Raw genomic sequence first — 57,671 nt, forward strand, 5'->3', positions numbered from 1 at the left:
CTCCGCCATAATTATCCGCCAACATAATTGTTGTTCCATTAGGGCAAGTTAATTGAAAATCAAGGTCTCCAATATAAGAATGTTCAATATTCATACATACTGTTTCTATGTCTGTCCCCGCATTTATTGTTTGTCCAGGAAACCCACTAATCCCCACTGATGTAGTATATGAATTACCATTCCCATCTGGCAAAAAAGTTTGTCCAGTTACTGTACCTCCAGCTGTAATAGCTCCAGAGTTAGGCGAAACACCTGACCCAGAACCTGTTATCTGATTAAAACCACCCATTAACAGGATGGTATCTCCAAAACATGTACTATCAGGCATTGCTAAAATACCTGAAAAAGTAGGCGTTATACCTGTTCTTACTTTGTGTATAATTTGCTCTTGACAACCATTTGCATCAGTTATTGTTAAAAGCACAGCAAAACCACCTTCGCTATCATAAATTATTGCCTCATTCTGATTTGTAGACTCGGTTCCTTCTCCAAAATTCCATTCGTAAGTGGAAGTAGCATCACTTTGTGTATAATTAATTCCATTAATTCCATTGTGAGGATAAGCTGCAGAAGCACTAAAAAAGACAGTGTCTCCAGCACAAATATTTGTATAGCTAGAATCAGGTCCATAAGATGTAAGTGCTGGAACTGTTGTGACAATTGGATCTATTGGCTGACATACTTTTACACAATTTAATATTGCAATCCAGCCTGTATCTGCAATTGCTCCGTCAGAAACAAATTTGAAAGTAATACATCCTGAGGGATTGGCTGTTGTTGATGTAACACCAACAGGAGGGTTATCATTATTATATGCTCCAATTAGTGGTGAAGAGGTTGAACTTCCATCGTAAACATATAAAGTATCTGATGGATCAATACTGAACAATTCTCCAAAACCAACATTAACTGTATTACCTCCTCCTGTTCCGTCAGAACAAAATGTTATAGTATAATTTTCATTATTTTGATAAAAACCACTAGAATCACTATCATACATTGTTGTCGAACATGTTGTATATGACCCTTCTTGATCTATAGTATAATTCTGAGCTTCAGATTTATTAAAAAATCCAAAAAAAGCAACTACCAATAATGTTTTGATGTATTTCTTCATTTACAAAACGATTTATCCGTTTAACTAAATCATGTTAAACTTATAACAAATTTAACATTTTTACATTTAGTAGACGATTTGGACTCTAAGAAGTTGCTTTGACTCGATTGTTTATGAAAAAACCTCAATAAATACTTCTCTAGATTTGATATTTTTTAAATTAAATGAATGTAATGAAAAATACTCTATAACATCTGTTAGTAATTTTTTCCTTGTTTCATTTGTAATTATTATACGTTCTTCTTCGTTAAAATTGAAATTTAATAACTGCCTTATAAAACTTGATTCTTCAACAGAACAAAAATAAACATGCTGTGGCTTTAGAACTTTAAACACCCCTTCATATAAATCAAAAAATACTGCGTTTTCATCTAAAATTCCTTGAGGATAAATTCCTAAATATTTTGTGAATTGTAATAGAAATATTAAATGAAAATTACTGTTGTTATTTTCTGATAAATCAAAAAATTCAATAGCGTGATAAATAAAATCAAACATTTCTGGGTTTGACTCTTCTTCCTTAATTAATTTGCTTAGGCATTCTGCTAAAAAAAAAGCCGTCGAACTCTTATAAATATTAAAAGGAATAGATTGGAAAAGTACTCCTGATTTAATATTATTTAGACTTTGAAGTCCCTTGTTTTCTTTATGGTATGCCGTTATTTCAACTAAAGAGAGCGGCTGCAAAAATGCTTTTTGCATTTTAGTCTTTTTGTTCCCTAAGCCTTTAAGAATATAGGATTGTATTCCAAATTTTCTAGTGTAAATTTTAGCAATTACACTATTTTCTGAGTATTTAAAATAATTAAGAACAACACCGTTTGTTGTGTGTAGCATTAGTTAACAAATAAAATTTTGGCTGCTTTTTTTAGTTCGCCATCTTTTGTTGCATTAAAAACTAAATAAACACCCGTTTGAACTCTATTTCCATTTAAATCATTCCCATCCCAAATAGCTTGCCCTCCATAAGATATAGTTTGAGAAACTATATTACCACTAATATCTGTTATTCGAACATCAGTATCTTTAGTAAGACCCCTTATAGCAATTACCCCAGTATAATCAGGTTTAACTGGATTTGGATAAACAAAAACATTATCAAAATCTTCATTACTTTCAGTTGCGGTACCTTTATAGGAAATTAGCCCTTTTTCTGTAGCAATAAACACCTCTCCTGTTTTACCATTAATTTTAATATCAAAAATATTATTTGAAAACAATGGGCTGTTATCAGTTGTGAAATGTGAAATTTGTTCCGTCCCATCTTCACTCATTAAAAAAACACCTGAGCTTTGGGTTCCAAACCATTTACGATTAGCACCATCTATCGCAATTGAAGTTACTAGTTCCGATTCTAATAAAATTTGTGTTTGCCCATCTTCTTGAACAAATATTTGACTTGCAGTAATATTCTGACTAAAAACATCATTTGGATTGTTAATTACAGCAACACCCTCATCAGATCCAATCCAAATTTCACCGTCTAAATCTATTTCCATTGAGTAAATTCTAGCTCCAGGCAAATTAGCATCAAAAATATTGGCATTATTAGTATTTGATGAATTTATATAAACAAATCTATCATCTGATAATTCTTGCAAGGTCTTATTGTCATCAAACACTAATATTCCATTTTCTCTTAAATCTGCAATCCATTTCCATCCATTAGCGTCAACTAATGTTTTTGTATAATAACTATCCTTTGTTAAAATACCCTGAAAACTATAATTATACCAATCTCCGTTGGGAGTTCTTACGGATAATGGACTATCAGAATATGAGCTTAAAGCCCATAAGTTTTGTTCGCTATCAAATACTAAAGATGAAACTCGAGTTGTTCCAAAGAAAGTGCTATCTAAAGGTGTGTTTTGAGCTAAAAATTGATCTACTTTAGTGTTTCCATTAAATTCAAACAAACCTTGATCCCAAGCTCCATAATAAACATGGTTTTTATTAGAAGGGTCTATTGCTATTGCAACAAAATCTCTTACTTTTTTATTATCTTTATCATAAATTGATTTTGGTACAGTTTCATCCCAAAAGTTATTTTCCCAAAAATTTGGTGTGTCGTATAAAAAAGTTCCATAAGCTCCACTAACCATTCCAAGCTTACCATCAACAAAATCCATTAAAAAAGAAAAAGATGAATTTGGTCCACTAGGAGCTATAATCTCCCCATTCCAATTATCAGTGAGCTTTATTAATCCCCTATCATTGTCGGCAATCCAAAAAACATTATCTTTTATTATGACATCAAATGGACTAAGACTAAATTGGCCCTTGTATGTATAAACTTGTTGTACAAGATTCAAATCTAAATCATAAGAACTAGCACTACTATTTTCGATAACAATTAGTTTGTTTTCAAACACAGAAAGTTGAGTAATATTAAGTCCATTTGGTAAAAACTTAGACCAAGTACCGGCATCATTATAATAAATTGTATCAGAAGCCCACAGAGGATCGTCGTATGAAACAAATAATCTGTTTGAAAAAAAAGTTATTTGATTATAATTTTTAGGTCCTAATTCAGGAACTATATTCCATTCGTTATAATCAGCTAAATTACCACTCGTTTTACTTGCAAAATAAACTCCCTCTTCTGATGCTGCATATATATTGTTGGCATCAAAAGCTATAGCATTAACCCCTATGTATTCACCATTTATCCCAATATAGTAGGTATCTATTATCTCGTTTTTTAAACAATCTAACACAACTATCCCAAACCCAGTTGATAGGTAAGCTAAGTTATCTTTAATATAAATGTTATTAATTGATTTATCTCCAATAATATTACTGTTCTTGACGAAAGGAATATTTATGATAATATTTTCTTTTGTCATTAGATCAATATTCCCATTAGAATAAGTGATAACCAATTTTTCTGCAATATTATTGTATTCTAAATTTGACAAACCAATATCTGATAACCCATTAACAAGGTTTAATCTTTGAATAGAATTATCTGCTAAATTATAAGTAAATAAGGCTGAAGAAGATGCGCAATAAACTATGTTGTTGCCATAAGTAACAGAAACTGCATCAGTATATCTTAGATGATCTCGCCAAGAACCAACAGGGATTTCTTGAGAAAAGGTATCCAGAGAAATCACAGTAATTAAAAAAAGTAAAATGTGTTTAAAAATTTGACGTTTCATGAAGTTTCTTAACTATAAAACTAAACTATTTATTGTGTAAAAATATGATATATTTGCTAAATAAATGGCCTCGTAGTTCAACTGGATAGAATATCAGATTTCGGCTCTGATGGTTGAAGGTTCGAATCCTTCCGAGGTCACTACCAAATCAACAATCTTTTTTATCACGATTGTTTTGATATATTTATAATTCAACCTATAAATGTTTAATTTTTTTAATAAAAATAAATTTAAACTTGTCTTGCTAGGCATAGTGTTGGTTTCTTTATGGCAAATCTCCTTTTTTGTTTATATTAGTAAGTGGGATAATATTGATGCTTACTTGCCTTACCGTTATTTTATTAGTGATTATTTATGGAACGGGCACTTTCCTTTTTGGAATTCATTTCAACAACTAGGAACACCTGTTTATTCAGATTTGCAAAGTGGTGCTTGGTATCCTATTACATGGCTATTAATTTTATTTGGCAAGTACAATATTACCTCGTTGTCACTTGAGATAATCTCTTGCTATATTATTGCAGGATTAGGTTTTTTTAAATTAAGTAATTACATACACCAAAACAAAAAAGTAGCTTTATTATTAGGTCTTTCTTATGCCTTGTCTGGTTTTATGGTTGGGTCATCACAACTTTTGCCTTTTTTAATTGGTTTAGCTTGGCTTCCTTGGATTATTTATAGCAGCTTATGCTTTTTTAATGAGATTAAATATAAGTACGCCGTTTTATTAGCAACATTTATGGCTTTATGTACTACTGGCGCAAGCCCAAACTTTATAATAGTTCTTGCTTATTTTTTATTTTTTATGTTTTGTTTTTATATCTATAAATACAGAAAGGATAAAAACAAAATGTACAAACTTATTTTAGGTAGCTTTATTAGTCTTGGGTGTTCGATCATACTTTTATTACCCTACCTAAATGCTTTTTATGAGTTTTCGCCTTATTTTAACCGATTAGAAAAATTGGAGTATGCCAGAATTGAAAGTTCTAATTCATTTACTATTTCCGAATACATTTCATTCTTATATCCTTTTTCTGTAATCTCAAATGCAGAAATTTTTAAACATACAGACTTAACTTTAAGGAATGGATACTTCGGTTTGATTGCATTGATTTTTTTGGCCTCTTCTGTTTTTTCTTACAAAAGCAAATATTTTAAACCATTAGTTTTTATTGCTCTTTTGTCTTTATTATTAGCAGCTGGGGCTCATACTTCCTTTTATAAGTTTATTTACAAATTACCTTATTTAGCCGTTTTTAGACACCCTTCTTTTTATAGAGCATACTTTATATTATCCTGTCTTTTGTTAGCTGGATTTTCCATGAATAACTTTTTTAACAACACTTTTTCTCAAAAAAAAATTAACTTAATAATCCTTGGTTTTTTCACAGTCAATCTTATAATTTTATTGGTATCAATAACTCAATCTTCTTCAGGAGAAATTTCATCAATATTGACTAAATTAATCTCTGCAGAAGAAAATTTTGAAGGAACACTCTACAGCCACATAGCTATTAATAGCGTAATAGTTTTAATTTTATTAAGCCTATGGTGGCTTTTAACAAAAAAGACAAATTATTTTTTCGCCACAGCAATAATTTTGGTGCTCGACTTATTTATTCAAACACAACTTTCTGTACCTAAAACTGTCACGAACAAAATAAGTTATTCAGTTGTGAAAGATTATTTTAATAAATTACCCAAAGAAATAAATCAAGATGTTGTTTATTCAAAATTAAATGATAATTCTCTAACAGAAAATTTTGTCAAAATAGATGGCTTTTGGAGAAACTTATCTACTCTTAATAAAACTATCTCTTTTAAGGGTTATAACCCATTAAAATTTCGTGAGTTTGAAAAATCAGAAGATGATGGCAGACTAGATGAAGCAATATCTCACAATATTCTATATTTTGAAAATTCAGAACTAACCCCCAAGAATATTAATATTGGTTATAATTCTTTTAGTGGAGAGATAGAAACTCTAAAAGAAGAAAAAATTATTCTAAACCAGAACTATCACCATCTATGGTCCGCAAATTTGGATGGTGAAACATTAGAAATAAACCCTTATAATAATTTAACAATGGTTATTGAAATTCCAGAAAAATCTAATGGAAAGCTTCAATTGGAATTTAAATCTCCCCGAACAAAATATGCTATAATTATAAGCTTATTAGGTTATGTTTTGGTAATTGCTTTTTTACTTAAAAACAAAGAATAACTAATTCAAAATAGCTTCAATACCTGGCAATTCTTTTCCTTCTAAATATTCTAACATGGCACCTCCCCCTGTACTTACATGGCTTACCTCATCGGCTAAATCAAATTTATTTACAGCAGCTACAGAATCGCCACCTCCAACTAAGGTAAAAGCTCCTTTTTTTGTTGCCTCAGCTACAGCATAAGCAATAGCTTTTGTACCTTTTTCAAATTTTTCCATCTCAAAAACACCCATTGGCCCGTTCCATAAAATGGTTTTTGAATTTACAATACAGTCAGTATAATCTTTTATGGCTTGCTCACTAATATCTAAACCCATCCAGCCATCAGGAATAGCGGTTGTGTCACACATTTGAGTGTTTGCATCATTACTAAAATTATCTGCAGCAAGTGTGTCAACAGGTAATAAAACGGCTACATTTTTTGCTTTTGCCTTTAGTAAAATATCTTTTGCCATTTCTAAATAATCATCTTCAACTAAAGAGTTTCCTGTTTCACCTCCTAAAGCTTTAATAAAGGTATAGGTCATACCTCCTCCAATAATAATGTTGTTTACTTTATCCAATAAATTTTCTATTATAATTATTTTGCTAGAAACTTTTGCTCCTCCTACAATTGCAGTAACTGGAGACACACTTTTGTCCATAACCTTAGAAACACTTTCAATTTCTTTTTCAAGCAAATAACCAAACATTTTATTGTTAGGAAAAAATTGAGCAATAATTGCTGTTGAAGCATGCGCTCTATGCGCTGTTCCAAAAGCATCATTCACATAAACATCTCCATGTTGAGCCAATTGTTCTGCGAAATTTTTATCTCCAGCAGTTTCGTGTTTATAAAAACGCAAGTTTTCTAAAAGTAAAACTTCTCCTGGTTTTAAATTGTCTGACATAGTTTGAGCTTCTGCTCCAATACAATTATCTGCAAACAAAACTTTACTGCCTAATAATTTTTCAATTTCATTAATAATATGCTTTAAAGAAAACCGTTCTTCTGGGCCATTTTTTGGTCTTCCTAAGTGAGACATTAAAATCACTGCTCCACCACCGTTTAACACTTTTTTTATAGTTGGAATTGCAGCACTAATTCTTGTGTTATCCGTAACATTTAAATTCTCATCAAGAGGCACATTAAAGTCTACTCTTATTAATGCTTTTTTATTTGAAAAATCGAAAGTGCTAATATTTTGCATAGTTATTTTGTTTTAAAACAAAAGTAAAATTTCCTCCTCAAATAAACCTATAAAAGGCTTATAATATTTACTTTTGAAGGTATGCAATTTAAAGAAATAGTTGGACATAGTGAAGTAAAAAAAAGACTAATCGCTACTGTGAATGAGGGACGAATTAGTCATGCTCAATTATTTTTAGGTGGAGAAGGAAGTGGAAATTTGCCGATGGCTATTGCTTATGCGCAATACATTGCTTGCGAAAACAAATCAGATAATGATTCTTGTGGCAATTGTAGTTCATGTGTAAAGTTTGAAAAATTAGCTCATCCCGATTTACATTTTGTTTTTCCAGTTGCAACAAACAAATCGATAAAAAAAGACCCTGTAAGCTCAAAATTTATTAATGAATGGCGAGAATTAGTTATAGAAAAAAAAGGGTACTTTACTTTGCCTGATTTACAAGAAAAATTAGCAACAGAAAACAAACAATTAATTATTCCGAAAGACGAAAGTGTTGAAATTTTAAAAACACTTAGCCTAAAAACGTACGAGGCGGAATACAAAACAATGATTATTTGGTATCCAGAAAAATTCAATATAAGTTCTGCAAATAAGTTATTAAAAATTCTTGAAGAACCACCAAATAAAACATTGTTCATTCTTGTTGCCCACGATTCAGAACAAATAATACCAACTATTCTTTCAAGAACTCAATTGGTAAAAGTGGACAAAATAAAAGACGCTGATTTAATTTCTGTACTTACCGATAAGTTTAATTTAACAGAAAATCAAGCAACAAGTATTACAAGTTTTGCTGACGGGAACTTTGTTACAGCTCAAAAAATAATTGAAGAATCTAGTGCAGAAGAATTTTTCTACTCTCATTTTACAAAATGGATGAGAATGGGGTTTGTTGCAGATGTTCCTGGCTTAATTAATTTCTCTGAAGAAAGTTCGAAGCTTGGCCGAGAAAAGCAAAAGCAATTTTTAAGTTATTCTCTTCATATTTTTAGAGAAAGTTTAATTCAAAATTATGGCGATACTTCATTAAACAGAGTTTCTTCAAATGAAAATAAATTTTTAGAAAAATTTGCTCCTTTTATTCATGGGGCAAATTGCATTGATATTATTGAATTATTCAACGACGCCATCTACCACATTGAAAGAAATGCTAATCCCAAAATATTATTTCTCGATGTTTCGTTAAAGCTTACCAAGCTATTAAGGGTTAAACAACCTGAAATTTCTTAAACAAAAACTCCTACACAATATTTTTCAAGAAATAAAAGTTTCGATTAAGAATAGTATATTTGTTAATTAAGATTTTTAGTAAAAACAAGCACAGCTTTTAGCTGTTTAAGATATATAATATGGGTTGTAGTAGTTGTGGTTCTGAAGGAGGTTGTGGCTCATCTGACAGAGGTGGATGTAGTAATAGTGGGTCTTGTAGTAGTTACAAATTAAATGTTTATGATTGGCTTAATGATATAGAACTTCCTCACGGACAAAAAATGTTTGATTGTGTTGAGGTACGATTTAAAAATAGTCGAAAAGAGTTTTATAGAAATGTTGATGAATTAAGCCTTAATGTTGGAGATATTGTGGCTGTTGAAGCTATGTCAGGACATGATATAGGAACAATTTCATTAACTGGTGAATTAGTTAAAAAACAAATGCGAAAAAACAAAGTAGCATTTGATTCTGAAGAGATAAAAAAAATATATCGATTAGCAAAAAAAGGTGATATCGACAAGTGGTTTGAAGCACAAAATCTTGAAAAAGAAACCATGTACAAAGCTAGAACTATAGCTATTGAACAAGGTCTTCAAATGAAAATTAGCGATGTAGAATATCAAGGAGATAAAACAAAAGCAATCTTTTATTACACTGCTGAATCGAGAGTTGATTTTAGAGAATTGATAAAACGATTGGCTGATGAATTCAAGGTTAGAATTGAAATGAAACAAATTGGTGTTAGGCAAGAAGCTAGCCGTTTAGGTGGAATTGGTTCTTGTGGTAGAGAGCTTTGTTGTTCTACTTGGCTAACCGATTTTAGATCTGTATCAACATCAGCAGCACGTTATCAACAACTTTCATTAAACCCTCAAAAACTTGCAGGCCAATGTGGAAAATTGAAGTGTTGTTTAAATTATGAGTTAGATAGCTATGTTGATGCATTAAAAGTATTCCCAGACAATAATATTAAGCTTAAAACCGCTAAAGGAAGAGCTTTTTTTAGAAAAATGGACATCTTTAAGGGGTTGATGTGGTACTCTTACGAAAGTGAACCAATTCGATTTATTGAATTAAAAGTTGAACGAGTAAATGAAATTCTTGCGCTTAACAAAGAAGGAAAAGAGCCACAAGATTTAATGGATTTTGTTGAAAAAGTAATAGAAGTTAAACAACCTAACTACGAAAACGTTGTTGGTCAAGACAGTTTAACTCGTTTTGATAAACCAAAAGGATCTGGGAATAAAAATAAACGCAAGAAAAACAACAATAGAAAACCTAATAGTTCTACTAACGGGAACAATAATCCTAATAGTAATAATGGAAACAAGCCTAAAACTCCACAAAACAATAGTGGAAACAAAAATGGGAAAAAACCAAACAGGAAGCCTAACAACAACAATAGAAATAATCCAAAACCTGAAAAAAGTTAAAAATGCCTTTTAAACAACTGCATACTTTTTTAACCGACCAAAAACCTATTGCTTTAATTTCTTTGGTTTGTCTTTTTCTATTTTCATGCGACAGCAACAAAATGTTTGAGCAATACATTGAAGTTGAAAATGGTGTTTGGAAAAAAGAAAATTTAGCAAAATTTACAGTTGATGTTGCGGATACAATTAACGCTCATAACTTATACATTAACGTAAGAAATAAGGGAGACTATCCTTATAGCAATTTATATTTATTTGTAACAATCGAAGGCCCTGATGGAGGTATGAGTACTGATACTGTAAATTGTATTTTAGCAGATAAACGTGGAAAATGGCTTGGAAAAGGAATTGGAGATTTATGGGATTTAAGACTTCCATACATCGGTGGGTTTAAGTTTGCTCAATCAGGAAACTATATATTTACTTATGAGCAGGCAATGCGTGTTGAAAATGGCTTAGAAGGTATTACAGATTTAGGATTGCGAATTGAACGAAAAGATAACTAATGACTAAAAAACAAGATAACAAGCAAAATGTTTTCAAGTGGGTTATTCTTACTTGGGGTATAGTAGTTGTGCTGCCATTCTTTATTTTTTTTACAACTATGTGGGCTGCAAAAACAGGCTCGTTAGGTTTTGATCCTCTTCCATCATTAGAAGAATTAGAAAACCCTAAAAGTAATCTTGCGTCAGAAATATTTACTGCCGATGGCAAGATGATTGGTAAATATTTTAAAGAAAATAGAACTAATGTTAAGTTCGAAGAGTTATCTCCATTTTTAGTAGACGCATTAATTGCTACTGAAGACGAACGTTTTAGAAGTCATTCTGGAATAGATTTTAGAGGTTTAATGAGGGCTGTTGTAAATTTAGGTAGTGCTGGTGGGGCTAGCACAATTACCCAACAATTAGCAAAAATGATGTTTAATGAACCTGCTAAAAGTAAATTACAACGAATTGGGCAAAAATTACAGGAATGGATATTAGCAGTTGAATTAGAGAAACGTTACACTAAAAACGAAATTATTGTAATGTATTACAACAAGTTCGATTTTATTTATAATGCTGTTGGTATTAAATCAGCTAGTAATGTTTACTTCAATAAAAACCCTAAAGATTTAAATATTGAAGAAGCTGCAGTTTTAGTTGGTATGGCTAAAAATCCTTCCTTATATAATCCAAAACGTTTTCCAGAAAATGCAATGAAACGAAGAGAAGTTGTATTTGCTCAAATGAAGAGAAGTGAATTAGTTTCAAAAGAAGAATATGATTCTTTAAGGGTTCTACCTCTCACTTTAGATTATAAAATTGTTGACCACAAGGAAGGAATTGCTCCTTATTTTAGAGAAACCCTTCGTTTAAGACTTCAAGATTTATTAGACTCTAAAGATGAAGATGGAAATTATATTTACTCTAAAAAAGACGGTACGCCTTATAACATTTATAAAGATGGTTTAAAAATTCACACCACAATCAATTCAAGAATGCAAAAATATGCAGAGTGGGCTATTGAAGAATACATTGCTAAAACCCTTCAAAAACAATTTAATAAACATTTATCAAGGGTTAGAACAAAACGCTATCCATATGATGGTAGTCATAAAGGAATATCGGAAAAACAATATGCTAGCATTATGGAATCAGCTATGATTAACACCCCTCGCTACCGAATATTAGCTGGACAAGAATGTGAAAATTGTGGTAGAAGAGGAAAAACAATTAAAAAAGAAGGCGATTTTTATGTTTGTCAAGCTGAAGATTGTGGTAATAAAAGAAAAGTATTCCCTTTAGATTCTATTCCTTCTGTTTTCGATAAAAAAATTAAAATGGAAGTATTTTCTCACCAAGGTGAAATTGACACTTTATTGTCTCCTAATGATTCTTTAAAATATTACAAAACCTTTTTACATGCTGGTTTAATGTCTGTTGACCCTCATACAGGATATATTAAGGCGTGGGTTGGAGGTGTTAACTACCAAAATTTTGCTTACGATCACGTAACTAGTACCAGACAAGTAGGTTCTACATTTAAGCCTTTTGTCTATTCTACAGCAATACAAAATGGATACTCTCCATGTCATGAAGTAACCGACACAAAATATACTTTTCATAAAGGAGAATTTGGGCTTTTAAAAGACTGGACACCCAGCAATTCTGATGGATCTAGTGGTTGTAATGTGTCGTTAAAATATGCTTTAGCAAACTCTATGAATACCATTACTGCTTGGATAATGAAACAATTTGGACCACAAGCAGTTATTGACCAAGCTAGAGCAATGGGAATTACAAGTCACCTTGACCCTGTACCTTCTCTATGTTTAGGGGTAGCAGATATTAGTGTTTATGAAATGGTTGGGGCAAACGCTTCTATGGCTAACAAAGGGGTTTGGATAGAGCCTAGCATGTACACGAGAATTGAAGATAAGCACGGAAATGTTATTGTAGATTTTAAACCAAAAACAAACGAAGCAATGAGCGAAGAAACTGCCTATGTAATGCTCGACTTGATGAAAGGTGTTGTAGATGGAGAATACAATAAATGTACTGGAGACTTAAGAAAATCGAAAGGGAAATCTCCGATGTATACTTCCGGAACAGGAATGAGACTTAGAGGTTCTGTTTCAGAATCAAGACCTTATGTTGGTCATAGATACCCAATTGCTGGTAAAACAGGTACCACTCAAAATAATTCTGATGGTTGGTTTATGGGTATTACTCCTGATTTAGTTACTGGCGTATGGGTTGGAGCTGATGAAAGAGCGATTCGTTTTGCAACTACAGATATGGGGCAGGGAGCCAACACAGCACTTCCTGTATGGGGTTATTACATGCAAAAAGTAAAAGCAGATAAAAAATTAAATTATCCTGATAAGGATTTTGAAAAACCTGAAAAACCATTGGTAATAGAATTGGATTGTGTAAAATACAATTTAGGAAACTCTGTTGGCGGTGGTTATAATGATGATGTACCATATTAAAAAGTAAACTATGGCAATAAACAAAGTAGTGGCAAATGCCAAAGAAGCAACAAAAGACATAAAAGACAACATGACATTAATGTTAGGTGGTTTTGGTTTATGTGGAATACCTGAAAACTGTATTAGTGAATTGGTTAACATGAATGTGAAAGGGTTAACTTGTATTTCAAACAATGCTGGTGTTGATGATTTTGGATTAGGTCTTTTATTGCAAAAAAAGCAAATAAAAAAAATGGTCTCTTCTTATGTTGGAGAGAACGATGAGTTTGAAAGACAAATGTTAAGTGGCGAACTTGAAGTTGATTTAATTCCCCAGGGATCTTTGGCTGAGAGATGTAGAGCTGGAGGCGCAGGAATTCCTGCATTTTATACTCCTGCAGGATACGGAACTGAAGTAGCTGACGGAAAAGAAGTAAGAGTATATAATGGAAAACCTCATATTTTAGAAGAAGCACTAACTGCTGACTTTGCAATTGTAAAAGCATGGAAAGGAGACACAGCAGGAAATTTAATTTACAAAGCTACTGCACGAAACTTTAACCCTATGATGGCGATGGCTGGTAAAATTACCATAGCTGAAGTAGAGGAATTAGTTCCTGAAGGAGAATTAGATCCAAATTTTATTCATACTCCAGGGATATTTGTACAACGAATATTCAAAGGAGAGAATTACGAAAAAAGAATTGAACAACGCACTGTAAGACAAAAAGGATAATTATGGCTTTAGATAAAACAGGAATTGCAAAGAGAATTGCACAAGAATTAAGAGATGGTTGGTATGTAAATTTAGGAATAGGCATTCCTACATTGGTTGCCAACTTTGTAAATAAAGATATTACAGTAGAATTCCAATCAGAAAATGGAATTTTAGGTATGGGGCCTTTTCCATTTGATGGGGAAGAAGATGCAGACATGATTAATGCAGGAAAACAAACTGTTACCCTTCAGCCAGGGGCTTCTATTTTCGACTCAGCAACAAGTTTTGCAATGATTAGAGGGCAGCATGTTCAATTAACTGTATTAGGAGCAATGGAAGTAGCTCAAAATGGAGATATTGCCAATTGGAAAATACCAGGAATGATGGTAAAAGGAATGGGGGGTGCTATGGATTTAGTCGCTTCTGCAAAAAACATTATTGTTGCCATGATGCACACCAATAAAAAAGGAGAAAGCAAACTTTTAAAAGCATGCTCGTTACCTTTAACTGGTGTTGGTTGTGTAACTAAAGTAGTTACAAATTTAGCTGTTTTAGACATTAAAGATGGTGCTTTTCATTTAGTTGAACGTGCGCCTGGAGTAAGCGTAGAAGAAATACAAGCAGCTACAGAAGGAACCCTGATTATTCCTGACCATGTGCCAGAAATGAAGTTGGATTAGATATTATAAATCAATAAACATTTCATTTAATATATTTTAGAATAAAAATGAATATGAAAAATAAAGTGTTTATTGCAACTAGTATAGATGGTTACATTGCTGATAAAAATGGTAAAATAGACTGGTTACACTCTATTCCAAACCCAGAAAATAATGATATGGGTTATGCCGCTTTTATATCTAAAGTTGATGCCCTAGTTATGGGTAGAACTACATTTGAAACAATATGCAATTTCGATATTGAATGGCCTTTTCAAAAACCCGTTTTTGTATTAAGTAATAGTCTCACCAACTTGCCAATAAAGTATTCGGGCAAAGCCGAGCTTTTATTGGGTTCTATAACTGAAATTCTAGAAAAAATTCATAGTAAAGGCTTTTTTAATCTTTACATCGATGGAGGAAAAACAATCCAAAATTTTCTAAAGGAAGATTTAATTGATGAAATGACCATAACTACAATTCCTTATTTGTTAGGAGGAGGAACTCCTTTGTTTACAGAAATGCCTAAAAAATTAGATTTTGAATGTATTCATTCTAAAATCTACTTAGAAAAAATTGTTCAAAATTTTTATATAAGAAAAAGATAGCCGTGAATAATTTTAAACAAATATTATCTGAGAGTTTTCAAATTTGCCTTGGAATATTATTAGCCAGTATAGGCTTAAAAGCATTTTTATTACCCAATGGATTTTTAGATGGTGGAGCAACAGGAATTGCAATCCTTATCAGCCAACTTTATAATTTGAATATTTCCATCGTACTTTTAATTGTGAGCATACCATTCTTATTAATTGCATGGAAAAGTATGACAAAAAAAATTGTTCTAAAATCCTTCTTATCCATAACCACATTAGCAATATTTATTCATTTCGAAAACTTTACTTCTGTAACAGATGACAAATTATTGATTGCAATTTTTGGAGGTTTATTCCTTGGTGCTGGAATAGGACTAACTATTAAAAATGGTGCTGTTTTAGATGGCTCTGAAATACTTGGGATATATATTAATAATCGATTTGGAATAAGCATTGGAAAAGTTATTCTCTTTTTTAATATTATTCTTTTTTCAATTACCGCTTTATTAATTTCTATCGAAGTTTCAATGTATTCAATTTTAACATTTCTTATTACAGCTAAAGTAATAGACTTAATGATTGAAGGTTTTGAAGATTATGTTGGGTTAATGATTGTTTCAGAAAAATCTGATGAAATTGAGTCTGGACTAATTAAAGAAATTGGCGTTGGTATAACTATTTACAAAGGAGCAAAAGGTTACGGACAAAGAGGTATAAAAGATCATAATGAAATTATTCATACTGTTATTAATAGAATAGATATCAACAGAACCTATCGTTTAATTGAGCAAAAAGACGAAAAAGCATTTATTATTGAGTTTGATGTAAACAGCGTTAAAGGAGGTATTTTAAAAAAATACTTAAGTAAATAATCTTTGCCACTCTATTGATATTAATCTGTTAATAATTTAAACACCAACGAAAGTTCGCCTCCTTAATTTTTTGCTTTTCTTCTCTTAAAAAATTGAGGTAAGCCTGACTAACTGGCGAGAGTTTTTTTCCTTTTAACCATATTAAACGCCAATCAGTTTTTATAGGTAACCCTTCTGCTTCTAGAACATACATTTGCTGCTGTTCAAGCTCATTTTGTACACCAATAAGTGGCATAATAGAATATCCTAACCCTGCAATTACTGCTTGCTTAACAGCCTCGTTAGAAGTAAGTTCCATTCGCTTTCTTTGCTTAGTTTTATCTTTTTCAAAATAATTTTCCATAGCCATTCTGGTCGCTGAACCTTCTTCTCTATATATTAATGGTTTATTCTCGTCTTTTATAGGTTCGCTTCCTAATAAATATAACTTGTTTTCAATTAGTATTTCTTCTTCAATATTTAGATTTTCAGGAACTGTTGAAACAAGAGCAAAATCTATTTCATTGTTTTTAAGACTTTGTATTACCATACTTTTATTGGTAACATCAAGCACCAAATCAATCCCTGTATGCTGAGCTAAAAAATCGGATAAAAAGAAAGGAAGAACGTACTTACCAGTAGATGCAGCTGAAATAGAAAGCTTACCTGTCATCATACCCTGAAAAGCTTGTGTTTTATAATTTAGGTTTTCTAATTCTATCACAACTCTTTCAGCAATTTCAGCAATTTCTTTACCAAAATCAGTAACATATAACTGCCTACCTATCACTTCTGTTAAAGGTATATCAAACTGGTCTTGTAAGTTTTTTAACTGAATCGAAACTGCTGGTTGAGTCATAAAAAGCTCTTCCGCCGCTTTTGTAATGCTCTTTTTTTGAACCACTTTAAGAAATATTTGAAGTTGATGAATAGTATAATTCATAAATATATTTTATGTGTTTAATAACAAATATAAATAAAAATATATGAATATGTTTTTTAAACTTTGCAGAATAAATAAAAAATTAATTGAAATGAATAAAACAAAAATAGCAGAACCCTTAGTAGTTGAAAATTTTACATTTGATTTTATTAAAGGGGCTTTTACACCAGAGGATGCTCAAGAAATTATGAGTGATTTACTTACTAAAAAAATAAGTTTTCATGAGTTGAAAAGTTTCAGCAACAACATTCGATTTGGAAGCACAGACGAAAACTCTTTAGAAAGAATAAAGGAGCTAACAGAGTGCAAAAAAGTTATAGAAGATCAAGTTTTGTTGGCAAAAAATATGGGTAAAAGTCTACGTATTAGTTCACAAATTAATATCGATATTATTTAATCTAGAATCAGAAAACAAACTCAAAAAGATGAACGATCAAACTATTGCTTTAATTTCTTTACTTTCTCCAATAGCTTTTATTGCTACAGCTCTTGTTTCAAGGTTTCAGCCTGGGATGAGACCAATTTTAGTTAAAAAAATGAGTATTTCAGCAACTTTAATTAGCATTATTATTTCTGCAATCTGTAGTCTATTAGTTTTCCAACAAAACCTTTTAGAAGTATCATTATTTGAATTTAACAAAATCGGCATAAGCATTAGGCTTGACTCACTAAGTATGCTTATGTTTTCTATGATTGCATTGTTAAGCTTTATTGTTACAAAATATAGTCTTAATTATTTAGATGGAGATTCTCAACAAGGCCGTTTTATAGGAAGGCTTTCAGCAACAATTGCATCTGTTCAGTTACTAGTACTTTCGGGTAATTTAGGATTGGTTTTTATTTCGTGGGTATTAATGAGTCTGTCACTTCATCGCTTACTTATTTTTTATAAAGAAAGACCTGGAGCGATAATCGCTGCACGTAAAAAATTTATAGTTGCACGTATAGGAGATGCTTGTTTATTAGCTGCTGTTGCTCTCTTATATCTTCAATTTGGAACGGGAAATTTAGAAACCATTTTCCAAACTATAAAAAACAACTTGTTGCTAGGTGTTAGCATGCATGGTGTTGAAGCTGCTGCAATACTATTAGCTGCAACAGCATTATTAAAATCAGCTCAATTTCCTACCCATGGTTGGTTAATTGAAGTAATGGAAACCCCAACTCCAGTTTCTGCTTTACTTCATGCAGGGTTACTTAACGCTGGTCCTTTTCTAATTGTAAGGATGGCTTACATTATGGAGGCTAGTTTTTATGCTTCTATAATATTAATTGTTTTAGGAGGATTTACAGCTTTATTTGCATCTATTGTTTTCATGACTCAAACATCTATTAAAACAACTTTGGCATACTCTAGCGTTGCTCATATGGGCTTTAGTTTGTTAATTTGTGGTTTGGGTGTTTATCCTGCTGCAATGCTACACTTAGTGGCTCATTCATTTTACAAAGCTCATGCTTTCTTATCTTCGGGAAGCGTAATTGATAGTATCAGAGCTGCAAAAGTAACTGCAACTAAAAGAGTTGGAAGCATAATTAGAATTGTTCTTGGTATTCTTTTAGCTTTAAGTGTTTATGGTGGGTTTGCACTTTTATGGGGCATTGATTTTGAAAAAGAAATTGCACTTCTGGCAATTGGAGGAATTATAGTTCTCGGATTATCAAGGTTGTTTACTTCTGCAATTGACTCTAATGGTAGCTTAAAACTTATGCTTAGAGCTTCGTTATTGTCAATAATTGTAACAACAGCTTTTTTTACATTAGAGTCAGGGACTCACTATTTGTTATCTTCCCAAATACCAGATTTAATAGTACCAAACTTTATAGAATTTATTCTAATAAGCATTCTTCTTGTTGCATTTACAACCGTAGTTTTAATTCAAATAGCTGCTCCATTAATTTCAGCAAGCCAATTCTCAAGAGCTTTAGCAATCCATTTAAGAAATGGCTTATATGTTAATACAGTTTTTGACAGAACAGTTCGAGCTTTATATTCTCATGATAAAGAAAGAAAGCCTAAAGTAATAGAAAACATTGAAAAGATAACCTCTGAAAATAGCTTAAGAAATGTAAACACATTTGAAAAACAAACTGCTTAATAAATACACCTCAATTTATCACTATAAAAAATGGAAAATATATCTTCACAAAAATTGAATACTGAACAGTTAACAACTGTGTTAAGAGAAGCGAGTAAAAAAATTGCTCCTGTTTGGCCACTTGAAAACTTTGTTGCAGTAAATCCTTATTTAGGCCATACTGATAAAAAATTTGACAATGTAGCGCAAGAATTAGCAGCTGCAGGAGGTATTCAAATGACCTTACCAAGCTCTTTTTACATAGAAAAATTAAAAAATGGTAAAATTAAAGTAGATGATATTGCTGCCGTTTTAAAGAAAAGAAATAATAAAATAAATGCAACCGCATTTATTAATTCATTAGACCACAATAATGAAGCAAATGAAGTAGCTACTACAGTTGCTTCTATAGCTGATGTAGCTACCCAAATAACTGATAAAGATTGGAGTAGATTTATTATTGCAAGAGTTTCAAATTGGGCTGCATCATATTATGACAATGGTCAAGCGTTTTGGGTTACTGCCAACAAAAACGAGAGCCCTTTTAAATCATGGAAAGCTGAAGCTGAAGTAGATCGAACTCCAGAACTAACAGGGTTAAATAATTTTAGAAAAATTGTAAAATCCTTACCAAACAATCCTATTGAAGCAGCACATATTGCATTAGAAAAACTTAACCTGTCTCAAGAAGAACTCCCTTTATACCTTCATAAAATTTTACTTAGAGTTGGAGGTTGGGCAGCTTATGCAGCTCGAATAGATTGGGATAATGAATTATATGGAGGGAAAGATGGACAGCTTATTGAATTTTTAGCAATACTGATTTGTTGGGAATCTTCTCTTTTAGAAAGTTTAAATAATAATAAGCTAACTGAAAAGTGGAATGATGCAAAAGAAATATTATCACTTACAAATATTCAAAAAGAACTCAACAAACAATTAGAACAAAATCTAATTCTTCAAGAAGCTTTTGATATGTCTTCACAACGTAACATTATCAATAAGTTTAAAGGACAACTTCCTTTAAAAAACTCAACTAATGAACAAGCAAAAGCTCAAGCTATTTTTTGTATTGATGTGCGTTCTGAAGTTTACCGTAGAAACTTAGAATTAGTAGACAACACCATTGAAACGCTAGGTTTTGCTGGTTTCTTTGCTTTCCCTTTAAAGTATGTACCAATAGGACATGAAAATGGAGAAGCTCAATGTCCAGTTCTTTTAAAAACAGGACCAACAATAATGGAAAAAATCTCTGATGAAAAAGAACATCAAAAAGTCTTAGATAATCGAATACTTGATAGACACATTGGGCAGGTATGGAAATCATTTAAATCAGGAGCGGTAACTTGCTTTAGTTTTGTTAGTCCAGTTGGCCTTTCATACTTACCAAAACTTTTTACAGATTCATTCGGGCTTACTAGACCTGTTCCTCATCCTGATAAAATAGGAATGTTAGATCGTTTTTCAGCAATGAAAACTATTGATTTAAATTATAATCCATCAAATAACGAAGCAACTGGCATTCCTATAGACCAACAGATAGAAATGGCTAAAAATGCACTAACAGCAATGTCGTTAACAGAAAACTTTGCAAAGTTTGTGCTTATTGTTGGGCATGGTTCAACCATGGTAAACAACCCTCATGCAACTGGTTACGATTGTGGAGCATGTGGAGGTCATACTGGAGAAGCAAATGCAAAAGTAGTTGCTGCTGTTCTTAATAACAAAGCCGTTAGAGAAAGGTTAGAAAAACAAAACTTTTTAATTCCTGAAAACACTATTTTCCTTGCTTGCTTGCACGACACGACTACTGATGAAGTTAGTGTTTTTAATGAATTTGATGTGCCTTCAGAAAGAATAAATGAACTTAAAAATCTTAAAAAATCATTATCGTTAGCTGGTCATTCAGCAAGAACTGAACGTTCAATTAAACTAATAACAGATGGTAAATCAAATATTGATAAATCAATAATTGGAAGAAGTAAAGACTGGGCGCAAACAAGACCTGAATGGGGGCTTGCAGGATGTTCAGCTTTTGTAGTTGCTCCTCGACATAGAACAAAAGATATCAATCTAGAAGGGCAATCATTCTTACATTCTTATGATTGGAAAAAAGACAAAACATTTTCAATTCTTGAACTAATAATGACAGCCCCGATGGTTGTTACAAGCTGGATAAATTTACAATACTATGGATCTACTGTTGACAATAAAACCTTTGGTTCAGGTAATAAAACACTTCACAACGTAACTGCTGGAGTAGGTGTATTAGAAGGTTTTTCTGGTGATTTGAGAGTTGGGTTGCCTCTTCAAGCGATACATGATGGGGAAAAATACCAACATGAACCACTAAAACTAAATGTAATAATAGAAGCTCCATTAGAAGCAATGAATAATATCCTAGAAAAACATAAAATGGTAAGAGATTTATGCGATAATGGATGGATATACCTCTTAGCAATGAATGAGGAAGGAAAAGTATCTCATCGATACAATGGCAATTTAACCTGGGAGAAAATATCCTCGCTTGATGCGGCAGCTTAACTAAAAATTAGATTTAAATGAGTCTTTTTTTAGGTCGGGAATTGGTTATTGCAACCATGCATAAAAAAGAAAATGTTATTGGTCCTTTAGTAGCTTCCAAACTTGGAGTACGACCTTTTGCTCCTGAAAATATTAATACAGATTGTTTAGGTACTTTTACTGGAGAGGTTGAACGCAAAGCTGACCCTTTAACTACAGCGAGGCAAAAGTGTGAAATAGCAATGGAGCTGACTGGTTGCGATTTAGCTATTGCAAGCGAAGGTTCTTTTGGAATGCACCCTTCTTTAATTTTTGTTCCTGGAAATGAGGAATTAGTTATTCTTATAGACAAAAAAAACAATCTTGAAATTATTGGAAAAAAGCTAAGCACTGAAACCAATTTTGATGCACAACTTTGTGAAAGTTGGGAAGACCTAGAAACTTTTGCAAAAAAAGTACACTTTCCTGAGCATGGCTTAATTATAAGAAACACTCAAAATGATATTACCCAAATCCATAAAGGAATTAGTAATTGGGTAGATTTAAAAAAAGCATTTGAACAAATTAAGAAAAACTACAACCATGCCTATGTAGAAACTGACATGAGAGCTTTATATAACCCTACAAGAATGAATGTCATTTCTGAAGCAACCGAAAACATGCTGTATAAAGCGCTAACAACATGTGAAAAATGTAATACTCCAGGGTTTGGTGTTATTGACATTATACAAGGGTTACCATGCGAAAGTTGTAATGAACCAACACAATCTATAATGTTTTTTGTTAATGGTTGTACTAAATGTGGGTTTAGTATAAAGTCACCAAATCCTGATAAAATATCAGAAGATCCAATGTATTGTAACTATTGTAATCCTTAGGCCAGTAAACTTAACTGAAAAAATAAGTCTTTAACTCTTTTAAAAATACTGAAATATATTCTATTTGAAAATTTTGTACCTTAGTAGGTTATAACTTGTTGATTTGAAGTTAATAGCTTGCATATTTTTCCTTTTTTTATGTCAATTTACATTGGCACAAAATACCTATTTATCGTTTACCGAAAATAAAGGACAATGGAACAATAACGTACAGTATAGAGCTAAACTGCCTGCAGGAGATTTATTTTTAGAATCAAATAAATTAACATATCAGTTTTATAGAGAAACTGATTTAGAAAGAATTGATGACCTACACCATGGAACACTAGTGAACCCTTCAAAAGAAGATTCAATAATTAATTTACATGCTTTTAATGTAACATTTGTAAATTCATTAGTTCCAAAATTAACAGCAACCAAACCATTATCAACCTACGAAAACTATTATTTAGGTAACGATAAAAATAAATGGGCTAGTAATGTAAAGAAATATCAAGAAGTAGAGTATCGAGAACTTTATAAAGGAATTAACTTAAAGTTTTACCAAAGCAACAACACGCTTAAATACGACTTTATTATAGCTCCAAATAAAGATGTAACTCAAATAAAACTTAAATATAAAGGAGCTGAAAGTACAACTATCAAGGATGGTCACTTATACATTAAAACATCAGTAAACACCTTAATCGAAAATAAACCTTTTGCTTATCAAAAAATTAATGGAACAAAAAAAGAGGTTCCGTGTAATTATGTATTAAAAAACAACACTCTCTCATTTGAGTTTCCAAAAGGATATGATAAAAACTTCACTTTAATAATTGACCCTGCGCTAATCTTTGCTTCATATTCTGGAGCAGAAGTTGGAAATTGGGGTTTTACATCTACTTATGATGAAACTGGCCATTTGTATGGGGCAGGTGTAGTGTTTGGTGTGGGTTACCCAGTAACAACAGGAGCTTTGCAGTTGTTTTTTAATGGTGGTTCAAGAGATGCTTCTATCTCTAAATTTTCACCAGACGGAACTACACTAATTTACTCCACCTACCTAGGTGGTATTGGAGAAGATAATCCTCATAGTTTAATTGTAGATAATAATGATAATTTAGTTGTTTTTGGTACAACTGCATCTCCTAACTTTCCAGTATATTCAACAGCATATGACGATACCTTAAATGGTACTTATGATATTTTTGTTTCAAAAATTAGTAGTGATGGAACCGCTTTATTAGGCTCATCATTTATTGGCGGTAGTGGTATTGATGGCTTAAACAAAGGGAACCCTTTAAAATACAATTATGCTGATGATTATAGAGGAGAGGTTGTCGTAGATGAAAACAACAATATTTTTGTTGCTAGCACGACCCTTTCAACTGATTTTCCAACAACGGCTGGTGTGATTAAACCTAACTTTATAAGCGGAGACAATGGACAAAATGCTTGTGTTTTTAAATTAAATCCTTCTCTTGATTCGCTCATATGGTCAACTTATTTTGGTGGAAACATGGATGATGCTGCTTATTCTCTTCAGTTTGATAAAATAGGGAATATTCTTTTTACTGGCGGCACAAAAAGTTGGGATTTGCCTACATCTGCTAGCGCTATAAATCCAATTCTTGGTGGTATAATGGATGGTTATATTGTTAAAATGACTTCTGATGCCACCTCGCTAATAGCTTGTACTTACATAGGAACTGAAGAATTAGATCAAACCTATTTTGTTCAGCTGGATACAGCTGATAATATTTATGTTGTTGGTCAAACTGAGGGAGTTTACCCAATAACTCCTGCAACAGTTTATAACGATAGTAATAGCGGCCAGTTTATCCATAAATTAACACCTGATTTATCTTCAACTGTTTTTTCAACTACATTTGGAACAAGTTCAGGGGAAGTTGACATCTCTTTATCTGCATTTTTAGTCAATAATTGTAATTATATTCTAATCTCTGGATGGGGAGGATCTTTAAATGCAACTTATGCTCTAGCAGATTACAGTACTACTAATGGGTTGCCTATCACTCCAAATGCAGTTCAAAATACAACTGATGGTAACGATTATTATTTAGCTATGTTTAGTGAAGATGCTAACCAATTATTAATGGGCACTTTTTTTGGTGGCTCAGACAGTAGAGAGCATGTTGATGGTGGAACTAGTCGTTTTGATAAAAAGGGAATAGTATATCAAGCTGTTTGCGCAGGTTGCTTTGGAAACAACGATTTTCCGACCACTCCAGGTGCTTACTCAAACATAAATGGAACATCCTTACCTGGGATTAGCTCTCAATGTAATTTAGGTGTATTCAAAATAAACTTAACTAAGCTAACTGTTGATGCAGAAGTATATACCACTCCCTATTATTGTGTTGGTGATACAGTGCATTTTCAAAACTTAAGTATTGGTGGGTATAATTATTACTGGGAATTCGATGATGGCAATTCATCTACAGAATTTGAGCCATTCCATGTATTTGACTCCGCCGGAACTTATCATGTTATGCTTACTTCTATAGATTCTATTGCTTGTATATTAACCGATTCCGATTACGTTGATATATATATTTCTCCTCCCCCAACAGCTTCTATTACACCAGTTGTTGGTGTTTGTAAAGGTGATAGTATAGAATTAAATGCTACCGGAGGTGAGTTTTATTATTGGTTATCATCCTATCACATTTCCGACTCATTAATCGAAAATCCTATCGTTTGGCCCGATACATCAACCACTTACACTGTTGTTGTTGGAGACTCTTGCGGTATTGATACTGCTTCTATTTTCATCGAAATTTTAAATCCATCAGGAAGTATAATTCCTGACACCAGTATTTGTAGAGGTGACTCTATAGAAATAGAGGCTTTTTATGGTAAATATTATTTATGGTCTCCTGATTCCACATTAAGTTTAAACGATATTTCCAACCCTATTGCATCACCTTATTATACAACAAATTATAATGTTAGCATCACTGATTTAAATAATTGTGTGAAAGATACATTCATGACCCTTTATGTAGATACTTTATTGCCTCAAGCAGTTGCATCAAACGATACAAGTTTGTGCTTTGGACAAGAAGTAGAGTTATATGTAGATGGAGGGCAAAACTATAACTGGAGTCCTTCAAGCTCACTAAACAACCCATCTTTTTCAAACCCCATAGCAAGCCCAACAAACACAACGTTATATACAGTTTCTTCATCAAACGGATGTGGAATTGCTTATGACTCTGTTTTAGTATCAGTTCACCAAGTTATAGCTTCAATTGTAAGTGATTCAGCAGTATGCATTGGAGAAACTGTTAGCCTTTGGGCTTCTGGAGGAGATTCCTATTTTTGGGAGCCTAGTTTTTTATTTTCAAACCCAACATACGCTTCAGTAAATACAAACCTCTTTTTACCAACATTATTTAGTGTAGAGGTTTTTAAAAATATTAACTCTTCATTAATCTGTTCTCTTTCTTTGTCTGTATTTATGGACACACTTCCTTTACCTTATGTAGAATTAGGAAATGATATTAATACAAGTTGGGGGAACATAGTTACCTTATATCCTGAAACAAATGCTAATAATTATATTTGGTCTCCAAGTCAAGGATTAAGTTGTATTAATTGCTTAAATCCAGAAGTAGATACAGAAGAAGTTAGCACCTATTCTTTAACGGTAACCTCTGATGAAGGGTGTATTAACACAGATACCATTACCATTTCCTTCGATGGCGTCATTTATGTGCCAAACGCATTTACTCCAGATGGTGATGGGGTTAATGATGTTTTTTATGTTTATGGAAAAGATATTGTTGAGTTTGAGCTTTTGATTGTAGACCGTTGGGGGGAAGAATTGTTTTACACAAAAGATATAGATGAAGGTTGGGATGGCTACTACAGAGGAACTTTGTCAAAAGTCGAAACGTATGTCTGGAAAATTAAATATAAAGATATTCAAGGAAATCCAGGAGAACAAATAGGAACTGTTTCATTAATTCGTTAAATATTCTTTTGTTTTTATACTTTTGGAATAATGATTGTACTTAAAATCAAAACTAAAATTATGAGAACTCTTTTTATACTTTTTTTATCCTTATCAACTATTATTGCTTGTAAATCATCTTCTAAACATTTAGCTAAAGGTGATTATGATGCTGCGATGCAAAAATCAGCAAAAAAAATAATGAAAGATGCTGGGAATTTTGAAGAAGTAGATGTGTTTAATGATGCATACAGAATGGCATACATCCAAGATAACGCAGCAGTAACTCGTTTAAAAAAACAAGGAAATCCAGCTAATTGGGCAACCTTATTTACAATTTATACTCGCATGAATAAAAGGCAATTGTTGGCTGAATCTTTACCTGTTGTTGGTATTAATTTCGATAAACAAGACTTTATTTCTGAAATAGAAAATGCCAGACTAAAAGCAGCGGAGTATGCTTATGCGAAAGGAACTGAACTTTTAGCTACAAATGATAAATTAAAAGCAAGAGAAGCTTACGAACGCTTTTTAGAAACAAAAAGATTTGCCGATAACTTTAAAGATGTTGATGCAAAAATTGAGGAATCAAAATATTTAGGAACAACAAATGTATTTTTTACTATTGAAGACAATGCCGATGTTGTTGCTCCAAAACAATTAATTGATGAACTTCAAATTATTGAAGTAAATGATTTAGATCAAGGGTGGTTAAACTATGATAATTATGTTGACACTTCAATAAATTACCACTACTCTATTATCTTATCAATGGAACAAATATTAGTATCCCCTGAAGAAGTAAAAGAAAGTGTAAGCATAGAAACAAAAGAGGTAGAAGATGGGTTTAGTTATATGTTAGATCAAAATGGAAATGTTAAAAAAGACAGCTTAGGAAATGATATTAAACTTCCTAATTACAAAACAATTAGATGTAATGTTACTAGGGTTCATCAACGAAAGTCTGCAAGAATTTCTGGAAACATTAATTATTACGATAACATGAATAATAAATTAATGAAAAAAGAGCCGATTACTTCTGATGCTTTATTTGAACATTTTTACACTATAGCAAGGGGAGATTTAAATGCGTTAAGCCCTAAAACTGCTAGTGAACTTCAGAGTGAACCAGTTCCTTTTCCTCCAAGCGAAGGTTTAATTATTCAGGCTGGCAATGTACTTAAAGGAATGACTAAAGATATTATTATAAACAATAAAACATATTTGAAGTAATTAGATGTAAACTTCAAAATCATCAGCGTCTAAACCTACAGGAAACTTTTCTCGAAAATCTTCTAGTGCTTGTTTATTGAGCTCTATTGTTACAGTTTCGTTTAACTTTGTTTTAATATTGCTAATTGAATTTCCTTTAGGATCAATTACTGCAGAATTACCAGAATAACTGATGTCTTTACCGTCAAACCCTACTCTATTGACTCCAACAACATAAACTTGATTTTCAATCGCTCTTGCTTCTAGCAACTTATACCAAGGCTCTTTTCTTGCCTCTGGCCAATTTGCTACATAAATTAAGCAATCAAATGCAGGTAAAGAATTTCTGCTCCATACTGGAAATCGTAAATCATAGCAAATCAAAGGACATACTTTCCAGCCTTTCCATTCAACAATCAATCGTTCTTCACCAGCAGTAAAATGTTTGTCTTCTTCTGCCATTCTAAACAAATGCCTCTTATCATAAGTAAGAACATTTTCATCAGGTTGTACCCAAAGTAAACGATTAAAATATTTACCTTCTTCCTCAATTATTATACTCCCAGTTATTACAGCATTTTTTTTAACAGCTAATTGTTTCATCCATTTTACTGATTTGCCATCCATTTTTTCAGCCAATTTTACTGACTCCATAGAAAATCCAGTAGTAAACATTTCGGGCAAAACAACAATATCTGTTTGCTCATTAATAGCTTCTATTTTCTTAGCAAACATTGCTAAATTTTCTTCAACATTTTCCCAGTGTAATTCCGATTGTATTATTGTAATTTTTAAATTCATTCTTCTACATAAAATATATCATCAAAAGGAGAATTAATAGGAGCACCTAAATTTTTTGGCCGATCCCAAGTATTTAACTTTTCGTTCCAATCCGATTTAAAAATATCGTATCCTCCCATGCTTCCATGTTCAGTTGAAGAAAAATATAAGGTTTTACCATCTGGTGTTAAAAAAGGAAAATCTTCGTCTCCTAAAGAATTTATCGCCCCCCCTAAATTAGTAGGTGTTGACCATGTATTGTCAGGCAATTTTTTCATTAAAAAGATATCTTTCCCATTCTCCCCATTTTCTCCATAGCTAGCATAATAAATAACTGTTTTATTTTTGTCTAAATACATTGTTGGTTTAAATCCTTCTTTTTTATCTTTTGCGGTTGTCATGTCATCAGGTGCTAATAAAAATTTTGCTTCAACATCTAACGAACCATAAACAGTGTGAATCAACTCTTTTTTAAACTCTTTTTTAGATAATACTTCTATAGGTTTAGGAGTATTAACGATTTCTTTACCAAATAGACTTAAATTAATAAGAGCATCTATATTATTCTTTTCTTTCTCTTTTTCGTTCGCTAATTCTTGATATTTTTTATACGCAATTACAGCCCTTTCAAATCGGTAGGCATTATGGTTAGTTTTACCCAACATAAAAAAAACATCATAAGGTGTTGTTTTATTTTCACCTGCTTTTTCTAAAAATTTTAGCGTTTTTTCATAGTCTTTAGTTGTGTTATATAAACTTTTTCCATAATAATAACTTTGCTTAAAGTTGAGGTCAATTAATGGTGCTACTTTACTAAATTGCTCGGCACACTTTAAGTATTGCTTATTAATAAAAAACTGTTCTGCTGAAGCTAATATTTCTTTCTGTGCAGTTGAGGGCTGATTAAACTGTTCTCTAATTGAGTTTGGCTGTATTTCAACTAAAGCAACTTTCTCTACTTCAAAATCTTTTATAGTTTTATTATAAACAGGTGCATTATCAGCTTCTTCTTTTGTAAAGTAATTATCAATATTTAATATTTCAAAAGTGCCTTCTTTTTTTAGTCTAATGTTTTGTCTTAACGCAAAAGATTCTGTTTGTGTAGGAACTGTAACATAAGCTAAATGTTGATTAAACCCATCAACCATTACTTCAAATTCATATTTTATCCCAGGTATTAGAGCCATTAAAAAATTACCATTGTTTGCGTTTGTGTTATAAATTCCAACTACTTCTTGATTATTGGTGTTATAAACTGCTATTGAAGCACTAAAGTTTGGAATAGAATCATTTGTCATAAAATGTCCTTTTACAATTGTTAATGGAAGTGGAGACTTAGGCATATTTATATGAATTAAATTATATCCTCCTGTTGGACTTCTTCTATTGGAAACAAAATAAGCCTCATTCCCTGATAAACTAGGCATAAACATAAAATCATCATAAGGAGAGTTGATTGGGTATCCCATATTTTTAGGCTTACTCCAAACATCATTTACCGTTTCTCTTGTTGACACAAAAATATCGTAACCTCCAATGCTATTATGTCCTTTTGAAGCAAAATAGAGTGTTTTCCCATCTAGAGTTACATAAGCATAATCTTCATCAAAAGTTGTATTAATATTTTCGCCTAAAGTTTTAGAAATACTCCATTTATCTCCCCCCAACAGCATGTTATAAAATAAATCTTTTCCATTTTTTTCATCTATTCCATAACTAGTTTGAATCATCTCATTTTGTTCTGTTTTAAACATTAAAAATTTTTCTTTCTTTTTCCCATCTAATGGAGAGATAAAAAAGTCTGTTTTATAACTCAACTTTTCTGATGTTAATGATGATGGTAATTCTTTAACTAGCTTACTATAATCAATGGGTGTTTTATTTAAAATTTGCATATCAAACTGCTCCTGAGTTATTAATTTGCCATTAATACAATTTTCAATGAGTCGATCTATATTGTTAACGATAATTTCATTGGGTTTTGCTTTTGCTTTATATTTCGCAAAAGCTTGCTGAGCTTTATCAAAATCTGCCCAAGAATGATAAGTCATTCCTAAATAATAATATACATCATAAGGCGTTGAATTAGATAGCGCTGCTTTTTTTAGGTATTGTAAAGAAAGCAATTTGTTTTGCTCAGTATAATAAACCGAGACTCCTTTTCGGTAATTCACTAATTCATCATCTGGGTCAAGCATAAGTAATTCTGAATAAATTGCAGATGCTGTTTTGTAGTCTTTTTTTAAAAACGCTTTTTCAGCTTGTTCTGGTTTTTTACTTTCTGCTTCGGCTTCATTTTTTAATAATTCATCAATATTACCGAAGTCTGTTTCTGATAATTGCTTTCTTTTCTCATCAAGTAACTCTTCATTTGCTTCATAAAGCTCCACGCGACGATTGTTTTCGTTGGTTTCATCGTAAACTGTTAACAAAAATAAAGTTGGTTCTTTCTCCTCAACAAGCAATGTGTTTAAGCTTAAATTAATTCTAGAAGAATCAACCGACAACAAGATTTTTTGGGTTGAGATTTCATCATAAACATTTGTACTTGAATAATTCGGTATTTCAACTATTTTTTTAATTGGAGCATAACCATAAGTATTAATTACAAACTCATATTTTACATTTGGAACTAATATTATTAGGTAATTACCTGTTTTAGGGTGCGTGTTATAAATTCCTACTAATTGGTCGTTTGAGATATTATAAACAGAAATTTCAGCTTTACGCATATGGCTAAAATCTTTAATTTCAAAATTACCTTTAATTACACATGAGGAAATACCACTTTGATTGGTACGAGCTTTATACATTGCCAATTTATCATCAGCACAATCTCTGTTCGAAATAAAATAATAAGCCTCTTTTTCGACAGAATCAGGCTTAATTACATTAGTTCCTATAGTAAATAATGGGAATATTTGAATAGCTATAACAACAAAACAATGTAGTAAATTCTTCATTTTCAATCTTTAAGAAAAGATGAAAATAATAAAATTAAAAAAGAATACAGAAAAAGAGGTTAATGAGTTTTAAACAACCTTGTTTAAAATCTCGGCTGCTTTAAGTAGTGTTTCATTTTCTTTAGCAAAACAAAAACGCAACATTTTCTCATCAATATTTTTTTGGTAAAATACTGAAACAGGAATTGAAGCTACTCCATACTCCTTAGTTAAACGAATTGCAAAGTCAGTATCCTTTTCATCACTAATGCCTTTATAGTTCAGAAGTTGAAAATAAGTACCTTTAGATGGAAGTATTTCAAATTTTGAACCTTTAATTAAATCAACAAAAAAATCTCGCTTTTGCTGATAAAAATGATTTAAAGACATGTAATTGTTTTCATTTTTCAGGTACTCAGCTAAAGCATATTGCATAGGAGTGTTTACCGAAAATACAATAAACTGATGTGCTTTTCTAAACTCTTTCATTAAGTTTTTAGGCGCTACACAATAGCCTATTTTCCAACCTGTATTATGAAATGTTTTACCAAAAGAAGAAACGATAAATGATCGTTCCATTAATTTTGGATATTTAGAAGCGCTTTGGTGTGTTTTATCATCAAAAACAATATGCTCATAAACCTCATCACTCAAAACGATAATGTCAGTGTCGGCAACAATTTTTTCAAGAGCAAGCATGTCTTTTTCTTTTAAAATAGTTGCCGTTGGATTGTGAGGTGTGTTTATGATAATCATTTTTGTGCGCTGATTAATCATCTTTTTAACATCCTCCCAATCAATTTTATAACTTGGAGCATGCATTTGAATAAACACTGTTTTTCCTCCGTTCAATTCAATTGCTGGTTCATAACAGTCATAAGCTGGAGTAAATATAATTACCTCATCTCCTTCTGTTATTGTTGAGGCTATTGCAGTATAAATTGCCTGAGTAGCACCTGAAGTAATCGTTATTTCAGATTCAGGATGATATTTTGCGCCATGTAAATTCTCAATTTTTTGAGAAATTTGCTCTCTTAACTCAAGGACACCTGACATTGGAGCATATTGATTTAGTCCTTTTTTCATGGCTTGAGTTACCAAGTTTATCAATTCATCCGAGCTCTCAAAATCAGGAAATCCTTGTGACAAGTTAATTGCCTTAGTTTCATTGGCAAGTTGACTCATTACTGTAAAAATGGTTGTTCCAACTTTTGGTAATTTCGATTTTATTAAACTTGGGTATTCTGTCATGCCTTATTTTTGAAGTTGGCAAATGTAATAAAAGCCTTTTATTGAAAGCGTGTGAAATAAATTTTTAGACGAACTTTAATTTATGCTTGATGAACTAAAATAGCCCTTCTGATGATTCTTTTTCATACCCTTCGTCTATTAATAAATTTTGACCTTCTGCAGCCTGAACTGCCAGTTCATCGCATCGTTCATTGTAGAGGTTGCCAGCGTGACCTTTTACCCAATTAAATTTTACTTGATGTTTTGGGTAAATTTTTAAAAACCTCTGCCACAAATCAATATTTTTTTTTCCTTTAAATCCTTTTTTCTGCCATCCAAACACCCATTTTTTTTCTACAGAATCAACAACATACTTAGAGTCTGAAAAAATCTCAACCTGTGCATTCGTTGTTTTTATGGTTTCTAGGGCAACAATTACACTTAAGAGCTCCATTCTGTTGTTTGTCGTTAAACGAAAGCCTTCTGATAGCTCTTTTTTATGATGTCCGCTCATCATTACAACTCCATAGCCCCCATTTCCTGGGTTTCCTTTTGCAGCTCCGTCTGTATAAATTGTAATAACTGACATTTTTAAAACCCAACATTTGTTTTAAATAGTTTGATTGCAATCGCTAATAATATTACCCCAAAGACCTTTCGAAGCACAGCCAATCCTCCACTTCCAAGTATTTTCTCAATTTTTACTGATAATTTAAGTACTGCATAAACTAAAATAATATTAACGATAATCGCTACAATAATATTTTCTACTGCATATTCTGACCTTAAAGATAAAAGAGAGGTCATCGTTCCTGCTCCTGCAATTAAAGGAAAAGCTAAAGGAACAATAGATGCTGTGTTTGGTGCATCATCTTTGTATAGCTGAATACCTAATATCATTTCTATTGCTAAAAAGAAAATAATTAATGATCCTGCTATAGCAAATGAGTTCACATCAATACCAATCAAGTTTAAAATAGATTCTCCCACAAACAAAAAAACAATCATTATTATCATTGCTACAACACTAGCCTTTTCAGACTGTATATGTCCTACTTTTTGACGCAAGTCTATAATAATTGGTATTGATCCAACTATATCTATAACAGCAAACAAAATCATTGATGCTGTTGCTATTTCTTTAAAATCTAAATGCATTTTTATCGTTTTAAAGTGCGAAATTATAATTTATAGTTTAAACAAAACTAAAGATTCCACGAATCATGGTAATTTTATTTACTCTGCCAATTTATTTTCACTATCTTCATTGTGAAAACTAAACAATATCTATTATGAAACTAATCTCTAAATTCGCAGTTGCATCCATTTTTATGGGGGCGTTTTCTTTATCATTATTAGGTCAATCAAGCTCTCCTTTATGGAAAAAAATTGAGGCTTCAACCCTCAATTCTAAAGAGAAAGTACACCGAAATAACATACCAACAAAAGCTCAATATTTTGCTCTAGACTTTAATCAACTAAAAACAAAATTAACTGCAGCACCAAATAGAGAAGGTTTTACTGGTAAATCAAATTTAATTATTGAATTCCCTACTTCAGAAGGTAAAATTGAACACTTTAGAGTATGGGATTCTCCTATAATGCACCCAGATTTAGCTGCTAAGTTTCCAATGATTAAGACTTATGTTGCTCAGGGTATTGAAGACCCTACTGCTTATATGAGATTTTCTGTTACTCAGTTTGGCCTTCATACAATGACTCTTTCTGGAACTAAAAGCACAAATTATATTGATCCATATACTAGTGATTTAAACAACTATGTAGTTTATGATAGAAACTCTTTAGGGCCAGACACACAACCCTTTGAATGTTTAACAAAAGAAGATGATGCTAAATTAAGATCTATTGAGAAAGATAGAAATTCAGGCAATACATTTAAGGCTGATGCTGATGATATGAAAATGCGTAAATATAGATTAGCTCAAACATGTACTGCTGAATATGGAAATATCTTTACTACTGGTGGTGGTTCTGATGCTGCAAACAAAGCAGAAATTCAAGCTCAAATGACCATTACCATTAATAGAGTTAATACTGTTTATGAAATAGATCTTGGTGTTACTTTAGAATTTATTGCAAATAATGACGATTGTATTTTTTATGGAGCGACAAACTCTGATCCTTGGAATGGAGAATATAATACAGCAACACAAAACTTCTTAAACACTAATATTGGAGACGCAAATTATGATATAGGACATAACTTCAATACTTCTGGAGGTGGTAATGCTGGGTGTTTAGCTTGCGTATGTACTGATGGCTCTAAAGGAAGTGGGATGACTGGACGAGGAAACCCAACAGGAGATCCTTTTGATATAGATTATGTTGCACATGAAATGGGTCATCAATTTGGAGGGTACCACACAATGAACACTTGTAGTAGAAGTGGTAATGGACAGACAGAAGTAGAACCATGTAGTGGCAGCTCAATAATGGGATATGCAGGAATCTGCTCTGTAAATGTTCAAAATAATAGTGATGCCCATTTCAACTATGTTAACATAAGAGATATTTTGGCAAACATTAAGCCTGGAGGAAATAGTACTTGTAGTGTTAATACCGACCACACTAACAACCCTCCAACTGCAGACGCGGGAGATGATTATATTATTCCTCAAGGTACCGCTTTTGTTTTAGAAGGTACCGCTACAGATCCTGATGGAATGGGATCTTTAACTTATAATTGGTCTCAAAATGACCCAGCACAAGCTCCTAGCTCTTCTTCTCCTGTATCTACCTGGACTTCTGGTCCGTTGTATAGAGCTAAAATGCCTATTTCCTCGCCAAATAGATATATGCCTGTTTTAAGCAGTGTTATTGCTGGCGACTTATTTCCAACTTGGGAAAAAACACCTACTGTTGGTAGATCTCTTAATTTCTCATTTATTGTTAGAGATAATGACCCTCTTGGCGGGCAAACTGCTTCTGATTTAATGAAAGTAACAGTAGATGGAGCATCTGGTCCTTTTGCTGTTACCTCTCAAAATACAACAGGTATCACATGGAATTCAGGAGGTACTGAAACCGTTACTTGGAATGTTGCAAACACAAGTACTGGGAACGTAAACACTCCAAATGTTGACATCTTTTTATCGGTAGATGGAGGTTATACATATCCTTATACTCTAGCGTCGACAGTTCCAAATAATGGATCGGCAAGTGTAACAGTTCCAACTGGCGCAGCTACAACAACAGCTAGAATTATGGTTAGAGGAAGTGGAAATATATTTTATGCATTAAATAGTAATAATTTTGCTATTGAAGACGCTGAATTCGTGATGAATTTTTCTAGCACATCAGCAACTCCCTGCCCAACAGAAAATGCTGTTTATAATTTTAATTATAATACATTTTTATCTTTTAGCGAGACGACAACATTTTCAGCTTCAGGAAATCCTGCGGGGTCAATTGTAACTTTTAATCCAACTACAGCTTCAGTTAATGGAACTCCAGTTACAATGACCGTGAGTAATCTAAATTCTGGCATGGTAGGTTCTCATACTATTACCATTACTGGAACTTCAACATCTGTAACAAAAAATAATAATGTAAGCCTAGAGATTATAGACCCGGCACCACTAGCTGCGGCTTTAGCTCTACCTGCAAATGCCGCAACAGGCATTGACCCTGGAATTACATTTACTTGGTCTGCTGGAGGAACAGGAACAATGTATAACATCGATATTGCAACTGATGCCGCTTTTAGTTCTATTATAGATAATGCTTCAGGGCTTACATCGAACAATTACACTTCATCTTCTTTGGTTGGAGAAACTACTTATTATTGGAGAGTTAGTAGCTACAACAATTGTGGCTCAGCACCAACTTCTTCTGTGTTTTCTTTTACAACTTCTAGTTGCTCAACAATTGCAAGTACAGATGTTCCTGTGACTGTTTCTGCAGCAACTCAAACATCAACAATTACTGTTCCAAATTCGGGAACAATAGCTGATGTAAATTTACTAGGCTTAGTGTTACCTCATACCTGGGTAGGTGATTTAGGAGCAACTTTAACTTCTCCACAAGGCACAACCGTTCAGTTGTTTGATGGTCCTGGAATCCCTAGTTCGAACTTTGGTTGTGATGGTGATGATTTAGATGTTTCTTTTGATGATGACGCAACATCAACTAGCGCTACTTTTGAAAATACTTGTAATAACGCCCCTGCAATTAATGGTTTTTTTCAACCCCTAAATGCTCTTTCTGCTTTTAACGGTGAAAATATGGCTGGTGTATGGACATTAACAATTTTAGACAGTTATCCAACAGAAGATGATGGGTCTTTAGATGCGTGGTCATTAGAAATATGTACCGAACCTATTCCGACAGGAATAAACAATAGTTATTTGATTAATAATATAGCTATTTATCCTAACCCTACTAACAATTTATTAAATGTTACTCTTGGAAAAGATAACACTGCAAATGTCTTAGTATTAACTGATTTACAAGGTAAAGTAGTTTATGAACTAAACAACATAAATAGCAATACTATTCAAATTGATATGTCTAATTACGGAAAGGGAATTTATCTTTTACAAGTTAAAGGACAAAACGAGTCAAAAGTATTTAAGGTAACTAAACAGTAAAATTATTACTCATACATTAAAAAAGCCCTTTGCGAAATCATTGGGCTTTTTTAAATTCTTTTGAAAAATAAATATTATTGATTAATTTAAACTCCGATAAAAAGGACTTCATAAACTTTATTATTTCAAACCTTTAAAACATGAAAAAAACAAACTCATTAATAGCGATAATAATCATTATTAGCTGTTTAGGTAATATTTTTGCTCAAAGCAAAACATCATCAATCTGGATTAAAGCTTCAGCAAATCAAATTGCTACAAAAAGCTTACTTAATAATAATTCTTATGAAAATTCGGAATTTTATGAACTAAATGTTAACCTACTTAAATCAGCGCTTCAAAATGCACCTTTAAGAGAAAAGGCAAATGGATTCTCTAATATTATTGTCGACTTCCCAATTGGAAATGGAGAACTTGTTAGTTTTAAAATTATGGAAGCCCCTGTTATGCATCCAGATTTAGCAGCAAAGTACCCATCAATAAAATCATATGTTGGATATGGTGTTTCAACCCCTCATGTAATCAGATTTAGTTTATCTAACCAAAAAGGTCTTAGCTGTATGTTAATCCCTGGTGTTAAAAAGCCTGTTTTTATTGAGCCCTTCACTTCTGACATGAAAACATATGTGGTTTATTCTAGAACAAATGAAACAAGAAAAAACACTTTTGAATGTTTAACTGATGATGTTCCTTATTATTTAAAGAAGAATATTTCTTCACCATCAAATCAAAAAGATGCGAACGATCAAACACTTAGAAAATTTAGGCTTGCAATGTCTGCAACTGGAGAATATACCGCATATCATGGAGGAACTAAAGCTGGAGCTTTAGCTGCAATTAATACAACTATGACAAGGGTAAATGGTGTTTATGAAGCTGATTTTGCGATTACAATGGAATTAATTGCAAATACTGATGATGTAATATATACAAATGGAGGAATAGACCCTTATGGCTCTAACCTAAATAGTGAATTACAGTCAACTTTAACGAGTGTTATTACAGAAGCAGCTTATGATATTGGACATTTAGTTCATCAAGAATCAAATAGCAATGGAAACGCTGGGTGTATTGGTTGTGTTTGTGTTGATGGAAGTAAAGGAAGTGGTTTCACATCTCATGTAACCCCTGAAGGCGATGATTTTGATATCGATTTTGTAGCTCATGAAATGGGGCATCAATTTGGAGGAAATCATACTTTTACACACAGTAGTGAAGGTACTGGTGTTCAAATGGAACCAGGAAGTGGTAGTACGATTATGGGGTATGCTGGAATAACTGGGGCTTCAGATGTTCAACCACACAGTGACCCTTATTTTCATTTTGCTACAATAGAACAAGTAACAAATTATGTTGGAACGACTAGCTGTCAAACTACTACCTCTTTAACAAATAATGTTCCAACTGCAGATGCTGGTAATGATTATATTATTCCTAATGGAACTGCATTTATTCTTGAAGGTGCAGGAACTGATGCTGACTTATCAGATGTGCTAACTTTTTGTTGGGAACAAGCTGATGAAGGTTTTGGAAGTAGTACCTCTGTAAGCCCAACTAGCGCAGGGAGCCCTTCTTTTAGGTCTTTTTTACCTATCACCTCTCCAAATAGATATATGCCTAAACTTGATGATGTTGTTAACGGAACTCTTTCAACACAATGGGAAACAGTTTTAACTGTTCCAGGAACTATGAATTTTGCATTAACTGTTCGTGACAACGTTACTGGAGGCGGTCAAAATAAAATAGACAAAATGATTGTAACTGTTGATGCGAATGGACCTTTCGTTGTTACATCACAAAACACTAGTGGGTTAACATTAAACTCTGGAGCTTCTGAAACTATAACTTGGGATGTTGCTGGAACAAATACTGGTGCGGTGAATACTCCAAATGTTGATATTTTCTTATCAATAGATGGCGGGTTTACTTACCCTTTCACTTTAGCAACTGGCGTTCCTAACAACGGGTCAGCAAGTGTCACTATCCCAACAGGTGCAGCAACAACTAATGGAAGGATAATGGTTCGAGGATCTGGAAATATTTTCTACGCCTTAAATAGTAATAATTTTACCATTGAAGATTCGGAGTTTGTTATGAACTTCTCCAATACAAATGCTTCCCCTTGTCCTACTCAAGATGCTGTATACAATTTTACATACAACACCTTTTTATCATTCAGTGAAAACACTACATTTTCTGCAAGTGGAAATCCTGCTGGTTCTACTGTAACATTTAACCCAACAACAGCAACAACAAATGGCACTCTTGTTACAGTTACTGTAAGCGGATTAAACGCTTCAATGGTTGGATCTTATTCGATTGCTGTAACAGGAACCTCATCTTCCGTTACTAAAATTGCTGACTTAACATTAGATGTAATAGACCCTTCTCCATCATCGGCAGCCCTTACAAGTCCTACTGATGCCTCTACTGGTATTGATCCTGGAGTTACCTTTAACTGGACTGCATCAGGCGTAGGAGCTATGTATGACATTGACATTGCTACAGATGCTGCTTTTACAACCATAATCGATAATGCTACTAGTTTAACAACAAACTCCTATGTTTCTTCATCTTTAGTTGGACAAACAACATATTATTGGAGAGTAACTAGTTATAATAATTGTGGTTCTGCTCCAGCTTCAACAGTTTTTTCATTTACTACATCTAGCTGTACAACGGTTGCAAGCACAGATATTCCTGTCTCTATTTCTGCATCTGGAACACCTACAATTACATCAACTTTAAATGTAGTCACTTCTGGTAACATTGTAGATTTAAATGTTCTTAATTTAACAGGCACACATACTTGGATAAATGATCTAACTGTAACACTAACAAGCCCTCAAAGTACAACTGTTACGCTTTGGGATGGAATCTGTAACAGTGAAGATAATTTTAATTTAAATTTAGATGATGCTGCAGCTCCTGGGGCTCTTCCATGCCCTCCTGTTGGTGGGGGAACATATCAGCCATCCAATCCTTTAAGTGTATTTAATGGTGAAAACATGAACGGAATATGGACCTTATCTATTACAGATGGAGCTAACCAAGATGGTGGTTCTTTAGATGGGTGGGGATTAGAAATTTGTGCTGATGCTATTACTGTTGGTATCGATCAAAACAATACTATCAACAGTTTAAACATCTACCCTAACCCAACAAGCAATATCTTAAATGTTGCTCTTGGTAAATACAACTCTGTAAATCAATTGGTTTTAACTGATTTACAGGGAAAAATAGTTTTTGAACAAAACAATATTAATACAAGTCCATTACAAATTGATATGTCTGGATATGGTAAGGGTGTTTATCTTTTACAGCTTAAAGGACAAGATGAATCAAAAATATTTAAAGTAACTAAACAGTAAATAAACCACATCTTTAAAAGCCCTTTATTATTTTAGTAAAGGGCTTTTTTGTTGCCTTTTTTAAGCTTAATTTTTAAAAACTTAATCTGTATTTTTGCCAAAAAAATTGAACTAAAATGAACTTTATAGAAGAATTAAGATGGAGAGGGATGATTCACGACATCATGCCTGGAACAGAAGAAGAATTTGCTAAAGGAATGACATCAGCATATATTGGTTTTGACCCTACAGGAGATTCTCTACATATTGGAAGTTTAGTTCAAATTATGATTTTGGTTCACCTACAACGAGCGGGACACAAGCCTTTTGCTTTGGTTGGTGGAGCAACTGGTATGGTGGGTGATCCTTCAGGAAAGTCGCAAGAACGAAACTTATTAGACAACGAAACACTACAACATAATTTAGCTTGTATTCAAAAACAATTAGAACAGTTTTTAGATTTTGGTTCAATTAACAACTCTGCAGAGGTAGTTAATAATTACGACTGGTTTAAGAATATGAATTTTCTTGACTTTATTCGTGATGTAGGAAAACACATTTCTATAAACTACATGATGAGTAAAGATTCTGTAAAGTCTAGACTTGAAACAGGAATGTCGTTTACAGAGTTTAGCTATCAACTGGTTCAAGGTTACGACTTCTACTGGTTATGGAAAAACAAAAATTGTAAAGTCCAATTAGGTGGTTCAGATCAATGGGGAAATATTGTTACAGGAACTGAATTGATTAGAAGAAAAGGCAGCGGAGAAGCTTTTGCTTGTACAACCCCTTTGATTAAAAAAGCTGATGGAACTAAATTTGGTAAAACTGAAGGTGGTAATGTGTGGTTAGATAAAACGAAAACATCTCCATATAAATTTTACCAATATTGGATAAATGCTTCTGATGAAGATGCTGCTAATTACATAAGAATCTTTACTTTGTTAAACAAAGAAGAAATTGAAGCGATTGAAAAAGAACACAATGAAGCTCCTCATTTAAGATTATTGCAAAAAACTTTAGCTAAAGATATTACCATCCGAGTTCATTCAGAAGAAGATTATAATGCGGCATTGAGTGCTTCAGAAATTTTGTTTAAAAACGGAGAAGAAGCTATAGCTGGATTAAAAGCCTTGCCTGAAAATATTTTTAATGACGTTTTTGAAGGTGTCCCTCAAGCAGAAATTAGTCTAGCTGAGCTTGAATCTGGTCTTGGAATTATTGATGGGCTTTCTGCCAGAACTAACTTTTTAGCTTCTAATGGAGAAGCTAGAAGAGCATTAAAAGAAAATGCAATAAGCGTTAATAAAAACAAAGTAGCTGAAGACAAACTGTTAACTACTGAAGATTTAATTAATGGGAGATCTATTTTAATTCAAAAAGGGAAAAAAAATTATTATCTAATTAATGTTGTTTAGGTTAAAACACTTCTTTCTTTTTACTTTCTTGGTTGCTTCGCTTTCAAGTTCTTTATTTGCTCAAAATAAACGCGTTTTAGTTGTTCCCTATACTCGGTTTCAATTTGTTTCAGAGTTTAGTTTAGAAGAAATAGCTATGCACAACGATGTTAAATCAGATGAAGTTTTTTCTGTTTACCAAAGCGAATTAAATACTGCTTTTACTGGATATGAAAATTTAACGTTTATTCCCATAAGCTCTGAAGACTATGGTGAAATAAAAAAATTTATTAGATACAATATTGATAAATTTAAAGGGAGGAAGTATAATGCTAGTAATTTATCTCTTCTTCCTGATGAGGCTTATAAATCCCTTTTAGAAGAAAACAACGCATCATATATTTTGTTTATAAACTGGTATAAGATTTCAAAATCTGTTCACACGGTTTATGTTGGAGATCGAAACAAAAGAACAAAATATTCAACCCACTTAATTGACTATGACATTTATAATCGTGAAAAAGTTAAAATATCTGGAAAAGCAAATTACCCATTAAAATGTGGCGATTTCCCTTCACAATCTGTTATTAATCATAAATCTTTAAATGCAAAAGAATTAACTGTTTGCTATAAAAGTTTGCTCGATGAATTAGCAAAAGAACTTTCAAACTCAACAAACAAATAGTCATTTTTATTCTCTTATTTTTTTTGTTCTGGCTAAATTTGCAACCCTAAATATAGAATATAAATGTCTCTTATTCGTCTGTTTTTTTTGTTTGTGTGGACATTCTTGTTAATGCTAATTGCTCCATTATTTATTCCTTTTACTTTCAATCGTCAATTCCCTTTATTTGTAGCTCGAACTGTTTTTTCTCCGGGTTTATTATGGATAGCAGGAATCAAATTAGAAGTAAATGGAAAAGAAAATGTTCCATTAGATCGTCCAGTAATTTTTATCGCAAACCACTGTTCTCATTTAGATATAGGAACACTTTGCCGAAGCTTACCCGTAAACCTACATTTTATTGGCAAAAAAGAATTGGCGTGGGTCCCAATTGTGGGTTGGTACATGTGGGTTGCTGGACATATTTTTATTGATAGAAGTAATAAAAAGAAAGCGATAAAAAGCCTTGAGGTAGCTTCTCAAAAAATAAAGTCAGGAAAGAGTGTTGTAATGTACCCTGAAGGAACCAGAAGTAAAAATGGCAAACTTGGCAATTTCAAAAAAGGAGCATTTCATTTAGCAATGCAGTCTGGAGTTCCCATAGTACCTGTTAGTATAAAAGGTACGTATAATGTTTGGCCAGCAAACAGCAATAAGATTACCCCAGGAAATGTTAGTGTAGAAATAGGAAAACCTATTGAGTCATCAAACTATAGTAATGAAACAATTAAAAATTTTATTTCTGATGCCAGAACAGTTATTCTTGAAATGCATCAGAAATAAATCCAAAAAAAGCTAAAACAACAGATTATAAGACCCTAATTTAAAGGGATAGTTAACACTGGAATATTAGATTGCTCAATCAGAGATTCGTCTGTGCCTGCCATAAATAAATTATATAAAAATCCATGTTTATGGTGACCGATAACTATTAAATCAACATTTAGCTTCTCAGACTCTTTGATAATAGTTTCTATAGTACTACCTTGAACTAATAACCCTTCAGCTTCAACGCCTTTTGTTTTCATATCATCAGCATACCTTTGCAATGTTCTATGCTCCTCTCTTAAATCTTGAGCTAATGTATCACGAATATATTGTGGGCCGGTACCATAACCAATAAAATCTGGTTCAGGTGCTGCGATATGAACCAACCATACTTTAGCTCCAAATTTTGCAGCTATTTCTGTTGCCTTTTCTAAAATTATATTTGATTGATCTTCAAGCTCAATAGTTACTAATATATTTTTCATCGCACTTTAATTTTAATGGTAATTAATACTTATTAAATTTAGTTCTTTTTATTCGTTTATTAAAAGATTTGTAACAAAAAAGCCACTAAAAATAGTGGCTCTTGTTTTTTATAAAGGAATATTTCCATGTTTCTTTTTAGGCAATGTATCAACCTTGTTTTCAAGCATTTTAAATGCTTTTATCAGTTTTTCTCTAGTTTGTTCTGGTTTTATTACCTCGTCTACATAACCTCTTGCTGCAGCATTATAAGGGTTTGCAAACATTTCGGCATATTCTGCTTCTTTTTCCTGCCATTTAGCATCAGGATTTGAAGCTTCTTTAATTTCGTTTTTGAATATAATTTCGGCAGCACCTTTAGCTCCCATTACTGCAATTTCGGCAGAAGGCCATGCATAATTTAAGTCAGCTCCAATGTGCTTTGAATTCATTACATCATAAGCTCCTCCATAAGCTTTACGAGTAATTACCGTAATACGAGGCACTGTTGCTTCACTAAAAGCATACAATAGTTTCGCTCCGTTTGTAATAATTGCATTCCATTCTTGATCTGTTCCTGGCAAAAAACCTGGTACATCTTCAAAAACCAATAATGGTATATTAAACGCGTCACAAAAACGAACAAATCTAGCTCCTTTTTGAGATGATTTAATATCTAAAACGCCAGCTAAAAATGCAGGTTGATTAGCAACAATTCCTATAGACCTTCCAGCCAATCGCGCAAAACCAACAACTATATTTTCTGCAAAATCTTTATGAATCTCATAAAAACTATCTGCATCTACTGTCCCTTCTATTACTTCTTTAATATCATAAGGTTGATTAGCACTAGCAGGAACTATTGTGTTTAAATTTTCTCTTTTTTCGTTTCCTGCTTCATAAGGAAGCATTAACGCTTCTTCTTCACAATTTTGTGGCATATAAGAAAGCAATGTTTTAATGCCATTGATACACTCTATCTCGTTTGCATAAGTTAAATGTGTTACTCCTGATTTTGTTGAATGAGCAGACGCACCACCCAAGTCTTCTGAGCTTACCTCTTCATGTGTGACAGTTTTTACAACGTTTGGCCCTGTTACAAACATGTATGATGTATTTTCAACCATCATTATAAAGTCTGTTAATGCTGGAGAATAAACAGCCCCACCAGCACACGGCCCCATTATAGCAGATAATTGAGGAATTACACCACTTGCTTGAGTGTTTTTATAAAAAATATCGGCATAACCACCTAAACTTACAACACCTTCTTGAATTCGAGCTCCCCCTGAATCATTCAACCCTATTACTGGAGCTCCATTCTTCATGGCCATATCCATAATTTTACATATTTTCTCAGCATGGGCTTCAGCTAACGAACCTCCTAAAACTGTAAAATCTTGAGCAAAAACATAAACTAGTCTTCCACTTATTGTTCCGTATCCAGTTACAACTCCATCGCCCAAAAATTTAGTTTTATCTAATCCAAAGTTTGTTGAGCGATGTGTAACCAACATACCTATCTCTTCAAAAGAACCATCATCTAATAAAAAGTGGATTCGCTCTCGAGCGGTTAACTTTCCTTTTGCGTGTTGCGATTCTATTCTCTTTTCTCCTCCGCCTTTTTTTGCTTCTTCAATTTTCGATTCTAGTGTTTCAAACTTGTTTTGCATATCTTTTCATTTTTCAGATAGTAAAAATAAAAAATACTGCTAATATATTAGGGGAAATGTTAATTTAGTATGCGACAATTAATTTGTTTTACTATGCAAGAGGAGAATATTACCCCTGAAGACTCAGCAAACAAAGAAGAAAGAGCTCAAAATGAATTAAAGTTTAGCTTTTTAAAATTCTTTGTGCTATTTATCGATTATTTTAAAACCATTGTAAATATTCGTGATGAGGTTGATTATGAAGGTTCTGTTGAAGCAATACAAAAAGATATCGATTTTAAGGGGGTTAATGTTTGGGTTCTTGGTGCTTCTATCGTAATTGCTTCTATCGGTTTAAATGTAAATTCTACAGCTGTAATTATAGGCGCTATGTTGGTTTCTCCGTTAATGGGACCAATTGTTGGTATAGGATTATCTATTGGTATTAATAATTTCCGAATGCTTACTCGCTCACTGAAAAGTTTAGGTACGGCTGTTTTAATTAGTGTAATTGTCTCTACAATTTATTTCTTATTAACACCTTTTGGAGAAGTACAATCAGAATTAATCGCAAGAACAAAACCTAACTTGCTAGATGTTTTGGTGGCTGTATTTAGTGGAATAGCTTTAATTGTTGCGAAAACACAAAGAGGAACTGTTGCCAGTGTAATTTTTGGTGTTGCAATTGCAACAGCATTAATGCCTCCTTTATGTACTGCCGGTTATGGTTTGGCTAATGGAAATTGGCAATTCTTCTTAGGTGCTTTTTACCTGTTTTTAATCAACTCAGTTTTTATTGCTTTATCTACCTGGTTAATTGTTAAGTACTTAAAATTTCCTTTAGCAAGCTACATGGACCCAGTTAAAGAAAAACGTGTAAAAAACTATATATTTATTATCTCATTAATTATTATTATCCCAAGCGGTTTCACTTTTTGGTCAACAATACAAGAAAGTATTTTTGAAAGTGAAGCAGAATCATTTATCTCCGAAAACTTTGTGTTTGAAGGAAGTCAAGTAATAAATAAAAACATAACTTATTATACAGATAAGCCTTCTGTTATTGAAGTTTTTTTGATAGGAGAAATCATTAATTCTAAAAGTGAAAAAGAACTTAATAACAAGCTTGAATCTTCTGGAATTAAAAATGTTAGTTTGAAAATTTATCAATCGAAAGATAAAACAGATGAGATTGCTGGCAAATTAAGTGCTGAAGTAAAAACTGGAATAATAGAAGAGATTTACCGTAAAAATGAAGATTTAATTAAAGATAAAGATCAAAAAATTAACTTTTTAGAAACTGAATTAATGAAGTATAGAAAAGATACAATTCCTTTTACTTCAATAAAAAAAGAAATAAAAATTCAATACCCTCAAATTGAAAAATTATCTTATGGAAGTACCATTAGAACGGATTTTGAATCTCAACAAGACACATTACCTGTGTTTTATATATACTGGGGCAATAATTCTAGTAAAATAAATATTAAAGAAAAATCTAATGCTTTGGAACAATGGCTTAGGGTAAGGTTAGACAACAAAAAAGTAATGGTAATAAATTATTAAAGTTTATTTGAACTAATTAAACTTCTAATATTTTTCCAAATAATGCTCTTCAATCCCATATTCACTTTTTATAGCTTCAATTTTCGAGTTAAGGTTTTCTAAGTCAGCTTTCTTGCTTGATTTAGTACCCACCAACATTACATTTTTCCGGGTGTGCTCGTTAGATATAAACTCAAAAATATTGGTGTTGTATTTGTGTTTTTCCATAATTAAAGCACGCAAAGTGTCCGTAACCATTTCATATTGGCGTTCTTTAAAAATGCCATACTTTAATATTGGATTTTGTTGCTCCTTTCCTTTAAGTTGTTGACGTATTTGTTTGTGGCAACAAGGTGCGGTAATAATCAATTCTGAATTAGATGTCAACCCTTTATAAATAGCATCATCAGTTGCTGTGTCACAAGCATGCAAAGCAATTAACACATCTATTTTTTTATTGTATTGTTCAATAGGTTTAGCTTCAAATTTTAAGTTCTCAAAACCACATTTTTTAGCCGTTTCATTACAAAAATCAACCAACTCTTGTCTTAACTCAATTCCTGTAATTTTTACATCAATTTTTCGTTGGTTAACCAAGTAATCGTATAGCGCAAAAGTTAAATAACCCTTCCCTGAACCCATGTCTACAATGCGAGCTTCGTTAGGCAATTTAGTGTTTTTTATTAAGCCCTCTATTATTTCTAAATACTTGTTTATCTGTTTAAACTTATCTGCCATTTTTGGAATAACCATTCCGCTTTCATCACAAACTCCCAAAAGTGTTAAATACTTACCTAAAGCTGCTCTTTTAGTTTTAGGTTTGTCATGTGTTTGTGGTGGTTTATTTTTAAAGCTAGGGTGAGTAGTTCGTGTGCTCACTTTTCCTTTTTTTGATAATTGAAGAGTAAAATCTTCGTCTAGAGTAAACAAAATTGCAGCTCTAAATTTTCCGTCTAGCAACTTATTTATTTCTTCTTGCGCACCCTTTAAATTGTAATTTTTTACTTGGTCGTTAGTTTGATAGTGGTATGTAAAAGAAAGTTGCTGCTCTCCTTTTATCTCTATTAGTCTCACATAAACATTTAACAAGCCATCACTTTTATAAGCTGGCTTACTTAGGGTAATTTTTACAAAAGTTTCATTATTAAAACTTTCTGAAATTTTTTCAAAAAAAGGAGTTCTATCATTCATCTTACAAATGTAACCCAATTGTTATATTTTTAGTAACTTTGTTATGTGTTAAAATTGATGAAATATAGTTTTGTTTATTTAGCAGCATTTATAATGTTGCTACACAATTTTATTCCTCACTCTCACAAAAGTGAGCTAAGCAACTCTGAACATCAGCAAATACATCAAACAGAATCTTCTTCTCCAATTGATTTGTTGGCACTTGTTTTTCATGAGTTTACAGAAGATGGAGAAATGGAAGAGGTTTTACCAAACACAAACACCGCGTTTGCTGCAACATTTTTTTTGTTTCCTATTATTACTAATTCGTATAATTTTTCTCTAGAAATTGAAAGCGAGTTACTTCAACACCCTTTACCTAAAGATGAGCGACTTCAATTTGCTGGTTTTTTACCTACTCAAAGCGTTCGCCCACCCCCTTCTGCTTAATGTTTTAGCCTAACAATAGGCTTTTCTAAATCATTAAGTAACTTATAATACAACACACATGTTTGAAAAAATAATTGCTTATTCATTAAAGAATAAGTTAATAGTGCTACTTCTAATTATAGCACTTATACTTGGCGGAATATTTTCTTTAAAAAATATTGCTGTTGATGCTGTTCCTGACATCACCAATAATCAGGTTCAAGTAGTAACCTCTTCTGCAACATTGCCAGCTGAAGAAGTTGAAAAGTTTATCACCTTTCCTGTAGAAATGGCTGTTGCCAACATTCCAAATGTAACTGAGGTTAGAAGTATTTCAAGATATGGACTATCCGTAGTTACCATTGTATTTGAAGACAATGTTGACATCATGAAAGCCCGTCAATTTGTTGCAGAACAATTAACCATCGCTAGAGAAGAAATTCCTACAGCGTTTGGAACACCTCAAATGATGCCAATTACAACTGGTCTTGGAGAAATCTATCAGTATGTATTACAAGTAAAGCCTGGCTATGAAGCACAATTCGATATTATGAAAGTAAGAACCATACAAGATTGGATTGTAAAACGACAATTAACAGGGTTAAAAGGAATAATAGAGGTAAGTAGTTTTGGCGGTTTAGTAAAACAATACGAGGTTAGTGTTAACCCTCTTCAACTTATGGCCTACAACATTACTATTAATGATGTTGAACGAGCTTTAACTGTCAACAACAACAATAGTGGCGGCAGTTATATTGAAAAAAATGACCAAGCGTTTTATATAAGAACCGAAGGACGAGCAGAAACATTTAGTGACATTGAAAATATTACCATTAAAAACGAAGGTTCACCAATAAGAATAAAGGATGTTGCAGTAGTTAAGCTAGGCAGCCCTAAACGATATGGGGCAATGACAATAGATGGAAAAGGTGAAGTTGTTGGAGGAATTACTTTAATGTTAAAAGGAGCTAACTCTTCGGAAGCTGTAGACAATGTGCATGAACGAATGGAACTAGTAAAAAAATCTTTGCCTGAAGGGCTTGAGATTTACCCTTATTTGGATCGTTCTGTTTTGGTTGGAAAAACAATTAACACTGTAGTTAAAAACTTAATAGAAGGAGGGTTAATCGTAATTTTTGTTTTAGTGCTTTTCTTAGGAAATTTCAGGGCAGGACTTATTGTTTCTTCTGTTATTCCATTATCTATGCTGTTTGCTTTAATTCTAATGAATTTATTAGGTGTTTCAGCAAACTTAATGTCTTTAGGAGCTATAGATTTTGGAATTGTTGTTGATGGAGCAGTAATTATTGTTGAGGGGGTTTTACATATTCTTCATAAAAAACACAAAGGAACAACCCTTACCAAACTTCAAATGAATAACGAAATAAGAGATGCTAGTGGGCAAATTTATAATACTGCAGCTTTTGGTGTCTTAATCATTTTAGTTGTGTTTGTTCCTATTTTTACTTTAGAGGGAATTGAAGGTAAAACCTTTTTGCCAATGGCTCAAACCGTAAGTTTTGCCATTTTAGGCTCACTTATTCTATCAGTAACATATGTTCCTGTAGCGGCTGCTTTGTTTTTAAAGAAAAAAATAAGCGACAAAATAACTTTTGCCGACAAAATTGTAATGGCATTGCAAAAACGTTATTTACCTAGCTTAAAATATGCGTTAAATAATCCTAAAAAAATACTTGTAATGGCTGTTTCTGGGTTAGTTGTTTCATTTTTTATCTTTTCAAGAATGGGTTCTGAGTTTATACCTACACTAGAAGAAGGTGATTTAGCAATGCAAATGGCGGTAGAACCAGGAAGTTCTTTGGAAAAAAGCATTGCAACCTCAACTAAAGCTGAGAAAATTTTAAAAGATAATTTTTCTGAAGTAAAACATGTTGTCTCGAAAATAGGAACAGCAGAGGTTCCAACTGACCCAATGGCCATAGAAGATGCAGATATTATGATTATTCTAAAAGAAAAAGGCGAGTGGGAAAATGCTGAAACAAGAGAGGAATTAATCGATTTAATGAAAGAGAAGTTAGCTGTTATTAAAGACGCTTCTTTTGAATTTACACAACCTATTCAACTTCGTTTTAATGAGTTAATGACAGGGGCTAAAACAGATATTGCCATCCAAATTTTTGGAGAAGATGTTAAGCTTTTAAAAACATTAGCTGATAACACCGCAAAAGAAATTCAAAATATAAATGGTGTTGGTGATGTAAAAGTTGAACAAACAGACGGGTTAAAACAGCTTAGTGTTATTCTAGATAGAAAAAAGCTATCATTAAATCAAGTAAATGTTGATGATGTAAACAACACAATTAAATCAGCATATGCAGGGTCTACTGTAGGCTCTATTTATGAAAACGAACGAAGTTTTGATTTAGTTGTTAGATTAAATCAAAAAAGCATACGGTCATTATCCCTAAACGGATTATTTGTTAATGACATAAATGGACATCCTGTTTCTTTAGACCAAGTTGCTAGCATAAAAGAAACTATTGCTCCAATGCAAATTTCTAGAGAGGATGCCAAAAGAAGAATATCTGTTGGTGTAAATGTGCGTGACAGAGATATTGCTTCTTTAGTTGAAGAAATACAATCAAAAATTAAAAGCAATGTTACCCTTCCTCCTGGTTATACGGTAAAATACGGAGGGCAGTTTGAAAACTTACAAAATGCTTTAAAACGACTGAAAATTGTTGTTCCTGTTGCTTTATTTCTAATACTATTTTTACTTTACATTGCTTTCAATTCAATAAAAGAATCTCTCATCATTTTTATGGCTGTTCCTCTTGCCTCTATTGGTGGTATTTTAGCGTTATGGCTAAGAGATTTGCCTTTTAGTATATCAGCAGGGATAGGTTTTATAGCCTTATTTGGTGTAGCTGTTTTAAATGGAATTGTATTAGTAAATGAGTTTATCCGATTAAAACAACTAAACACCTATCCAAACATGAAAGATTTAATTTTAGCTGGAGCAAACACTCGTTTACGACCTGTTTTAATGACCGCTCTTGTTGCCTCTTTGGGATTTTTACCTATGGCTTTAGCAACTTCTAACGGAGCAGAAGTTCAAAGACCTTTAGCAACAGTTGTTATTGGCGGACTAATAACATCAACACTACTTACATTGCTAGTTTTACCTGCTTTGTATTTTTTATTCCACACGTTTAAAAACGGTACTAAAAAACCCTCAATAATAGGAGCTGTTGTTACTATTGGCTTTGTATTGTCTTCAATTAATGTTGGAGCACAAAACAAAGTTGGTTTGTCAGAATTAATTGTTGCTGCAAAACAAAACCAACTAGAAGTAAAAATGGTTGAAATTGAAAAACAACAATGGGAAAATGAAAAGAAAAACGCTTACGTTTTAAACCCGCTTCAAATTGGATTGCAATATGGACAAATTAGTGATAATAATACCGATATGTTTTGGGATGTAATGCAGGATTTTGGAAGGCCATGGAGTATAAAAACAAATAAAAATTATGCTCAATTAGGGGTTGATTATGCAAAACAAAAAAGCAAAACAATTCATCAAGAAGTTGAGTATAATATAACGTCTACTTATTATGGGTGGTTATTTTATAAAAATGCTTACCAGCAATTGCTCCAAATAAACGAAGCTTTAAATGCGACGCTAAAACACGCCCAACAAATGTTTGATGCTGGAGAAATTAACACCACCGATTTGTTGTTAATTAAACAGATTCAAAATAGTGTTTTACAAAAAACAAGCGGATTTTTTAACAAAGAAAAAACAAGCGAAGCAAATCTTATTTATTTGTCTGGCTTAAACCAAGCCGTTATAAAAGATACCGCTTATACTGTATTGCCTTATGAAAAAAACCAAGAATTAAGCACAAACTTATATCAAGAAAATGATTTATTAATTCAACAATTAACACAAAAAGAAAAGGTGATAAAAGCAAGTTATTCTCCTTCTTTTCAGTTGGGCTATTTTAATCAATCTATTTCAACAAACAAAGGTTTTCAGGGCGTACAAGGGGGATTATCTATCCCGTTGTTTTTTGCGGGGAAAAAAAATCAACTACAAACAAATCGCTTACAAACTGATATTGTAACCCAAAAACAAAACAATCTAAAAAATCAACTTAAAAGCGAGTTGATTAGTTTGGAAAAAACTATTGCTTTACTTGAAGGTTCTGTTTCTAATCAAAATAGAACAGACAATATTTCTGCAAAAGGGTTAAAGCAATTACAAGAAAAATTAAGTTTAGGAGAAATCAGTTTTATCGATTTTTTGAAGTTAAGCTCAATAATTATTGACGGAACAATTGGCGAACTAGAATTATTAAACAACTACAATCAAGCAGTTATAAAATACAATTATTTAACAACTAACTTTTAACTCACCATCATGAAGCTATCCGTTTTAAAACTTTAAGAAAGAAATAATTGGTAAGCTCCAAGTAACAAATTAAAAATAAAAACACATGAAAAATATAATTTTATATAGTATTGTTTTAGCAAGTTTCACTGCTTGTAACGAAACTAAAAAAGCAGAAAATATAACTGAAGAAGAAACTACAACTTTAATTGAAGAGACTGTTAAAACAGAAAAAAATTCTCCTATTAATCAAAATATCGAATGTTTTGGTGTTGTCGATGTTCCTCCTTTTGCTGTTCATGAAATTTTCGCAAAAACCTCTGGTTACATCTTAGATTTAACCATTTTAGAAGGACAACATGTAAAAAAAGGAGAGGTAATTGCCGAAATTGAGTCTCCTGATTTTGCTAACTTACAAAAAGAATATAAATCGGCTAAAGCTACTTTCGATTGGCATGAACAAAACTTTAAACGAAATGAAAAGCTTTATGAAAGCAATGCTATTGCTGATAAAGATTTTCAGCTTATCGAAAAAGAATATAAAATTGCCAAAGCCAATTATATTGGCCTTAAAGAAGAAATAAAATCTATTGGTTTTGATGAAAATGCCATTTTAAACACTAATGATGTTCGCCTAAAAATTAGAAGCAAAACTAGCGGAACTATTGTTAAAATTAATGTTAAAAACGGTTCAATGGTATCTCCTCAAATGCATCTGTTCACATTGCTAGATAAAGCTCATCTTCATGTTGAAATGAGTGTTGCTGCGGCCAATATTACAAACGTAAAAGCCGAACAACCTTTCTTCATTATGAACGGAAACGACAGTATCGCAGGCACGGTTCATTTAATTAACGAAATGATTGAAGAAGATAATACTGTAAAAGTGCATGGCCACTTTAACAACGTAGAAGACGAAGAAAAGTTAATTGTTGGGCAAAAAGTTTTTGTAAATATTGTGCAGTAAAACCATTATTTTTGGTGTGTGAATATTTCGTTTAAACCCATAGAAAAAATAGATCTGCCATCAGTTACGGCTATTTACAATTATTATGTAGAAAATAGCACCGCAACCTTTCATTTGGCACCTGTTTCTGAACAAGAAATGGAGACAACCCTTTTATTGGGTCATAGGCTATACAAGTCTTTTGTTATTTTGTCAGAAGGTGCAATTGTTGGTTTTTGCTATTTGGGTCAGTTTAGAAAAAAAGAAGCTTACGACATTAGTTCTGAAGTTACTTTGTACATTAAACATGATTTCACAGGCAAAAAAATAGGAGGATCTGTTTTGGCTTTTATGGAACAAGAAGCTAAAAAATTAGGCTTAAAAAACCTGGTTGGTGTTATAACATCCGAAAACAAAGGAAGTCTCAAGTTGTTTGAGCGAAACGGTTATTTTAAATGTGGACATTTAAAAAATATTGGAATTAAGTTCGGAAAAGCTTTAGATGTTATTTCTTATCAAAAAGAAATTTAATGGAATACTTGCCACTATTTGGATCTGTTTTGTTTATTCATTTGTTGGCTGTTATGAGTCCAGGTCCTGATTTTATTATGGCCCTAAGAAACTCCCTAACCTATTCACGAAAAACTGGGGTTTATACAGCAATTGGTTTTGGGCTGGGTATTGGTGTTCATGTTTTTTACTGTGTTTTCGGGTTGGCATTAATTATATCAACCTCTCAAGTTGCTTTTAACATTATAAAATTCTTGGGGGTTGCTTATTTAGCATACATTGGGGTCGTTTCAGTTTATTCTAAGACAAAAGACATAAGCGCAGGAAACCAAGCCCACAAAAAAGATATTAGTGCATTAAAAGCAATTAAAATAGGTTTTTTAACCAATGTGTTAAACCCTAAAGCTACATTGTTTTTTTTAAGCTTATTTACCTTTGTAATTGGCCCCAATGTACCCAAAAGCATTGCGTGGGTTTTAGGGGTAATGATGATGATAAATACTGCTTTATGGTTTAGTCTTGTTGCGATTTTTTTTACTCAATCCCGCATTAGAGCGATATTTAATAAATATCAAAAAGCATTTAATATTGTTTTCGGTGTTTTACTAATTGCAATAGCTATTAAAATTGTTTTTACTTAAATTTATAAAATGAAAAAAATATTCCTTTCACTCGTAATATTAACTGTAATATCCGCAAACTCGCAAACTATGAAAGAAAGCATACACCAATTTAAAGTAACAGACCTTTACGGCGAAGAATTTGATTTTAGCTCTTTGAAAGGGGAAAAAATAATAATGGTAAACACGGCTAGTGAGTGTGGTTTAACTCCTCAATACGAGCAGCTGCAAGAGGTTTATGAAAAATACAAAGACCAAAACTTTGTTATAGTTGGGTTTCCTGCAAATAACTTTGGTGCTCAAGAACCCGGTAGCGATGAAGATATTGCCACTTTTTGTAAAAAGAACTATGGCGTTACTTTTCCGATGATGAGTAAAATTTCTGTTCAAGGACGAGACCAACATGAAGTTTATAAATTCTTAACTCAAAAAAGCAAAAATGGATTAGAAGATTCTGAAGTAGTTTGGAATTTTCAAAAATACTTGGTTGATGAAAATGGGTTTTTGGTAAAAGTATTGCATCCTAAAACTCTTGTTACTGAAGATGATGTTATAAAATGGATTGAAGAGTAAATAATTGTTTGTCCTACCCCAGCCAATTTAAAACATTATCCTTCCAAATTAACTTAGAATCGTTTTCTGTTAAAATATTAAGGTTAACCGCGTCGTCAATTACTTTTCCAGGATAACAATCGCCAACAGATTCCATTTCTCCTAATGGATATGGGTCGTCCAATCCTGATACGATTTGTGAAACCCCAACCCTATGTTTTAGTAATTGAAGAGTATAAGGATCGTGAACCAGTGTATCAAAAAATAAGTTTGGATGCCCAAGTGTGGTTTTCGGATGTTCTGCTCCTTTAAATAAATCTGGACGTCCTTCAAACCCTTGAACTCTTCGCCCATAATTTGCTTGTCCCAGCATACATCCATGTGCAAAACATACCCTAACATTCGGAAATTTGTTGGGAATATTTTTAAGCGTAAATAAATGTAATGTGTCAGCTGTTTGTGCCATCATCCATACCAAATGAAATCTCCAGTTTTCATCTTTAAGTTTAATCATTTTAGGGGCGTCGTAGGGATGAATTTCAATGGCTAATTTATATTTGTTGGCTAATTCATAAATTGGAAAACAGGATTCATCTGCTACAGAAACCCATTCTTCATTCTTGTTTAAATAATGGGTTGGTAAACATAAAAGTTTCATTCCTAGCTCAACAACACATCTTTCAATTTCAGCTAATGCCTCGTCCATAAAGTTAGGTTGAACAACAAACCCACAAGTGAATTTTGTAGGGTTTTCATTTTGAACAAAAGCATTAAAGTCATTTTGCCAGCGAATAGCGTCAATAGCGTCTTGTCTTGACCAACCGTTACAGTAAACCTGTGAAAGGTTTAACATTACACCATGGTCTATCTTGTTTTTTTCCATCCAAATCAATTTATCTTTTAGAAAAAAACTTGGGTCAGTTATTGGCCTAGACCAACTCCCTTGGCGCATAAACTTTTTATCATCATCAATCCAAAACAGTTTCTTATCCTTCATAAATTGAGGGATTTGTTTTGGTTCAGGCAAAATGTGACCATGACCGTTAATTCTAGTAAAACTCATCTTAATCTGTAAACTTTGGGTCTGTTTCCATTGTATGCCCACAGTTATCACAAGTTCTTAATTCTTCTGAATTATAAAAGCGTTTGAACACTGGCAAAAAGTCTTTTTCTACATTAGATAAGTCAAACTTTTCTTCATATAGCTGATGATTACATTTGTCACAAAACCACATTAAACCATCCTTAAGTCCTGTTCCTTTTCTTTTTCTTTCTATCACAAGCCCGACAGAACCTTCAGATCTTCCTGGTGAATGAGGAATGTTTGCTGGCAACAAAAACATTTCTCCCTCTTTAATGGGCACTTGAACTGCTTTTCCGTCTTGTTGAATGGTAACACAAATGTCTCCTTTAACTTGATAAAACAATTCTTCCGTTTCGTTGTAATGATAATCTTTTCTTGCATTTGGACCACCCACAACCATTACAATATAATCTCCTGATTCTGTGTAAAGGTTTTTGTTTGCTACTGGCGGTTTTAATTTATCTTTATTATCTTCAATCCATTGATTGAAATTAAACGGGGGTATAATCGACATATTTTTATTTTTTAAACACCCTAAAGGTAGTTAAGTTGCTTGATTTATAAAAGAAAAATAACGATCAAGTCTATAGTCCTAGCATAACTTTTATATTTGTTTCCAAAACCTCCCCCATATTCTTACATGAAAGAAATGCTGAAGAAGAATGAAATTTACCTAACTCCAACTTTAAATTCTCTACGTTATCATCAAAAGAAATTTTATCTTTTTTAAGTACGTCAATCAGCGAATCAATTTGATACTTATCATTTAAATATCTTTTTCTTAACAATGATTTTTCTTCTTTTTTGTATTGCTCAATGGTTTCCAATGGAATGGCATTTTGTATTAATTGAACATAAAAAGCGTTTTCAATATAAAACTGCGGAAGGTAAAT

The 57,671-nt window shown here is 32.5% G+C and carries 43 protein-coding genes and 1 tRNA gene (2 of these 44 running past the window's edge); 28 read left to right on the forward strand and 16 right to left on the reverse strand.

Features of this window, described 5'->3' with window-relative positions:
* The 3 genes from FRY74_RS09610 to porZ all read right to left on the reverse strand — a co-directional run.
* Nucleotides 1–1,117, reverse strand: the 5' portion of a protein-coding gene (locus FRY74_RS09610; protein WP_147100919.1) for a T9SS type B sorting domain-containing protein. It extends 2,573 nt beyond the left edge of the window; the window shows 1,117 of its 3,690 coding nt (coding positions 1–1,117); the start codon lies at nt 1,115–1,117; its stop codon lies beyond the left edge, outside the window.
* Nucleotides 1,118–1,228: 111 nt separating this feature from the next.
* On the reverse strand, nt 1,229–1,954 hold the full coding sequence (recO, locus tag FRY74_RS09615) for a DNA repair protein RecO (protein WP_147100920.1): 726 nt from the start codon (nt 1,952–1,954) through the stop codon (nt 1,229–1,231).
* On the reverse strand, nt 1,954–4,278 hold the full coding sequence (gene porZ, locus FRY74_RS09620) for a type IX secretion system anionic LPS delivery protein PorZ (RefSeq protein ID WP_147100921.1): 2,325 nt from the start codon (nt 4,276–4,278) through the stop codon (nt 1,954–1,956). Before porZ ends, recO begins: the two co-directional genes overlap by 1 nt.
* A gap of 66 nt (nt 4,279–4,344) precedes the next feature.
* Here porZ and FRY74_RS09625 point away from each other — a divergent pair.
* Nucleotides 4,345–4,418 (forward strand) — tRNA-Arg (locus FRY74_RS09625).
* Between the two features lie 101 nt (nt 4,419–4,519).
* Complete coding sequence (locus tag FRY74_RS09630; RefSeq protein WP_147100923.1) at nt 4,520–6,505, forward strand: YfhO family protein; 1,986 nt, start codon at nt 4,520–4,522, stop codon at nt 6,503–6,505.
* Here FRY74_RS09630 and FRY74_RS09635 read toward each other — a convergent pair whose 3' ends face one another.
* Nucleotides 6,506–7,696 carry a phosphoglycerate kinase gene (locus FRY74_RS09635; RefSeq protein WP_147100925.1) on the reverse strand — a complete coding sequence of 397 codons (1,191 nt, stop codon included), beginning with the start codon at nt 7,694–7,696 and terminating at the stop codon, nt 6,506–6,508.
* An 81-nt stretch (nt 7,697–7,777) separates the two neighbouring features.
* On the opposite strand from FRY74_RS09635, the gene FRY74_RS09640 reads away from it, so the two are divergent.
* From FRY74_RS09640 to FRY74_RS09675, 8 genes are all read left to right on the forward strand, one after another.
* Entirely contained in the window at nt 7,778–8,926 is a 1,149-nt protein-coding gene (locus tag FRY74_RS09640; protein WP_147100927.1) for a DNA polymerase III subunit, read from the forward strand.
* 119 nt (nt 8,927–9,045) lie between these two features.
* Nucleotides 9,046–10,341 (forward strand): PSP1 domain-containing protein, encoded by a 1,296-nt coding sequence (locus FRY74_RS09645; protein WP_147100929.1) that lies wholly within the window; start codon nt 9,046–9,048, stop codon nt 10,339–10,341.
* Between the two features lie 2 nt (nt 10,342–10,343).
* Nucleotides 10,344–10,847 (forward strand): gliding motility lipoprotein GldH, encoded by a 504-nt coding sequence (locus FRY74_RS09650; RefSeq protein WP_147100931.1) that lies wholly within the window; start codon nt 10,344–10,346, stop codon nt 10,845–10,847.
* On the forward strand, nt 10,847–13,318 hold the full coding sequence (locus FRY74_RS09655) for a transglycosylase domain-containing protein (protein WP_147100933.1): 2,472 nt from the start codon (nt 10,847–10,849) through the stop codon (nt 13,316–13,318). Before FRY74_RS09650 ends, FRY74_RS09655 begins: the two co-directional genes overlap by 1 nt.
* Nucleotides 13,319–13,328: 10 nt before the next feature.
* Nucleotides 13,329–14,033, forward strand: a complete 705-nt coding sequence (locus FRY74_RS09660) for a CoA transferase subunit A (protein WP_147100935.1) — start codon at nt 13,329–13,331, stop codon at nt 14,031–14,033.
* A 2-nt stretch (nt 14,034–14,035) separates the two neighbouring features.
* Nucleotides 14,036–14,695: a 3-oxoacid CoA-transferase subunit B gene (locus FRY74_RS09665; protein ID WP_147100937.1), complete on the forward strand. Its 660-nt coding sequence runs from the start codon at nt 14,036–14,038 to the stop codon at nt 14,693–14,695.
* Between the two features lie 53 nt (nt 14,696–14,748).
* Nucleotides 14,749–15,282 (forward strand): dihydrofolate reductase family protein, encoded by a 534-nt coding sequence (locus FRY74_RS09670; RefSeq protein WP_147100939.1) that lies wholly within the window; start codon nt 14,749–14,751, stop codon nt 15,280–15,282.
* Nucleotides 15,283–15,284: 2 nt separating this feature from the next.
* On the forward strand, nt 15,285–16,142 hold the full coding sequence (locus tag FRY74_RS09675; protein ID WP_147100941.1) for a YitT family protein: 858 nt from the start codon (nt 15,285–15,287) through the stop codon (nt 16,140–16,142).
* Between the two features lie 28 nt (nt 16,143–16,170).
* Here FRY74_RS09675 and FRY74_RS09680 read toward each other — a convergent pair whose 3' ends face one another.
* Nucleotides 16,171–17,064 carry a LysR substrate-binding domain-containing protein gene (locus FRY74_RS09680; RefSeq protein WP_147100942.1) on the reverse strand — a complete coding sequence of 298 codons (894 nt, stop codon included), beginning with the start codon at nt 17,062–17,064 and terminating at the stop codon, nt 16,171–16,173.
* Between the two features lie 91 nt (nt 17,065–17,155).
* Between FRY74_RS09680 and FRY74_RS09685 the strand changes: the two genes are divergently transcribed.
* The 6 genes from FRY74_RS09685 (at nt 17,156) to FRY74_RS09710 (ending at nt 27,734) form a co-directional block, all read left to right on the forward strand.
* A complete protein-coding gene (locus tag FRY74_RS09685) occupies nt 17,156–17,461 on the forward strand; it encodes a hypothetical protein (protein ID WP_147100944.1) in 306 nt (101 codons plus the stop codon).
* 28 nt (nt 17,462–17,489) lie between these two features.
* Nucleotides 17,490–19,160 carry a proton-conducting transporter transmembrane domain-containing protein gene (locus tag FRY74_RS09690; protein ID WP_147100946.1) on the forward strand — a complete coding sequence of 557 codons (1,671 nt, stop codon included), beginning with the start codon at nt 17,490–17,492 and terminating at the stop codon, nt 19,158–19,160.
* 30 nt (nt 19,161–19,190) lie between these two features.
* The gene (locus FRY74_RS09695) at nt 19,191–21,683 is read left to right on the forward strand and encodes a YbcC family protein (protein ID WP_147100947.1); all 2,493 of its coding nucleotides are present in this window, start codon (nt 19,191–19,193) and stop codon (nt 21,681–21,683) included.
* 17 nt (nt 21,684–21,700) lie between these two features.
* Nucleotides 21,701–22,540, forward strand: coding sequence for a DUF6671 family protein (locus FRY74_RS09700; protein ID WP_147100949.1), 840 nt, complete (start codon nt 21,701–21,703; stop codon nt 22,538–22,540).
* Nucleotides 22,541–22,691: 151 nt separating this feature from the next.
* Nucleotides 22,692–26,522 carry a DUF7948 domain-containing protein gene (locus FRY74_RS09705; RefSeq protein ID WP_147100951.1) on the forward strand — a complete coding sequence of 1,277 codons (3,831 nt, stop codon included), beginning with the start codon at nt 22,692–22,694 and terminating at the stop codon, nt 26,520–26,522.
* A gap of 60 nt (nt 26,523–26,582) precedes the next feature.
* A complete protein-coding gene (locus FRY74_RS09710; protein WP_147100953.1) occupies nt 26,583–27,734 on the forward strand; it encodes a hypothetical protein in 1,152 nt (383 codons plus the stop codon).
* Here FRY74_RS09710 and FRY74_RS09715 read toward each other — a convergent pair whose 3' ends face one another.
* The 5 genes from FRY74_RS09715 to FRY74_RS09735 all read right to left on the reverse strand — a co-directional run bounded on the left by FRY74_RS09715 (nt 27,735) and on the right by FRY74_RS09735 (nt 33,823).
* Entirely contained in the window at nt 27,735–28,514 is a 780-nt protein-coding gene (locus tag FRY74_RS09715; RefSeq protein WP_147100955.1) for an amidohydrolase, read from the reverse strand.
* Nucleotides 28,511–31,456 (reverse strand): PD40 domain-containing protein, encoded by a 2,946-nt coding sequence (locus FRY74_RS09720; RefSeq protein ID WP_147100957.1) that lies wholly within the window; start codon nt 31,454–31,456, stop codon nt 28,511–28,513. The genes FRY74_RS09715 and FRY74_RS09720 overlap by 4 nt, the downstream gene beginning before the upstream one ends.
* A 69-nt stretch (nt 31,457–31,525) precedes the next feature.
* Complete coding sequence (locus tag FRY74_RS09725) at nt 31,526–32,686, reverse strand: methionine aminotransferase (RefSeq protein WP_147100959.1); 1,161 nt, start codon at nt 32,684–32,686, stop codon at nt 31,526–31,528.
* A gap of 94 nt (nt 32,687–32,780) precedes the next feature.
* Nucleotides 32,781–33,254, reverse strand: a complete 474-nt coding sequence (gene rnhA, locus FRY74_RS09730; protein ID WP_147100961.1) for a ribonuclease HI — start codon at nt 33,252–33,254, stop codon at nt 32,781–32,783.
* Between the two features lie 2 nt (nt 33,255–33,256).
* Entirely contained in the window at nt 33,257–33,823 is a 567-nt protein-coding gene (locus FRY74_RS09735) for a MarC family protein (RefSeq protein WP_147100962.1), read from the reverse strand.
* A gap of 134 nt (nt 33,824–33,957) precedes the next feature.
* Here FRY74_RS09735 and FRY74_RS09740 point away from each other — a divergent pair, with 134 nt between their 5' ends.
* From FRY74_RS09740 to FRY74_RS09760, 5 genes are all read left to right on the forward strand, one after another.
* Nucleotides 33,958–37,275 carry a reprolysin-like metallopeptidase gene (locus FRY74_RS09740; protein WP_147100964.1) on the forward strand — a complete coding sequence of 1,106 codons (3,318 nt, stop codon included), beginning with the start codon at nt 33,958–33,960 and terminating at the stop codon, nt 37,273–37,275.
* Nucleotides 37,276–37,415: 140 nt separating this feature from the next.
* The gene (locus FRY74_RS09745; RefSeq protein WP_147100966.1) at nt 37,416–40,646 is read left to right on the forward strand and encodes a reprolysin-like metallopeptidase; all 3,231 of its coding nucleotides are present in this window, start codon (nt 37,416–37,418) and stop codon (nt 40,644–40,646) included.
* Nucleotides 40,647–40,762: 116 nt separating this feature from the next.
* Nucleotides 40,763–42,043 carry a tyrosine--tRNA ligase gene (tyrS, locus tag FRY74_RS09750; protein ID WP_147100968.1) on the forward strand — a complete coding sequence of 427 codons (1,281 nt, stop codon included), beginning with the start codon at nt 40,763–40,765 and terminating at the stop codon, nt 42,041–42,043.
* Nucleotides 42,033–42,707: a hypothetical protein gene (locus FRY74_RS09755; RefSeq protein ID WP_147100969.1), complete on the forward strand. Its 675-nt coding sequence runs from the start codon at nt 42,033–42,035 to the stop codon at nt 42,705–42,707. The genes tyrS and FRY74_RS09755 overlap by 11 nt, the downstream gene beginning before the upstream one ends.
* Nucleotides 42,708–42,770: 63 nt before the next feature.
* Nucleotides 42,771–43,469: a lysophospholipid acyltransferase family protein gene (locus FRY74_RS09760; protein ID WP_147100971.1), complete on the forward strand. Its 699-nt coding sequence runs from the start codon at nt 42,771–42,773 to the stop codon at nt 43,467–43,469.
* A gap of 35 nt (nt 43,470–43,504) precedes the next feature.
* On the opposite strand, the gene FRY74_RS09765 is transcribed toward FRY74_RS09760, so the two are convergent.
* Together FRY74_RS09765 and FRY74_RS09770 are read right to left on the reverse strand one after the other, a co-directional pair.
* Nucleotides 43,505–43,939: a universal stress protein gene (locus FRY74_RS09765; RefSeq protein WP_147100973.1), complete on the reverse strand. Its 435-nt coding sequence runs from the start codon at nt 43,937–43,939 to the stop codon at nt 43,505–43,507.
* A gap of 108 nt (nt 43,940–44,047) precedes the next feature.
* Nucleotides 44,048–45,589, reverse strand: coding sequence for an acyl-CoA carboxylase subunit beta (locus tag FRY74_RS09770; protein WP_147100975.1), 1,542 nt, complete (start codon nt 45,587–45,589; stop codon nt 44,048–44,050).
* A 69-nt stretch (nt 45,590–45,658) separates the two neighbouring features.
* Here FRY74_RS09770 and FRY74_RS09775 point away from each other — a divergent pair, with 69 nt between their 5' ends.
* Nucleotides 45,659–47,134, forward strand: coding sequence for a DUF389 domain-containing protein (locus FRY74_RS09775; RefSeq protein WP_147100977.1), 1,476 nt, complete (start codon nt 45,659–45,661; stop codon nt 47,132–47,134).
* A 24-nt stretch (nt 47,135–47,158) separates the two neighbouring features.
* Here the strand turns inward: FRY74_RS09775 and FRY74_RS09780 are convergent, their stop codons facing one another.
* The gene (locus FRY74_RS09780; protein ID WP_147100979.1) at nt 47,159–48,304 is read right to left on the reverse strand and encodes a class I SAM-dependent methyltransferase; all 1,146 of its coding nucleotides are present in this window, start codon (nt 48,302–48,304) and stop codon (nt 47,159–47,161) included.
* Between the two features lie 57 nt (nt 48,305–48,361).
* Here FRY74_RS09780 and FRY74_RS09785 point away from each other — a divergent pair, with 57 nt between their 5' ends.
* The 6 genes from FRY74_RS09785 to FRY74_RS09810 all read left to right on the forward strand — a co-directional run bounded on the left by FRY74_RS09785 (nt 48,362) and on the right by FRY74_RS09810 (nt 55,715).
* The gene (locus FRY74_RS09785) at nt 48,362–48,733 is read left to right on the forward strand and encodes a hypothetical protein (RefSeq protein WP_147100981.1); all 372 of its coding nucleotides are present in this window, start codon (nt 48,362–48,364) and stop codon (nt 48,731–48,733) included.
* 58 nt (nt 48,734–48,791) lie between these two features.
* Nucleotides 48,792–53,087 (forward strand): CusA/CzcA family heavy metal efflux RND transporter, encoded by a 4,296-nt coding sequence (locus FRY74_RS09790; protein WP_147100982.1) that lies wholly within the window; start codon nt 48,792–48,794, stop codon nt 53,085–53,087.
* A gap of 85 nt (nt 53,088–53,172) precedes the next feature.
* Nucleotides 53,173–54,033, forward strand: coding sequence for an efflux RND transporter periplasmic adaptor subunit (locus tag FRY74_RS09795; protein WP_147100984.1), 861 nt, complete (start codon nt 53,173–53,175; stop codon nt 54,031–54,033).
* A gap of 18 nt (nt 54,034–54,051) precedes the next feature.
* The gene (locus FRY74_RS09800) at nt 54,052–54,543 is read left to right on the forward strand and encodes a GNAT family N-acetyltransferase (RefSeq protein ID WP_147100986.1); all 492 of its coding nucleotides are present in this window, start codon (nt 54,052–54,054) and stop codon (nt 54,541–54,543) included.
* Nucleotides 54,543–55,163, forward strand: coding sequence for a LysE family translocator (locus FRY74_RS09805; protein ID WP_147100988.1), 621 nt, complete (start codon nt 54,543–54,545; stop codon nt 55,161–55,163). The genes FRY74_RS09800 and FRY74_RS09805 overlap by 1 nt, the downstream gene beginning before the upstream one ends.
* Before the next feature lie 9 nt (nt 55,164–55,172).
* Nucleotides 55,173–55,715 (forward strand): glutathione peroxidase, encoded by a 543-nt coding sequence (locus tag FRY74_RS09810; RefSeq protein ID WP_147100990.1) that lies wholly within the window; start codon nt 55,173–55,175, stop codon nt 55,713–55,715.
* Between the two features lie 13 nt (nt 55,716–55,728).
* On the opposite strand, the gene FRY74_RS09815 is transcribed toward FRY74_RS09810, so the two are convergent.
* The 3 genes from FRY74_RS09815 to FRY74_RS09825 form a co-directional block, all read right to left on the reverse strand.
* A complete protein-coding gene (locus FRY74_RS09815) occupies nt 55,729–56,757 on the reverse strand; it encodes an amidohydrolase family protein (RefSeq protein WP_147100992.1) in 1,029 nt (342 codons plus the stop codon).
* A 1-nt stretch (nt 56,758) separates the two neighbouring features.
* Entirely contained in the window at nt 56,759–57,292 is a 534-nt protein-coding gene (locus FRY74_RS09820; RefSeq protein WP_147100994.1) for a 3-hydroxyanthranilate 3,4-dioxygenase, read from the reverse strand.
* Nucleotides 57,293–57,362: 70 nt separating this feature from the next.
* On the reverse strand, nt 57,363–57,671 hold the end of the coding sequence (locus FRY74_RS09825; protein ID WP_223265863.1) for a hypothetical protein. Its footprint extends 717 nt past the window's final position; 309 of the gene's 1,026 nt are visible here — the last part of the coding sequence; its start codon lies off the right edge, out of view; it ends in the stop codon at nt 57,363–57,365.

Source organism: Vicingus serpentipes (assembly GCF_007993035.1).
Taxonomy (GTDB): Bacteria; Bacteroidota; Bacteroidia; order Flavobacteriales_E; family Vicingaceae; genus Vicingus; species Vicingus serpentipes.

What these genes read in the sequence shown, in the direction of transcription:
- FRY74_RS09820 (WP_147100994.1), bottom strand. Translation starts at nt 57,292, where the DNA reads ATGTCGATTATACCCCCGTTTAATTTCAATCAATGGATTGAAGATAAT.
- FRY74_RS09810 (WP_147100990.1), top strand. Translation starts at nt 55,173, where the DNA reads ATGAAAAAAATATTCCTTTCACTCGTAATATTAACTGTAATATCCGCA.
- FRY74_RS09660 (WP_147100935.1), top strand. Translation starts at nt 13,329, where the DNA reads ATGGCAATAAACAAAGTAGTGGCAAATGCCAAAGAAGCAACAAAAGAC.
- FRY74_RS09745 (WP_147100966.1), top strand. Translation starts at nt 37,416, where the DNA reads ATGAAAAAAACAAACTCATTAATAGCGATAATAATCATTATTAGCTGT.
- FRY74_RS09765 (WP_147100973.1), bottom strand. Translation starts at nt 43,939, where the DNA reads ATGAAAAATATATTAGTAACTATTGAGCTTGAAGATCAATCAAATATA.
- FRY74_RS09685 (WP_147100944.1), top strand. Translation starts at nt 17,156, where the DNA reads ATGAATAAAACAAAAATAGCAGAACCCTTAGTAGTTGAAAATTTTACA.
- FRY74_RS09795 (WP_147100984.1), top strand. Translation starts at nt 53,173, where the DNA reads ATGAAAAATATAATTTTATATAGTATTGTTTTAGCAAGTTTCACTGCT.
- FRY74_RS09635 (WP_147100925.1), bottom strand. Translation starts at nt 7,696, where the DNA reads ATGCAAAATATTAGCACTTTCGATTTTTCAAATAAAAAAGCATTAATA.
- FRY74_RS09815 (WP_147100992.1), bottom strand. Translation starts at nt 56,757, where the DNA reads ATGAGTTTTACTAGAATTAACGGTCATGGTCACATTTTGCCTGAACCA.
- FRY74_RS09790 (WP_147100982.1), top strand. Translation starts at nt 48,792, where the DNA reads ATGTTTGAAAAAATAATTGCTTATTCATTAAAGAATAAGTTAATAGTG.
- FRY74_RS09735 (WP_147100962.1), bottom strand. Translation starts at nt 33,823, where the DNA reads ATGCATTTAGATTTTAAAGAAATAGCAACAGCATCAATGATTTTGTTT.
- FRY74_RS09780 (WP_147100979.1), bottom strand. Translation starts at nt 48,304, where the DNA reads ATGAATGATAGAACTCCTTTTTTTGAAAAAATTTCAGAAAGTTTTAAT.
- FRY74_RS09755 (WP_147100969.1), top strand. Translation starts at nt 42,033, where the DNA reads ATGTTGTTTAGGTTAAAACACTTCTTTCTTTTTACTTTCTTGGTTGCT.
- FRY74_RS09740 (WP_147100964.1), top strand. Translation starts at nt 33,958, where the DNA reads ATGAAACTAATCTCTAAATTCGCAGTTGCATCCATTTTTATGGGGGCG.
- FRY74_RS09690 (WP_147100946.1), top strand. Translation starts at nt 17,490, where the DNA reads ATGAACGATCAAACTATTGCTTTAATTTCTTTACTTTCTCCAATAGCT.
- FRY74_RS09785 (WP_147100981.1), top strand. Translation starts at nt 48,362, where the DNA reads ATGAAATATAGTTTTGTTTATTTAGCAGCATTTATAATGTTGCTACAC.
- FRY74_RS09715 (WP_147100955.1), bottom strand. Translation starts at nt 28,514, where the DNA reads ATGAATTTAAAAATTACAATAATACAATCGGAATTACACTGGGAAAAT.
- FRY74_RS09695 (WP_147100947.1), top strand. Translation starts at nt 19,191, where the DNA reads ATGGAAAATATATCTTCACAAAAATTGAATACTGAACAGTTAACAACT.
- rnhA (WP_147100961.1), bottom strand. Translation starts at nt 33,254, where the DNA reads ATGTCAGTTATTACAATTTATACAGACGGAGCTGCAAAAGGAAACCCA.
- FRY74_RS09805 (WP_147100988.1), top strand. Translation starts at nt 54,543, where the DNA reads ATGGAATACTTGCCACTATTTGGATCTGTTTTGTTTATTCATTTGTTG.
- FRY74_RS09725 (WP_147100959.1), bottom strand. Translation starts at nt 32,686, where the DNA reads ATGACAGAATACCCAAGTTTAATAAAATCGAAATTACCAAAAGTTGGA.
- FRY74_RS09670 (WP_147100939.1), top strand. Translation starts at nt 14,749, where the DNA reads ATGAAAAATAAAGTGTTTATTGCAACTAGTATAGATGGTTACATTGCT.
- recO (WP_147100920.1), bottom strand. Translation starts at nt 1,954, where the DNA reads ATGCTACACACAACAAACGGTGTTGTTCTTAATTATTTTAAATACTCA.
- porZ (WP_147100921.1), bottom strand. Translation starts at nt 4,278, where the DNA reads ATGAAACGTCAAATTTTTAAACACATTTTACTTTTTTTAATTACTGTG.
- FRY74_RS09665 (WP_147100937.1), top strand. Translation starts at nt 14,036, where the DNA reads ATGGCTTTAGATAAAACAGGAATTGCAAAGAGAATTGCACAAGAATTA.
- FRY74_RS09770 (WP_147100975.1), bottom strand. Translation starts at nt 45,589, where the DNA reads ATGCAAAACAAGTTTGAAACACTAGAATCGAAAATTGAAGAAGCAAAA.
- FRY74_RS09680 (WP_147100942.1), bottom strand. Translation starts at nt 17,064, where the DNA reads ATGAATTATACTATTCATCAACTTCAAATATTTCTTAAAGTGGTTCAA.
- tyrS (WP_147100968.1), top strand. Translation starts at nt 40,763, where the DNA reads ATGAACTTTATAGAAGAATTAAGATGGAGAGGGATGATTCACGACATC.
- FRY74_RS09650 (WP_147100931.1), top strand. Translation starts at nt 10,344, where the DNA reads ATGCCTTTTAAACAACTGCATACTTTTTTAACCGACCAAAAACCTATT.
- FRY74_RS09655 (WP_147100933.1), top strand. Translation starts at nt 10,847, where the DNA reads ATGACTAAAAAACAAGATAACAAGCAAAATGTTTTCAAGTGGGTTATT.
- FRY74_RS09700 (WP_147100949.1), top strand. Translation starts at nt 21,701, where the DNA reads ATGAGTCTTTTTTTAGGTCGGGAATTGGTTATTGCAACCATGCATAAA.
- FRY74_RS09710 (WP_147100953.1), top strand. Translation starts at nt 26,583, where the DNA reads ATGAGAACTCTTTTTATACTTTTTTTATCCTTATCAACTATTATTGCT.
- FRY74_RS09640 (WP_147100927.1), top strand. Translation starts at nt 7,778, where the DNA reads ATGCAATTTAAAGAAATAGTTGGACATAGTGAAGTAAAAAAAAGACTA.
- FRY74_RS09775 (WP_147100977.1), top strand. Translation starts at nt 45,659, where the DNA reads ATGCGACAATTAATTTGTTTTACTATGCAAGAGGAGAATATTACCCCT.
- FRY74_RS09645 (WP_147100929.1), top strand. Translation starts at nt 9,046, where the DNA reads ATGGGTTGTAGTAGTTGTGGTTCTGAAGGAGGTTGTGGCTCATCTGAC.
- FRY74_RS09720 (WP_147100957.1), bottom strand. Translation starts at nt 31,456, where the DNA reads ATGAAGAATTTACTACATTGTTTTGTTGTTATAGCTATTCAAATATTC.
- FRY74_RS09760 (WP_147100971.1), top strand. Translation starts at nt 42,771, where the DNA reads ATGTCTCTTATTCGTCTGTTTTTTTTGTTTGTGTGGACATTCTTGTTA.